The sequence below is a fragment of the Parabacteroides provencensis genome (assembly GCF_900232875.1).
GTDB classification, from domain to species: domain Bacteria; phylum Bacteroidota; class Bacteroidia; order Bacteroidales; family Tannerellaceae; genus Parabacteroides; species Parabacteroides chinchillae.
Genome location: NZ_LT960488.1, coordinates 1,489,264 through 1,546,934, shown reverse-complemented (window position 1 = coordinate 1,546,934; position 57,671 = coordinate 1,489,264). Strand labels below are relative to the sequence as shown.

General features: G+C 43.5%; 43 protein-coding genes and 2 pseudogenes (2 of these 45 only partly in view). 25 read left to right on the top strand and 20 right to left on the bottom strand.

Features of this window, described 5'->3' with window-relative positions; all coding sequences use genetic code 11:
- The 4 genes in view from CTY47_RS06755 to CTY47_RS06740 are tightly spaced (at most 20 nt apart) and all read left to right on the top strand, a layout consistent with a single transcriptional unit that may run on beyond the window.
- Positions 1 to 668, top strand: partial view of a sugar porter family MFS transporter gene (locus CTY47_RS06755; RefSeq protein WP_099463994.1) — the 3' portion only. 649 nt of this gene lie to the left of the window's left edge; 668 of the gene's 1,317 nt are visible here — the last part of the coding sequence; its start codon lies beyond the left edge, outside the window; the stop codon is at positions 666 to 668.
- A 12-nt stretch (positions 669 to 680) separates the two neighbouring features.
- A complete protein-coding gene (locus CTY47_RS06750) occupies positions 681 to 3,086 on the top strand; it encodes a glycoside hydrolase family 127 protein (RefSeq protein WP_099463993.1) in 2,406 nt (801 codons plus the stop codon).
- A 20-nt stretch (positions 3,087 to 3,106) separates the two neighbouring features.
- Entirely contained in the window at positions 3,107 to 4,231 is a 1,125-nt protein-coding gene (locus CTY47_RS06745) for an aldose epimerase family protein (protein ID WP_099463992.1), read from the top strand.
- A gap of 15 nt (positions 4,232 to 4,246) precedes the next feature.
- A complete protein-coding gene (locus CTY47_RS06740; RefSeq protein WP_099463991.1) occupies positions 4,247 to 6,343 on the top strand; it encodes a glycoside hydrolase family 127 protein in 2,097 nt (698 codons plus the stop codon).
- A 173-nt stretch (positions 6,344 to 6,516) separates the two neighbouring features.
- Here the strand turns inward: CTY47_RS06740 and CTY47_RS06735 are convergent, their stop codons facing one another.
- A complete protein-coding gene (locus CTY47_RS06735) occupies positions 6,517 to 7,956 on the bottom strand; it encodes a Gfo/Idh/MocA family oxidoreductase (RefSeq protein ID WP_099463990.1) in 1,440 nt (479 codons plus the stop codon).
- 246 nt (positions 7,957 to 8,202) lie between these two features.
- Here CTY47_RS06735 and CTY47_RS06730 point away from each other — a divergent pair, with 246 nt between their 5' ends.
- The gene (locus tag CTY47_RS06730; protein WP_099464110.1) at positions 8,203 to 8,721 is read left to right on the top strand and encodes a GNAT family N-acetyltransferase; all 519 of its coding nucleotides are present in this window, start codon (positions 8,203 to 8,205) and stop codon (positions 8,719 to 8,721) included.
- A gap of 2 nt (positions 8,722 to 8,723) precedes the next feature.
- On the opposite strand, the gene CTY47_RS06725 is transcribed toward CTY47_RS06730, so the two are convergent.
- Positions 8,724 to 10,997 carry a DUF6259 domain-containing protein gene (locus CTY47_RS06725; protein WP_099463989.1) on the bottom strand — a complete coding sequence of 758 codons (2,274 nt, stop codon included), beginning with the start codon at positions 10,995 to 10,997 and terminating at the stop codon, positions 8,724 to 8,726.
- 164 nt (positions 10,998 to 11,161) lie between these two features.
- Between CTY47_RS06725 and CTY47_RS06720 the strand changes: the two genes are divergently transcribed.
- Together CTY47_RS06720 and CTY47_RS06715 are read left to right on the top strand one after the other, a co-directional pair.
- Complete coding sequence (locus CTY47_RS06720) at positions 11,162 to 12,706, top strand: glycine--tRNA ligase (RefSeq protein ID WP_099463988.1); 1,545 nt, start codon at positions 11,162 to 11,164, stop codon at positions 12,704 to 12,706.
- A gap of 10 nt (positions 12,707 to 12,716) precedes the next feature.
- On the top strand, positions 12,717 to 13,241 hold the full coding sequence (locus tag CTY47_RS06715) for an FKBP-type peptidyl-prolyl cis-trans isomerase (RefSeq protein ID WP_099463987.1): 525 nt from the start codon (positions 12,717 to 12,719) through the stop codon (positions 13,239 to 13,241).
- Between the two features lie 508 nt (positions 13,242 to 13,749).
- Here the strand turns inward: CTY47_RS06715 and CTY47_RS06710 are convergent.
- The 7 genes from CTY47_RS06710 to CTY47_RS06680 form a co-directional block, all read right to left on the bottom strand.
- Positions 13,750 to 14,559 carry a LytR/AlgR family response regulator transcription factor gene (locus CTY47_RS06710; protein ID WP_099463986.1) on the bottom strand — a complete coding sequence of 270 codons (810 nt, stop codon included), beginning with the start codon at positions 14,557 to 14,559 and terminating at the stop codon, positions 13,750 to 13,752.
- 4 nt (positions 14,560 to 14,563) lie between these two features.
- Positions 14,564 to 15,316 carry a LiaF transmembrane domain-containing protein gene (locus CTY47_RS06705; protein WP_099463985.1) on the bottom strand — a complete coding sequence of 251 codons (753 nt, stop codon included), beginning with the start codon at positions 15,314 to 15,316 and terminating at the stop codon, positions 14,564 to 14,566.
- Positions 15,317 to 15,822: 506 nt separating this feature from the next.
- Positions 15,823 to 18,129, bottom strand: a complete 2,307-nt coding sequence (locus tag CTY47_RS06700) for a glycoside hydrolase family 3 N-terminal domain-containing protein (protein ID WP_099463984.1) — start codon at positions 18,127 to 18,129, stop codon at positions 15,823 to 15,825.
- A gap of 134 nt (positions 18,130 to 18,263) precedes the next feature.
- Positions 18,264 to 19,214 carry a nitrilase family protein gene (locus CTY47_RS06695; RefSeq protein ID WP_099463983.1) on the bottom strand — a complete coding sequence of 317 codons (951 nt, stop codon included), beginning with the start codon at positions 19,212 to 19,214 and terminating at the stop codon, positions 18,264 to 18,266.
- 117 nt (positions 19,215 to 19,331) lie between these two features.
- A complete protein-coding gene (locus CTY47_RS06690) occupies positions 19,332 to 20,087 on the bottom strand; it encodes a succinate dehydrogenase/fumarate reductase iron-sulfur subunit (RefSeq protein WP_099463982.1) in 756 nt (251 codons plus the stop codon).
- A gap of 25 nt (positions 20,088 to 20,112) precedes the next feature.
- Entirely contained in the window at positions 20,113 to 22,056 is a 1,944-nt protein-coding gene (locus tag CTY47_RS06685) for a fumarate reductase/succinate dehydrogenase flavoprotein subunit (RefSeq protein WP_099463981.1), read from the bottom strand.
- 58 nt (positions 22,057 to 22,114) lie between these two features.
- Positions 22,115 to 22,813, bottom strand: a complete 699-nt coding sequence (locus CTY47_RS06680) for a succinate dehydrogenase cytochrome b subunit (protein WP_099463980.1) — start codon at positions 22,811 to 22,813, stop codon at positions 22,115 to 22,117.
- 388 nt (positions 22,814 to 23,201) lie between these two features.
- Here CTY47_RS06680 and CTY47_RS06675 point away from each other — a divergent pair.
- The 17 genes and pseudogenes from CTY47_RS06675 to CTY47_RS06595 all read left to right on the top strand — a co-directional run.
- Positions 23,202 to 24,206: pseudogene (locus CTY47_RS06675) on the top strand (ISAs1 family transposase); the annotation flags it as partial.
- Positions 24,207 to 24,386: a hypothetical protein gene (locus CTY47_RS17290; RefSeq protein WP_233202118.1), complete on the top strand. Its 180-nt coding sequence runs from the start codon at positions 24,207 to 24,209 to the stop codon at positions 24,384 to 24,386.
- Positions 24,387 to 24,518: 132 nt separating this feature from the next.
- Positions 24,519 to 24,992, top strand: a complete 474-nt coding sequence (locus CTY47_RS06665; protein WP_099463978.1) for a pyridoxamine 5'-phosphate oxidase family protein — start codon at positions 24,519 to 24,521, stop codon at positions 24,990 to 24,992.
- A gap of 21 nt (positions 24,993 to 25,013) precedes the next feature.
- A complete protein-coding gene (locus CTY47_RS06660) occupies positions 25,014 to 25,463 on the top strand; it encodes a hypothetical protein (protein WP_103982799.1) in 450 nt (149 codons plus the stop codon).
- A 50-nt stretch (positions 25,464 to 25,513) separates the two neighbouring features.
- Positions 25,514 to 26,407 (top strand): serine acetyltransferase, encoded by an 894-nt coding sequence (locus tag CTY47_RS06655; protein ID WP_099463976.1) that lies wholly within the window; start codon positions 25,514 to 25,516, stop codon positions 26,405 to 26,407.
- Positions 26,408 to 26,494: 87 nt separating this feature from the next.
- A complete protein-coding gene (locus CTY47_RS06650) occupies positions 26,495 to 27,931 on the top strand; it encodes a THUMP domain-containing class I SAM-dependent RNA methyltransferase (RefSeq protein ID WP_099463975.1) in 1,437 nt (478 codons plus the stop codon).
- Positions 27,932 to 27,971: 40 nt separating this feature from the next.
- Entirely contained in the window at positions 27,972 to 30,113 is a 2,142-nt protein-coding gene (locus tag CTY47_RS06645) for a S9 family peptidase (RefSeq protein WP_394340709.1), read from the top strand.
- 49 nt (positions 30,114 to 30,162) lie between these two features.
- The gene (locus CTY47_RS06640; protein WP_099463973.1) at positions 30,163 to 32,175 is read left to right on the top strand and encodes a LamG domain-containing protein; all 2,013 of its coding nucleotides are present in this window, start codon (positions 30,163 to 30,165) and stop codon (positions 32,173 to 32,175) included.
- Between the two features lie 63 nt (positions 32,176 to 32,238).
- Complete coding sequence (gene purD / locus CTY47_RS06635; RefSeq protein WP_099463972.1) at positions 32,239 to 33,510, top strand: phosphoribosylamine--glycine ligase; 1,272 nt, start codon at positions 32,239 to 32,241, stop codon at positions 33,508 to 33,510.
- A 29-nt stretch (positions 33,511 to 33,539) separates the two neighbouring features.
- Complete coding sequence (locus tag CTY47_RS06630) at positions 33,540 to 34,544, top strand: hypothetical protein (RefSeq protein ID WP_099463971.1); 1,005 nt, start codon at positions 33,540 to 33,542, stop codon at positions 34,542 to 34,544.
- Positions 34,529 to 34,978: a YqaA family protein gene (locus CTY47_RS06625; protein ID WP_099463970.1), complete on the top strand. Its 450-nt coding sequence runs from the start codon at positions 34,529 to 34,531 to the stop codon at positions 34,976 to 34,978. The genes CTY47_RS06630 and CTY47_RS06625 overlap by 16 nt, the downstream gene beginning before the upstream one ends.
- Positions 34,979 to 35,402: 424 nt before the next feature.
- Positions 35,403 to 38,459 (top strand): SusC/RagA family TonB-linked outer membrane protein, encoded by a 3,057-nt coding sequence (locus CTY47_RS06620; protein ID WP_099463969.1) that lies wholly within the window; start codon positions 35,403 to 35,405, stop codon positions 38,457 to 38,459.
- A gap of 12 nt (positions 38,460 to 38,471) precedes the next feature.
- Positions 38,472 to 40,091 (top strand): RagB/SusD family nutrient uptake outer membrane protein, encoded by a 1,620-nt coding sequence (locus CTY47_RS06615; RefSeq protein ID WP_099463968.1) that lies wholly within the window; start codon positions 38,472 to 38,474, stop codon positions 40,089 to 40,091.
- A gap of 134 nt (positions 40,092 to 40,225) precedes the next feature.
- Positions 40,226 to 41,788, top strand: a complete 1,563-nt coding sequence (locus CTY47_RS06610) for an SGNH/GDSL hydrolase family protein (RefSeq protein ID WP_099463967.1) — start codon at positions 40,226 to 40,228, stop codon at positions 41,786 to 41,788.
- The gene (locus CTY47_RS06605; protein ID WP_099463966.1) at positions 41,778 to 42,146 is read left to right on the top strand and encodes a hypothetical protein; all 369 of its coding nucleotides are present in this window, start codon (positions 41,778 to 41,780) and stop codon (positions 42,144 to 42,146) included. Before CTY47_RS06610 ends, CTY47_RS06605 begins: the two co-directional genes overlap by 11 nt.
- Before the next feature lie 12 nt (positions 42,147 to 42,158).
- On the top strand, positions 42,159 to 42,311 hold the full coding sequence (locus CTY47_RS17075; protein WP_099463965.1) for a DUF5989 family protein: 153 nt from the start codon (positions 42,159 to 42,161) through the stop codon (positions 42,309 to 42,311).
- Between the two features lie 18 nt (positions 42,312 to 42,329).
- Positions 42,330 to 44,186: a glycoside hydrolase family 127 protein gene (locus CTY47_RS06595; protein ID WP_099463964.1), complete on the top strand. Its 1,857-nt coding sequence runs from the start codon at positions 42,330 to 42,332 to the stop codon at positions 44,184 to 44,186.
- Between the two features lie 212 nt (positions 44,187 to 44,398).
- Here CTY47_RS06595 and CTY47_RS06590 read toward each other — a convergent pair.
- The 11 genes and pseudogenes from CTY47_RS06590 to CTY47_RS06540 all read right to left on the bottom strand — a co-directional run.
- Positions 44,399 to 44,803: pseudogene (locus CTY47_RS06590) on the bottom strand (gliding motility protein GldN); the annotation flags it as partial.
- 4 nt (positions 44,804 to 44,807) lie between these two features.
- Complete coding sequence (gene porM / locus CTY47_RS06585; protein WP_099463963.1) at positions 44,808 to 46,376, bottom strand: type IX secretion system motor protein PorM/GldM; 1,569 nt, start codon at positions 46,374 to 46,376, stop codon at positions 44,808 to 44,810.
- 29 nt (positions 46,377 to 46,405) lie between these two features.
- Positions 46,406 to 47,449 carry a type IX secretion system motor protein PorL/GldL gene (porL, locus tag CTY47_RS06580; RefSeq protein WP_233202099.1) on the bottom strand — a complete coding sequence of 348 codons (1,044 nt, stop codon included), beginning with the start codon at positions 47,447 to 47,449 and terminating at the stop codon, positions 46,406 to 46,408.
- Between the two features lie 47 nt (positions 47,450 to 47,496).
- Entirely contained in the window at positions 47,497 to 48,921 is a 1,425-nt protein-coding gene (gene porK, locus CTY47_RS06575) for a T9SS ring complex lipoprotein PorK/GldK (protein ID WP_099463962.1), read from the bottom strand.
- Between the two features lie 3 nt (positions 48,922 to 48,924).
- Positions 48,925 to 49,869 (bottom strand): PorP/SprF family type IX secretion system membrane protein, encoded by a 945-nt coding sequence (locus CTY47_RS06570; RefSeq protein WP_099464108.1) that lies wholly within the window; start codon positions 49,867 to 49,869, stop codon positions 48,925 to 48,927.
- 153 nt (positions 49,870 to 50,022) lie between these two features.
- The gene (locus CTY47_RS06565) at positions 50,023 to 50,244 is read right to left on the bottom strand and encodes a DUF2795 domain-containing protein (protein WP_005633363.1); all 222 of its coding nucleotides are present in this window, start codon (positions 50,242 to 50,244) and stop codon (positions 50,023 to 50,025) included.
- A 71-nt stretch (positions 50,245 to 50,315) separates the two neighbouring features.
- Positions 50,316 to 50,879, bottom strand: coding sequence for a cob(I)yrinic acid a,c-diamide adenosyltransferase (locus CTY47_RS06560; RefSeq protein WP_099463961.1), 564 nt, complete (start codon positions 50,877 to 50,879; stop codon positions 50,316 to 50,318).
- A gap of 11 nt (positions 50,880 to 50,890) precedes the next feature.
- On the bottom strand, positions 50,891 to 51,682 hold the full coding sequence (locus CTY47_RS06555) for an O-methyltransferase (RefSeq protein WP_099463960.1): 792 nt from the start codon (positions 51,680 to 51,682) through the stop codon (positions 50,891 to 50,893).
- Positions 51,683 to 51,800: 118 nt separating this feature from the next.
- Positions 51,801 to 53,141 carry a TolC family protein gene (locus CTY47_RS06550; protein WP_099463959.1) on the bottom strand — a complete coding sequence of 447 codons (1,341 nt, stop codon included), beginning with the start codon at positions 53,139 to 53,141 and terminating at the stop codon, positions 51,801 to 51,803.
- Positions 53,138 to 56,200 (bottom strand): efflux RND transporter permease subunit, encoded by a 3,063-nt coding sequence (locus CTY47_RS06545; RefSeq protein WP_099463958.1) that lies wholly within the window; start codon positions 56,198 to 56,200, stop codon positions 53,138 to 53,140. Before CTY47_RS06545 ends, CTY47_RS06550 begins: the two co-directional genes overlap by 4 nt.
- Positions 56,201 to 56,218: 18 nt before the next feature.
- Positions 56,219 to 57,319 (bottom strand): efflux RND transporter periplasmic adaptor subunit, encoded by a 1,101-nt coding sequence (locus CTY47_RS06540; RefSeq protein ID WP_099463957.1) that lies wholly within the window; start codon positions 57,317 to 57,319, stop codon positions 56,219 to 56,221.
- Between the two features lie 206 nt (positions 57,320 to 57,525).
- On the opposite strand from CTY47_RS06540, the gene CTY47_RS06535 reads away from it, so the two are divergent.
- Positions 57,526 to 57,671: the 5' end (the start) of an ADP-ribosylglycohydrolase family protein gene (locus CTY47_RS06535; protein WP_199163396.1), read on the top strand. Its footprint extends 1,402 nt past the window's final position; the window shows 146 of its 1,548 coding nt (coding positions 1-146); its start codon is at positions 57,526 to 57,528; its stop codon lies off the right edge, out of view.

Sequence of the window (57,671 nt, the reverse complement as noted above, 5' to 3'; positions counted from 1 at the left end):
AAGTGAAATCTATTGAAGAATCCCTTGAAGATACGGAAGTTGTCGGCGAAAATCTTTTCCAGAAGAAATACTTTTATCCCGTATTGATAGCCTTTCTTATCTCTTCTTTCAACCAGCTTACAGGTATCAATGCGATCCTTTATTATGCTCCGCGTATATTTGAATTGTCTGGTGTATTCCGTGAAGGTGCGATGATGCAGTCCATTGTTATCGGGCTGACTAACCTGACGTTTACAATGATCGGCATGCTGTTGATAGATAAAGTAGGGCGAAAAAAATTGATAGGTTTTGGATCTATCGGCATGTTCTTGTCGTTGTTTCTTGTAGCCAGAGGGTTCTATCTTGAGAAGTTTGAAGGCTACTATATGATGTTGAGCTTGATGGGGTACATTGCTTTCTTTGCTGTATCATTGGGAGCTACTATCTGGGTGGTAATCTCGGAAGTGTTTCCTAATAGTGTGCGTGCTAAAGGACAGGTGTTCGGAAGTATGACGCATTGGGTATGGTCGGCTTTGTTGTCGTGGTTCTTCCCGATTTTCCTCTCCATAGGGGGAACTTATATTTTCGGATTCTTCTCGGTTATTGCCCTGGGAAGCCTTGTGTTTGCCATTAAGTTGCCGGAGACACGTAATAAGTCGCTCGAACAGATTCAGAAAGAACTTACATAACTTCATATAATCATGAAAAAGACAACAACCACCCTTGTCATTACACTGCTCTCTGTTTTCAGTGGGTATGCAGCAAATGATGGGAGAAGTAAAATACATGAAGTCCCGTTCACCTCTGTACATTGTACGGATAACTTCTGGGCGCCCCGGATTGATACAATCCGTACAAAAACAATTCCGTATGCTTTTAGCCGTAGCGAGAAAGCCGGCTATATAGATAACTTTGCAATTGCCGGTGGTTTGAAAGAAGGAAAATACCAATCAGCCTTTCCCTTCGATGATGCCGAGGTATATAAAATAGCCGAAGGAGCCTCTTACCTCTTGACCGTTAAGAAAGATACGCGGCTGGAAGCATATATGGACAGCATTATTGCCATTATCGCTTCGGCGCAGGAACCGGATGGCTACCTCTTTACGAACCATACCATCAATAATCCGCTTCACCCGTGGGTGGGGAAGGAAAGATGGGTTCAGGACTGGGATTTGAGCCATGAGACATTTAATGCCGGCGAACTTTACGAAGCTGCCATTGCTTATTACTATGCAACTGGCAAACGCTCTTTGCTGGATGTGGCCATTAAGAATGCCGACCTGATTTGCAGTGTATTCCGTGAGGGAGGTCTGAAGATAGCTCCGGGACATGAAGTTATCGAAATGGCTCTGGTGAGACTTTATGAAGCAACCGGTGATGAAAAATACCTTAAACAATGCCGTTACTTCCTTGAAAGCCGTGGGCACAAGGTTTTTGATAAAACCTCGGCCGATATACGTAAAAACGGCATGTATTGGCAGGATCATCTGCCTGTTACCCAGCAGCGCGAAGCCGTGGGGCATGCCGTGCGTGCCCTCTACCTTTATTCGGGAATGGCCGACATAGCCTTGCACATGCAGGATAAGGCCTATCTGAACGCTATCGATTCTATCTGGAGCAACATAGTAGGCAAGAAGATGTACCTGACCGGAGGATTGGGCTCGACAGCCAATAACGAGGCTTTCGGCAAAAACTATGAACTGCCTAATGCAACTGCCTATTGCGAAACTTGCGCTTCTATTGCCAACTGCATGTTCAATCTCCGCATGTTTAAGCTTCACGGCGATGCCAAATATATAGATGTACTGGAACGTTCGCTCTACAATACTGTTTTGAGCGGTATATCCATAAGTGGTGATATGTTCTTTTATCCGAATGTGTTGGAGACAAATAAAAACGGACAGGAACGCAGCCTGTGGTTTGACTGCTCTTGTTGCCCTACCAACTTGTCCCGGTTTATCCCCGCCGTTCCGGGATATATCTATGCGGTAGACGATAAATCTATTTATGCCAATCTTTTTGTAGGTGGCTCGGGCGAGGTACAGTTTAATGGCCGTAAGGTATTACTTGAGCAGCAAACCGATTATCCCTGGAGTGGTGATGTGGCTATCACGGTGAATCCGGTAGAAACAAATTCCTTTGATCTGAAAATACGTATTCCGGGATGGGCCAAAGAAAGTGTTGTTCCTTCCGACCTGTATAGCTTCGTTGGAAAGCAGAAAGGCAATGTGCAGATATTCTTGAATGGTAAGCCATACAAGTATCAGCAGGAAAAGGGATATGCCATCATTGCAAATAAATGGAAAAAAGGCGATAGAGTAACCGTCTCCTTTCCAATGGAACCGCGTCAGGTTATAACCAATGATGCCGTTAAGACAAATAATGGACTTGTTGCCGTAGAACGGGGTCCGCTGGTTTATTGTGCAGAATTTGTCGATAATAATGGCGAAGTCCGTAATTTGTCGCTGTCCGGAAAGACTTCGTATGAAGTGAAAAAGCGTCCCGACCTGATGAATGGTATTTATACGATTATAGCTGCCGGAAAGAAGTATACTGCTAAGGCAGGAGGGAAAGAAATACAGTCTGAAGATACCCCTATTACCTTTATCCCCTATTATGCCCGGGCTTATCGCGGAGCCGGCGAAATGAAAGTCTGGCTACCCCGGAACGGCGAAAAGATCGTATCCAACCTGCAGGAGGAACTGCGCGTGGTGGATGAGGTGCTGATCGGACATGAAGAATCGGAAAGTGCTCACAACCTTCAGGGAAAGAATACGCGTGCCGACAAATCGGGCGGCTGGCGCGATGCACAGGACGGATGGTTCTCATACGACCTGAAAGTACTTCCCGACAAACCGATGGAGCTGGTTTTGACCTATCATAGCACCGACGGCGGCAACCGCCAGTTTGAGATATGGGTGGGTGACACCAAGATAGCAGAGCAAAGCCTCCGCACCGAAACATTCGATTTGTTTATTGATCATCCTTATCTTCTTCCCGAAGCGCTTACTCGGGGGAAAGAAAAGGTTACTGTGAAACTCCAAGCGCTTCCCGGCAATGTAGCCGGAGGGATCTTTGGTTGTAAGATGCGATATGTAACAAAGTAATAATCTTTAATCAGGAAAACATGAAACAAATATTATTCTTAATTCTTTTATCTATGATGGGTATACAAGACGGACAAGCCCGCCACTCCAAGTTGGGCAGGGCTGACTTTCAGACAAAGGTAGACGGTAAACAAACCGACTTATATTATCTGACAAATAAAAACGGGGTAGAGATTGCCGTTACCAACTTCGGAGGCCGGGTTGTGGAGATATGGGCTCCCGACAAGAACGGACAGTTTGCAGACATTGTGCTGGGACACGATAATGTAAACGCTTACGCGAACTACAAGGGCGAACGTTTCCTCGGTGCAACGATCGGCCGCTACGGCAACCGTATCGATAAGGGACAGTTTACGCTGGACGGTAAAGATTATCAGCTCCCTATTAATGATAAGCCTAACAGTCTGCATGGTGGCGACAAAGGTTTCGACATGGTAGTATGGGATGCGGATCAAACAAACCCCCAGACATTGGTGCTGTCTTATGTGTCCAAAGATGGCGAGCAGGGTTATCCTGGAACCATGAAGGTGAAGATGACCTACCACCTTTCCAATGACAACGAATTTGTTATCACGCATGAGGCTACCACCGACAAGAATACCGTAATCAACCTCACGCATCATTCTTTCTTTAATCTGCATGGCGCAGGCAACGGTACGATCAACGACCATGTATTGATGCTTAATGCAGATAAATTTACACCGGTGAATAATGTGTTGATTCCTACCGGAGAACTGACTGATGTAACTGATACCCCGATGGATTTCCGTAAGGCAACTCCTATCGGCGAACGGGTAGACAACGATTTCGAGCAACTTGCCTTCGGACATGGATATGACCATAACTGGGTGTTGAAGCGCAAGACTGCCAATGAACTGGAACTGGCTGCTTCCGTTCACGAACCCGTTTCGGGCAGATATATGGAAGTCTGGACTACCGAGCCCGGCATCCAGTTTTACGGTGGCAACTTCTTCGACGGTTCGATGATTGGCAAACGCGGACAAAAGTACAATTACAGGGCTTCGCTGGCTTTGGAAACACAACACTTCCCCGATAGTCCGAATCATCCGAACTTCCCTTCTACCGTATTGAAACCGGGGGAACAGTATAAACATATTTGCGTCTATAAATTCGGAGTGAAATAATAAATAACAGGATATATGAAACTATATGCACTCACATTACCGGCTTGCCTTCTGTTGGGAGCCGTTGCTTGCTCTCCGGGCGAGCAGGAGAATACGGATACAGGTATTCATTTTCTGGAAGTAAATCAGGTAAAGGTTCAGGATGCTTTCTGGAAACCTAAATTTGAACAGTGGAATAAGGTTACCACCAACGATGTGTTCGACAAGTTTGAAGGCAAACACCTTCATAACCCCGACCCGAAGAAGATGCACAATACGTTCGAAAACTTCGACCGTGTGGCTAATGGCGAGCGTAATGTGGGAGACCATGCCGGTATGCCATGGTTTGACGGTTTGGTATATGAGACGATCCGTGGCGTTTCCGACCTTATTGCCCAACAGTCTAATCCGGATCTCGAACAGCGTGTGGACGGTTATATCGACCGTATTGCCAAGGCACAGGCTTCCGACCCCGACGGCTTTATCAACACTTATACCCAGATGATGGAAGACAACCATCGCTGGGGTGAAAACGGCGGTATGCTCCGCTGGCAGCATGATGTATATAATGCCGGTATGCTTGTTGAGGCAGGTGTGCATTATTATAATGCTACAGGTAAGACGAAACTACTGGAAGTGGCTACCCGCTTTGCCAACCATATGTGCGATTACATGGGCCCGTATCCTAAAAAGAACATTGTTCCGGCTCACTCCGGTTCGGAAGAACCGCTAGTTAAACTGTATTGGTTATACAAGAATAATCCCGACCTTAAACAAAAAGTAAGTGTTCCGGTGAACGAACAAGCCTATTTCGATTTGGCTACGTTCTGGATCGAGAACCGTGGTCATAACTGCGGACAGCCTTTGTGGCTGACTTGGGGTAATCCGGCTGCCGAGCAGTGGATCCGCGATAATAAATATGCCGATCCTCAGTTCGGCAATCATTCGCGCCCTTCTTTCGGCGACTATGCGCAAGATTCTCTTCCCCTGTTCCAGCAACAAACAATAGAAGGACACGCCGTTCGTGCCACCCTCTTTACAACAGGTGTTGCTGCCGCTGCTCTGGAAAATAAGAACCCTGATTATATTGCTGCCGTAACCCGTTTGTGGGATAACATGGTGGGTAAGCGTATGTTCGTAACCGGTGGCGTTGGAGCCGTTCATTTCGACGAAAAATTCGGCCCCGACTATTATTTACCAACGGATGCTTATTTGGAAACATGTGCTGCTGTTGGTGCAGGTTTCTTTAGCCAGCGTATGAACGAACTCACCGGAGATGGTAAGTATATGGATGAGTTTGAGCGTTCCCTCTACAATAACGTATTGACCGGAATTTCTCTGTCCGGCGATCATTATACGTATCAGAACCCCCTGAATGCCGAAAAGCATGCACGCTGGGAGTGGCACGAATGTCCCTGCTGCCCGCCTATGTTCCTGAAGATGGTTTCGGCCGTACCCGGCTTTATTTATTCACATCAGGGCAATACGATCTCTGTGAATCTGTTTATCGGCAGTGAAGCTACCGTTAACCTTAGCAAAAACCTGTCTGTAGCCGTTAAGCAAGAAACGCGATATCCGTGGGACGGATCTGTTACGCTGACGGTAGACCCGGCTAAGCCGGCCGATTTCGCATTGCGTGTACGCATACCCGGATGGGCACAAGGCGTCGAGAATCCCTATGGACTTTATAAGTCGGATGTAAACTCTCCTGCAGAACTGAAGGTGAACGGCGAGCCGGTGCAGATGAACGTTGTAAAAGGCTATGCTGAGATCAATCGTAAATGGGCTAAAGGCGATAAGGTAGAACTGTCGTTGCCGATGCAACCCCGTATCATCACTGCCAATGGATCTGTTACCGACCTGAATGGTATGGTAGCCCTTGCTTCGGGTCCGCTGGTGTATTGTCTGGAGGGTTGCGATAATACAGACCTGAAAGATATCAGGTTCGATACCCGATCTCCTATGTCTTTGAACTATCGCAGCGACCTTTTGAGTGGGATTAATGTGATAGAAGGCAAAGCATTCGATAAGGACGAGAAGGAGATTGCCGTGTCTGCCATTCCGTATTATGCGGTAGGAAACCGTACGGAGGGAGATGCATATAAAGTTTGGCTTCCTGTTAAAGGCAAGTAATAAGTACTTTTCAAGGATTTTTGCTGACATTGGCAATGTCGGGCAGCTTGTCGAATACGGCTTTCCCTAGTCCTTGAAAAAAATCATCAGGGTGTTTTTAGAAAATCATCGGGATCATTTTTCTAAAACATCCCGATGATTTTAAATCTTGCAAATAACCTTTGTTTGGTTAGCTAACTTATTTTGTAATATTCTTCCCAACCTTTTCGTGGAGGTTCACCTACCAGCATTTGGTTGGCTAACTTGTTATTGCTGATTTGTTTGGTTTCTCTGTCAAATATCAGCTTTTCTCCTAGTTGCTGGCTAAGTACGCCTAAGCAAAAGACTTGGCTTAACGGACCTGCAACAGAGAATGGCGAACGCGTTTTTTCTTTTCCCTGGCAAGCCAGCAAGAAGTTTGCGTAATGGTTGGAAGGACTTTGCGGTACTTCCGGCAACCGGGGTTCCATCTCTTTTGCCCTTTCCTCCGGTATAATGGAAAGGGTGCTGCCGTGTGAGCCTCCCTTGAATGTGAGTGTCTTTGTGTAAATTTCTTTACCCGGATTCAATTTGGCAGGCTGTATTTTTCCTCCTGCCACGGTGGGAATATTCGGGTCGAGTTCCGATACGCCATATCCTTCGGGTACGGCCGGTATATTGTCCAGTCCGTCGTACCAGGTGACATCTACGGCCGGCATGGTTCCTCTCTCGGGAAACTTGAACAGGATGGTAGACGACATGGGGAAGAAGAACGGGTTTTGGTCTTTGAGGTAGGTTGGGTTGATCTCCGTGGGTAACCCCAGATCGAGGAACTGGTGGGCCGTGTCCAGAATATGTGCTCCCCAGTCTCCCAAAGCGCCCATGCCGAAATCATACCAGCAACGCCATTGTCCCAAATGAAAATCGTGATTGTAGTCGTGATGTTTTACTACACCAAGCCAGGTGTCCCAATCCAGCGTAGAAGGGATAGGTTCGGCAGCCGGCAGGCGGGTTATCTTCGGGTCCCATCCATGCCAGCGACGCGGATTGTTCATGTGAGCGGTGATGGCCGTTACGTCTTTGATAATGCCGGCTTCCTGCCAGGCTTTAAACTGGAAGTAGTTGGCTTCGGAATGTCCCTGGTTTCCCATCTGGGTTACTACTCCGAACCTCTTTTCGGCCTTCATCATCAGCTCCACTTCGTTGAAGGTGCGTGCCATCGGTTTCTCTACATATACATGCTTGCCGTGTGCCATGGCCTCGATGGTGATGGGGAAATGGGCATGGTCGGGCACACCTACCGTGACGGCATCAATTTTATCCGCCATTTTGTCGAACATCTTCCGGAAGTCCTGAAAACGGGGTGCATCCGGAAACATGGAGATGATTTCCTGCGTATGCGGAGCGCCCATGTCTACGTCGCATAGGGCTACAACGTTACAGAGGCCGGTATTGTATAGTTCTTTTGCAATCTCTCCTCCCCGGTTGCCTATGCCGATAAAGGCAATGTTGACTCGGTCGTTTGCACTGACAAACGGAGAAGTTGGCAACGTGCGTCCTTTAGCCGGCGTCCAAATAGAAGGAATAACGGCGGTTGCCGAAAGAGCAAGTGTTTGTTTCAAAAATAGGCGGCGTGAAATATCTGTTGATTTCATGATATAGTTATTTAGATATTAATAAGTCTGATCAAACAAATGTAGGAAAAATCCTTTATTCTGCTTTGTTGTTTCAATGGAAAATATTATTGATATTTGCGGCGTGAAACAGAAAGCCGATAAGATATCCGCATAATACAGCCTGATAACTTCTTTTTCAGGCTGGACTACTCCGTATTTGTTTGATACATGGACGTATCGAACTTATTAATCATATCATATAATAACATCTTAAAAATAATAGAGATGAAAACTGATTTCACAGTAAGACAAACAACAGAAGCGGATTATTCTACAGTATATAACCTGATACAGACAGCTTTCCTGACAGCCGAACATCGTGATGGAAACGAACAAGACTATGCCGTAAGTTTGCGTAACAGCGATAAGTATATTCCGGAATTGGATTTAGTGGCTGAGTTTAGCGGCAAACTGATCGGGCATATCATGTTTACGAAAACGTATGTAACAAAACCGGACGGCAGCAAGTATGACACCCTTTTGGTTGCTCCCTTATCCGTGTTGTTGGAGTATCGAAGCCATGGGGTTGGCTCGGCACTTATGAAAGAGGGATTTCGCATAGCGGAATCGCTGGGATACGGATCGGCCTTTCTGATAGGTGATCCTAATTACTACCAACGTTTCGGATATAGATTATCGCATTTGTTCGGTATTAATCACGAAAGCTTCCCGGTCGAATATGTTATGGCTAAGGAAATAACCGCCGATTCGTTGGATGGAATCAGCGGTTTGATCAGCATGTAATGTTATTGTTTGGGAACAAACTCCAGAACACAAACTCCACGGGCCGGCATGTCAAAATGAATGTCGGCCTTGCTGTGGGCGTATGTTTGCAAAAGAAGGCGCGTACTGTCTGTTGTTACATACACTTCTCCTTCCGAAGGCAAATCATAATCGGATAGGTTGATTGTGAAGTCCACCGATAGTTGTTTATCGCTTATGCTGGCCAGTGCGATTCCGATAGCCCCGCCGGGCGACTTCCATGTTCCGGTATATAACGAAGGAACTGTTTTCTTGAATTTGGAAACGTTGTTTCCGGTGCGGCCTACGTAGATGGAAAGTTTCGATATGTCGATTTCCTGATTGGGTATGTTGATCTCCGGAGTACGGCAGTATTCGCCATAAAGTAAATAACCGAGTGCCTTATAACGTGTTTTAGCCAGTTTGATTAAAAAGTCTATTTCTTCTTTACGGTCTTTGGCTAAGAAGGCATGGTAATTGGCAATGGTAGGCTGCATTCCCCATACGAAAGCCCGCGATTGTTCCATCAGGAACTGCGAGTTGAAGTCCTCAGGCAATGCTTTTTCTTTATTGGCCGGGCTGTATTGGGCCGGCCATAATTCGTCGTAGGGGGGATATACCAACGAAGAATAGCTGCCATAGGTTATAGCGTAGTCGTGATAAACGGCCTGATATAGGGGAATAGATTCGACGTTGCTGATACCGGCATAACGCTCGCGGCTTGTTTCTAAAGTCAGAAAGAGGTCGAGGTTCGAAATCCAGTCTTCGCCCGAACCTTCTCCGGCAAGAATGGATTGTTTTTTGTCGGTGATTTTACTTCGGATGAGGGAGGTTAGCTTCTGGAATCCGTTTATCCAGTAGTTGCCTCCTCCCAGGTCGTGTCCGTGGCTTTTATCATAACACTGGAAGTTCATGCAAGCCTGATCCATATATACGCCGCTGGCCTGATAAAAGTTTATCACACTATCGCACAAGGATGCATATTTATTTTGCCAGAACTCTGTGGCCATACACATCGGGGTGATGGATTTGTTGGTAAATATATTGTAAGCATGCTCGTATGTCTTCCCGTCTATGGTTTTGGCACAATAGGGTTCGGCATTTTCCGATTTCCAACTATCGGTGGACGTTCCCCATTGAAAGGAATTCATATACACAATGCTTCGTACCCCTTTCTGCCGGGCGGCGGTTACAGCTTCGATAAAAGATTTGCCTCCTTCACGCGGAGGAAGGTATTCGGGGAAATAATCGTCGTAAGAACAATTGTGCCACCAATGCCAAAAGACATTGACCGGCACTCCGGCTCTTTCCTGAAGATCGATAGCTTCAGGCAGTACATTTGGTGATTTGCCCCTGTTCCAAACCCATATACCTGTCTGGGGTAGCCATTCTGCCGTTAAGTTGTTTTTGAACCGGCTTTCCCTGCACCATTTCTGTTGGATACCCCATTCGCGATACATTTTTGCTGCTGTAATCCAGTCTCCGCGAAAAGATCCAAGTATGGCTTGGTAGGCCGGTTGATAGCTGTCTATCCGATTGTCGAAAGGCGGAATGTTGGTTATGCTGTATTCCAGTTTGTTATTCGTATCGAATGTCAATGAGAAGTTTTTAGTATAGGCAAGCGTATCGTTGCAGGAGAAATAAATGCCGCTCGATTCTTTGTTGTATAAAGCCATTAGTTGCATAGACAGGTGTCCCGGGTGGTTCCATGTGTAGGTTGCCGGTGTTTTCTGTTTTACTACCTCTGCCCTGGGGTTTTTTATGAGGCTGCCCAGCCAGGTAGCTGCAGCCAATTCTTCATTACCCAGGTCTTTGATACCGGCAATAACGGGAAACTTAACATTTTGAATGTTTTGTTCTCCCATTCCTTCTACTTTGATATTCCAGTAAGATAAAGCTTTTTCTTTATCGAGTGATACGGATGCTATTACTTTTAAGCCGTTGGTTCCGTCTGCTTGCTGCCATTCAATGTTGAGGGTGAGTGGGTCCGGCTTTTGGAAGCTTACCTTTGTTGGCAGTTTCTCCGGTGCCGGAGTTCCGGCGGCAACATCCAATAGCCAGGGCAAACCCTCTACGGCTGCCGAGTCTATATACTCGTATGAGGTTGCAATGTCGGAAAATGAGATCAGCTTTCCTGTAGATCGTTCAAAACCTAATTTGATTTTCCCGTTGTCAATAGATACGACGTCTCCGTGTAAAGTATTTGTACAACCTGATGTAAAAGCCAGTAATATACAAATGGAGATAAAGAAGATAAATGTTTTCGTGGGTGTTTTCATATATGAAAAAATAAATGCATGGTTGAAAAGTCGTAAATGTAATAAAAATACGGATTTGTATTGTTATTTTTAAAAGTAAATTAAGTGTTTATCAGAAAGAAGCAATCTAAATGTATCGTATTTTGATGAAAAATCACTTACTTTGCGCCATTAATTATTTTATCATGGCACAAGAAGATGTTTTTAAGAAGTTAGTTTCGCATTGTAAGGAATACGGTTTTGTATTTCCCTCATCAGAGATATATGATGGTTTAGGTGCAGTGTACGATTATGGACAGTATGGCGTTGAGCTGAAAAATAATATAAAAAAATATTGGTGGGACAGTATGACGTTGTTGCACGAGAATGTAGTCGGCATCGATTCGGCTATTTTTATGCATCCCACTATCTGGAAAGCTTCCGGTCACGTAGACGCTTTCAACGATCCGTTGATTGACAATAAAGACTCTAAGAAACGCTATCGTGCCGATGTATTGATTGAAGACCATCTGGCTAAGATAGAAGAAAAGATGAATAAAGAGGTTGCCAAGGCAGCCAAGAAGTTTGGAGAAGCTTTTGACGAAGCCCAGTTTCGTGCTACAAATGGACGTGTGCTGGAATATCAGGCAAAATGGAACGAGATACACGAACGCTTTTCGAAAGCGCTTAACGATGGTAACTTTGAAGACCTTCGCCAGCTGATTCTGGATTGTGAGATTGTATGTCCTATCTCGGGAACCCGCAACTGGACGGAAGTACGCCAGTTCAACCTGATGTTTTCTACCGATATGGGTTCTACAGCCGATGGAGCCACCAAGATTTATCTGCGTCCGGAAACAGCTCAGGGTATCTTTGTCAACTTTTTGAATGTACAGAAGACCGGACGTATGAAAGTACCGTTTGGTATCGCACAGATAGGTAAGGCTTTTCGTAACGAGATCGTAGCCCGTCAATTTATCTTCCGTATGCGTGAGTTCGAACAGATGGAAATGCAATTCTTTGTTCGTCCGGGCGAAGAGATAGAATGGTTTAAGAAATGGAAATCTACCCGTTTGAAATGGCATCAGGCTTTAGGATTGGGTAATGAGAAGTATCGTTATCATGATCATGAAAAGCTGGCGCATTATGCAAATGCAGCTACCGACATAGAATTTGAAATGCCTTTCGGCTTCAAAGAAGTAGAAGGTATTCATAGCCGTACGGACTTCGATTTGAGCCAGCATGAGAAATTCTCAGGTAAGAAGATACAATACTTCGATCCTGAGCTGAACCAGAGCTATACACCGTATGTAATAGAAACTTCAATCGGTGTAGACCGTGTATTCCTGAGTATTATGGCAGGTTCTTATTGCGAAGAAACTTTGGAAAATGGAGAATCCCGCGTTGTACTGAAATTGCCGGCAGCGTTAGCTCCAATCAAACTGGCTGTATTGCCGTTGGTAAAAAAAGACGGACTTCCCGAAAAGGCAGAAGAGATTGTAAACATGTTGCGTTTCGATTTCCGTTGCCAGTATGATGAGAAAGATTCGATTGGCAAGCGTTACCGCCGTCAGGATGCAATCGGTACTCCGTATTGTATCACTGTAGACCATGATACTTTGAAAGATAATTGTGTAACTATCCGTTTCCGTGACACAATGGAGCAGGAACGTGTAAGTATTGATAAGTTGCATGATATAATCTCTGAGAAAGTTAGTTTGAAGAATTTATTGAAAAAGGTAATAGAATAAAAAACGAAGAATGAAGAAGTACCTGCAAATAGCCCTGATGTTGTTTTGCGTGCTGGTGGTTTCCTCCTGCAGCAAAAATGAAGATGCATTAGAAGTAGATGAAGCGTGGAAAATTGAAAATGATGAGGCCTTTCAGGCACAGATATTTGCTCCGGGTTTTCAGCAACTGAAGTCGCAAAGTAATGAAGGCTTTATTCTTTATAAAGTAATAAAGGAAGGCGAAGGTAAAGAACCTATTTATTATACAAGTACGGTTAAAGCTTACTATAAAGGCACCCTTATTGATGGAACAGTTTTTGAATCTCATACATTTGAAGAAGGAGCTCCATCTAAATTTGAAGTTTCCGGAGTTGTGGACGGATGGACTACTGCTTTGCAACATATGCATGTAGGAGATAAATGGGAAATTTGGATTCCTCAGCAATTAGGCTATGGTGCCAGCGGAAAAAAAGCGCAAGCGGCAGGTCAGATTACGATACTTCCATATACGACATTGATATTTGAGTTGGAAGTTGCAGAAATAGTTAAACAGTAGGCAAATCTATAGTAGTTTATAAAAAAGAAGGTTGTTTCGAAACCATAATGAAGCAACCTTCTTTTTGTATTTATAGCAAGCAGGGTATAAAAGGATATATGTTTTACTAATAAAAGTCCTGTTTTCTTCCTTCTATCCCAAAAGATGGTATAATGACTATGAACCGGCCTATATAGACTATGAAAAGTTGGAGCAGATGACTCGAAGAGGAGTTGTTTACGTGACTAAGATGAAGGAGGAGATGAGTGTTTTGGAATGAGACCCCTATAAACAATTAAAGCCTGTCTCACGACAAGCCCTAACCAAACTTTGTTAACCTTAAATCTAATACTATTATGAAAAAACCACAATGCAAATATACACCTGTCAATCCCTTTTGTCAATAGTTTTCCGGATAATATATGTTAAGCAACATCTTATATGTTGCCAAAAAGTGTTATTCAACATAAAAGTAAATACATTCCAATCAAAATATTGTAAAATTAACAGATTAAACGTCTCTTAGAGCTTATAAAGACAAGCGTTCTTTCAGCAGTTTATAACCGGATAAACTTGCGCGGAGACAGATACCGTTCTTTAAACGTATCTGGTAATTTTCTTTTCCAAACAATTCGATACGTAGAATTTGTTCCATATTAACGATACAAGAACGATGGATGCGCACAAATATTTCCTGGGGCAAATGTGCCTCAAAATATTTCATCGTTTGCTCCTTGACATATTGTCCTGTGGAAGTGAAGAGGGTAACGTAATCCCCGCAAGCCTGTAGATAGAGCAATTCTTCTAAATGGATAATATGTATGCGTGAACCGTCTTTTACGGAAATGCGGTCGAGTATGGTTTCTTCATCAGCTTTTACAACAGATAATTCATTAATTGCATATTCCGGTTCGGACGGCTCAATGGATTCTTCCAGGCTTTGTTTTTCCAGGTTATATATGCGATACCACATCGACAAGATTACCCAGATTAAGGTTCCCAGAGTAAGCCGGAGCGGAATGGTGGCACAAAAATCTGTGATCGCTTCTTGTTGTAGCCATAATTCTATTTCCCACGCACCCGCCAGACTGATTATCTGGATCAGAATGCTTAGTAACAGATACATTTGTAATGAATGAATTACTTCAAAAATGTATCCGTACAGATAACCGGCTATGGCTAAAAGCCCAATGGAGATCAATCCATCTATACCTGCCATCCACCATTCGAGACCTCCATAGCAATATAGCAACAGGGAATAAATAGCCCATGTTGTTACCGTTGCCAGAAGTCCTGTCATCCGGTTTATGACTGATCCAAAAAACGGATGTGTTTGCATATGATTAATTCTTAAATTCAATACCGCCAAAAGTTACTTTCCCCCGGATAATCAGCACATGTTCCTGATCTGTTTCGGCTGAAGAGTGATAACGCTTGTCATCGCATCCGCCAATAACTGTATTGACTTGTGATTGTAAATTCCATTCGGCAGGCAAATAGATTTCAATACCTCCGAAAGTACATTCTACGTCGATGAAGGTCTGCGCTGCTTCCAGTTTAGTTCGGCGCAAGTCTAATACTGTTCCGCCACATGTATTTCGGATATCCGCCCCTTTGAAAACCGGGTCTAATACGATTTGCTGAACAGAGCCAAATGTGTTGTAGGATATAACGAAACCATCCTGACTGGAATAATCTGTGTTGGAGTATGTGTTTGCTCCTTCCTTCCAATGTTTTTGGAAATTTCTTTGAAAATGTTTTTGATGGAAATTTGTGTTGGGTCTTCTTTGGGGTTTGAATAGTTGGAATACACCAATAATTACGAAGATAAGAGGCCAATAAACATGAAGCCAGTTACTGCTTGACCAACCTATTTCCGGTAGAATAAATACAACTCCTATTGCAGTGGTAATCAATCCTGCCCAAAAACGTTTACTTAATAGATTAAACAGTCCTACATATATGAGAAGTACTTGCCATGAAATAAGTATGGAAAATAAGCTATATGTAACTATCCCCATGTTTTTCAGAAACCAGACAATGCCGACAAAGATGAACGGAATTGCCCAAAATACACTTTTGTTATTTGTATTCATGATATCTTATTTTAAATTCGTTTGATACAAATGTAAGTTTGATGTAAAGTACATGCAATATAAAACCGCTTGATTACAGACAAATATCGGTGAATTACGGAATATTCCCGATAAAAAGAGATGGTATTTTAAGATAAGGGATGAAAAAAGGCTGCACATTACGTTGCTGCCTTGACCTTTTCAGGGGTGTGTTTTCTTCTTGTTTGGACTCCTTTTTACATAAAGGGGTATAAAAATTCTTTAGGCTTACATGCTTCCGGTGTTGTAATGCGTAGATTCCGGACTTGTTTGAAATATTCTGCCTCTTATAAACAATTAAAGCCTGTCTCACGACAAGCCCTAACCAAACTTTGTTAACCTTAAATCTAATACTATTATGAAAAAACCACAGTGCAAAAGTATGGCTTTTTCAATAAGTATCAATAGTTAAAATGCTAAATTGTGTTGTAAAACAGATAATAAATTGTAATTATGTTCGGATTTTTATTACTTATCCTCGTTTTAGGCTAATTACCTTTATATTCTGCTATTTCCCGGCATTGGATGTCTTCTGCCGATTTGGCAAACATAAATTCAAACAGTCCCGGTTCCGTAACATATTGCATGCGGGCATTCCATAAACCCAGTTCCTGATAAGGTATTGTGAATGAGATTCGTTTGCTTTCTGCCGGCTTTAATTCTATTTTCCGGAAACGTATTAACGACATGACTGGAGTTGTTGTACTGCTTACCAGGTCGTTTACATAAAGTTGTACTACCTCTTTCCCTGTTAACTGACCCGTATTTTTGACGCTAACAGAGACTTCTATGCTTTCTTTACCAAATGCCTTCTTTGAGATTTGCATATCCGAATATGCGAAAGAGGTGTAAGATAATCCGTAACCAAATGGGAATAGCGGGGTGGGAGAAGAGAATACATAATCTCTGCCCGGCTTCTCTTTTGTGCCCGGTTTGCGGTTAATACCTTTGCCGGAAGGTTTATAATCGTAACTGACCGGAATATGTCCAACTGATTGGGGTATCGTTACATTTAGCCGGCCCGAAGGGTTCACTTTACCGAATAGTATGTTGGCGATGGCGGCACCGCCTCTTTCGCCCGGGTACCAGGCTTCCAGTATAGCCGGTATGTTTTCCTTCTCCCACGAAATACTCCAAGGGCGTCCGTGTACTAATACGAGGATGACTGGTTTTCCCGTTTCTTTTAGTGCTTGTATTAATTCACGCTGTACACCTAACGGATTGATGTCAGTCAGGTCATACCCTTCGCCGCAGGTGAAAGGATCGCCTGCTTCTTGTTCTCCGGGCCCTTTTCCCCAACCTATACCGGAAAGAATCACACTGGTTCCTCCCAGGACAACTACTACGGCATCACCTTTTTGAGCTGTCTCTACTGCCTCGGCGAAGCCTTCCTTGCTTAGTCCTGATATGTCGCAGCCTTTGGCATAGTGTACTTGCATACGGTCTCCAACCAATTGCTTGATACCTTCCAGCACAGTTACACCGGATTTGTTGTCACGGGTATACGAATAGTCGCCATATTGTACCTGATTGGCATTGGGGCCTATCACGGCAATACTTTTCAGCTTATCGGGATTCAACGGAAGCAGGTTGTTGTCATTCTGTAAGAGGATAATAGATTCTTCGGCAATCCTCTGCGCCAGTTCGACGTGGGCAGGCAGATGAACTCTTTTCTTCAGGTTGGCTATGTCGGGGTAAGGTTTTTCAAAAAGCCCGGCTTTAAACTTGACGGTCAGTATGCGCCGAACCGATTGGTTTATTAGTTCTTCCGATACTTTGCCTTCCTGTACCAAACGCACTAGTTCTGCATAATTCTCCGGCCGGGCTGCTTCGAGGTCTACTCCTGCGGTTATGGCTTGTTGTGCTGCCTCTGCTTTATCTTTGGCTGTTTTATGGAAATAATGTAGCATGGATATGCCTCCGTAATCGGAGAATACATAGCCCTGGAAGTTCCATTCATTACGCAATATTTGAGTCAGTAGAAAATGATTTGCGTGGGCTGGTATGCCATCTACCTCATTATAAGATGGCATAACGGAATAAATGTTTGCCTTTTGCACTACTTTCTGGAAAGGAGGTAGGTGTAACGATCTCATTTCGCGTTCTCCCAGTGAAGAGGGAGCAAGGTTGATCCCTGCAATCGGTTGGCTATATCCTGCAAAATGCTTGGCTGTGCACATCAGTTTGTTTTCAGGAATGGCTTTAAGTGTTTGTTCGGGTTTGCCTTGCATTCCTGTAACGAAAGCTGATCCCATCTCGCCTACCAGATACGGATCTTCTGCATAACATTCTTCATTTCGTCCGTAACGCGGATCTTTGATAAGATCGAATAACGGAGATAATGTCTGATCTACTCCTGAAGCCGAAGCTTCGTAGGCTATTACGGAAGCCATTTCTTCTATCAATGAAGGACTCCATGTGCTTCCCTGCGCAATGGCTTGTGGAAATATGGTGGCTCCGTAGGCCAGTTGTCCGTGCAGGCATTCGCCTATTTGAATGGGAGGAATACCTAATCGGGTATTTTCGCGGGCATGTTTTTTTGCTTTGGCTGATAGTTCTGCAATTTGTTTTATGTCGATAAAAGGACTTTCGCATACGCCATATACGGATTTTGACTTGGGGAAGTCGGCAAGGCTAGTCATCGACAATTGTTCCACCTTTTCTTCCAGCGTCATTCGTTGAAGCAAATCTTCCACACGGTCTTTTATCGAAGCTTTCGGGTCTTTATATAATTGTGGATAGGCTGTATAGACAAATGCACTGGCCAAAAGAATAAACACATATTTTCCGTTCATAAGTAAATAGTATAGATTGTAAGATAAATATTGACTTTGCAAATGTATATAATAATGTACTATATTTCATTTACAACTTAAATGCTTTTTGTAAAAAGCATTTTCAATATCCGGTTGCAGCAAAAATCGGTTACCTATTCCTCTGTCAGCCAAGCTACCTTTTGGACCGAAGTGTGAGGTTGGCTGATGATGTCTGCATATAATTCAGGGCGGCGTGCGTTGAGGTAACGATGCCCTCCGGCTTGTGTTAGTTTTTCGGGGATAAGGGTGGCTGTTACGTAGTCGTCTCCCAGTTTCCGGCATTCGGCCAGAATATCACCAAACGGATCTAGTATCATAGAGCAGCCATTTTTTATTTCATTATAATCTTTTCCTATCGGGTTGGAAAAGACTACATAGACGGCATTGTCGTATGCCCGGGCCGGGAGCCATTTCATTAGCCAGGAACGACCTTTCAGCCCATCAAATTCCTGACGCAAGGTGGTAGGATCGGCATCGCGCTTTTCCCACAAAGCAGGATCAACCAAGCCGGCTCCCGGACGTGGAGAAAGTGTACACATGGTTACATGGGGCATGAAGATAATGTCTGCTCCTAACAATTTTGTAGCGCGGACATTTTCAATAATATTGTTATCGTAACAGATCAGAATACCGCATTTCCATCCTTTTATATCGAATACCACATATCGATCGCCCGGAAGAATATGAGGATTGATAAATGGATGGAGTTTTCGGTATTTTGCTTTCAGTCCATTCCCATCTACACATATTTGTGCTTTGTAGATATTGTCGTTACTGTCTTTTTCGAAGAATCCGGCCAGCAGGGTGATATTAAATTCCTTTGCTATGCTGATTAATGTTTGCGTACTTTTGCCCGAAGGGATTGGCTCTGCAATGGCTAAAAGTTCTTCTCTTGACAACTCTTTTGCAAATGTGTATCCGCAAACGGAACATTCATGGAATGCTACAACCTGGGCACCTTCGCCAGATGCTTTACTACATATTTCCCGGATTACCGAAAGATTATAGGCTTTGTCGTTGTCACGTGTTTCAAACTGGGCAGTTGCTATTTTTAGTGGTTCCATGTTGTGATAGGTTTTATGTGGTATTATTGTGGTTTGAAAAAATAAAGGACTGCATAATGTCATTATTTTGTATGACACCTGCAGCCCTTTGTATTATAAATCCGAATATAACGGATATTAGTCTTTCAACTTAGCCCAAATGAATTCGCGGTTCATGCGGGCGATATTGCTGACGGAGATGTTCTTCGGACATTCCATTTCGCAGGCACGAGTGTTTGTACAGTTACCGAAGCCCAGTTCGTCCATCTTGGCTACCATAGCTTTTGCACGGCGTGAAGCTTCGATTTTGCCTTGAGGTAATAAAGCCAACTGGCTAACCTTGGCAGAAACGAACAACATAGCTGAACCGTTTTTGCAAGCAGCGGCACAAGCACCGCAACCGATACAAGCGGCGGCATCCATAGCCATTTCTGCATCATCACGAGGAATAGCAATTGAATTGGCATCAGGTACACCGCCTGTGTTTACTGAAACGAAACCACCTGCCTGAATGATTTTATCGTAAGCGTAACGATCTACCATCAAGTCGCGGATGATCGGGAATCCGGCAGAACGCCAAGGTTCGATCGTGATTGTCTCTCCATCGTGGAAACGACGCATATAAAGCTGGCAGGTCGTTGCTCCTGTAGCCGGACCATGTGCGTGGCCGTTTACATAAAGAGAACACATACCGCAGATACCTTCACGGCAGTCATGATCGAATACAATCGGTTCTTTCCCCTCGTTGATCAACTGTTCGTTCAGAATATCCAACATTTCCAGGAAAGAAGTACCCTGGTTAATGTTTTTCAGCTGATAGGTTTCGAATTGTCCTTTTTCCTTCGGACCTCTCTGGCGCCAAACTTTAACTGAAATATTTATATCTTTATCCATGATTCTAATTTTTGTAATTGGTTGATTACTTCTTGTAGTTACGTGTCTGAGGTACTACGAATTCATAATTCAGATCTTCTTTCAACATAACAGGATCTTTGTCTTCACCCTGGTATTCCCAGCAAGATACGTACATGAATTTATCGTCGTGACGAAGAGCTTCGCCTTCTTCAGTCTGATGCTCTGTACGGAAGTGTCCGCCACAAGACTCTGCACGGTCTAATGCATCGTGAGCCATCAATGTACCGATTTCGATGAAGTCGGCCAGACGAAGTGCTTTTTCGAGTTCAACGTTCAGGTCATCACCTTTACCCGGAATATGTACGTTTGTCCAGAATTCTTTCTTCAGGTCTTTCAACATTTGGATAGCTTCTTCCAAACCTTTGGCATCACGGGCCATACCGATGTGCTCCCACATGATGTGTCCCAGCTTTTTATGGATAGAATCAACAGACTCTTTACCCTGGATGCCCATCAGTTTTGCAATACGTGCGTTGATAGCCTTTTCTGCTTCTGCAAATTCAGGCAGGTCTGTACTGAAACGCGGAACCTGAATCTGGTCTGACAGATAGTTCTGGATAGTATAAGGCAATACGAAGTAACCGTCGGCCAAACCTTGCATCAAGGCTGATGCTCCCAAACGGTTTGCACCGTGGTCTGAGAAGTTTGCTTCACCGATAGCGAACAAGCCCGGAACGGAAGTCATCAATTCATAGTCTACCCACAAACCACCCATTGAATAGTGCAATGCAGGATAAATCATCATTGGTGTTTCGTATGGATCGTCATCGGTAATTTCTTCGTACATATCGAACAGGTTGCCGTATTTAGCTTTCACTACTTCCTTGCCCAAACGGTTGATAGCGTCGGAGAAATCAAGGAATACAGCCAAACCTGTATTGTTTACACCGAAACCTGCATCGCAACGTTCTTTAGCTGCACGTGAAGCCACGTCACGCGGAACCAGGTTGCCGAATGCCGGATAACGGCGTTCCAGATAGTAATCGCGGTCTGCTTCCGGAATATCTTTACCTTTCTTTGTTCCGGCCTGCAATGCTTTTGCATCTTCCAGTTTTTTTGGAACCCAGATACGTCCGTCGTTACGAAGAGATTCAGACATCAAAGTCAGTTTTGACTGATAATCGCCGTGTACAGGAACACAAGTCGGGTGAATCTGCACCATACATGGGTTTGCAAAATAAGCACCTTTCTTATAGCACTGCCATGCAGCCGAACCGTTGGATGCCATTGCATTAGTAGACAGGAAGAAGGTGTTTACATAGCCACCTGTTGCAACAACTACTGCGTGGGCAGCAAAACGTTCAACCTTACCGGTAATCAGGTTACGGGCGATGATACCACGGGCGCGGCCATCAATTTTAACAACGTCCAGCATTTCGTGGCGTGTGTACATCTTTACTTTACCTAATCCGATCTGACGGCTTAATGCAGAATAAGCACCCAGCAACAATTGCTGTCCGGTTTGACCGCGGGCATAGAATGTACGTGATACCTGGGCACCACCGAATGAACGGTTATCCAACAGGCCGCCGTATTCGCGGGCGAAAGGAACACCCTGTGCTACACACTGGTCTATAATACTGTTAGATACTTCAGCCAAACGGTATACGTTGGCTTCGCGTGCACGATAGTCGCCACCTTTGATTGTATCGTAAAACAGACGGTAAACAGAGTCGCCGTCATTCTGATAATTTTTTGCAGCATTGATACCTCCCTGCGCGGCAATAGAGTGTGCACGGCGAGGTGAGTCCTGGATACAGAAGTTCAATACGTTGAATCCCATTTCAGCCAGTGATGCGGCAGCAGAAGCACCAGCCAGACCTGTACCAACAACGATTACATCCAGACGACGTTTGTTTGCGGGGTTCACCAATTTCTGGTGAGCTTTATAATTACTCCACTTCTCAGCCAACGGGCCTTGAGGTATTTTAGAATTTATTTCAGTCATAATAATTTATTTTCAATGATTGATTATTAATTGTCAGCTTATGCAGAAAACCGGTTCCTTAGCAACCGCCAACACCATTCAGATAGAAAATAATAGTGATAATTGCAAAGATAGCACAAACTACGGTTGCAAAGATTTTAGAGATACATTCCCAACGGCTCATCCAGATAGTGTTGTTCCAACCCAATGTGTGGATTGCACTCCAGAAACCATGAGTCAGGTGGAACCACAAAGCTACATACCATATCAGATATAACACGGTAATAAGGATGTTGCCTTTGAAATAATAATTAATAAAAGTGGCGCCGCTCTGGGGAGAAGCTACCGTACCATCGCCCAGCATAACTTCATGGTGTCCCATTAATTCGGCAAACATCATGTTGTACCAGAACTGAGTGAAGTGTAATACCAGGAACAGAATTACAATAATACCCAGCACAAGCATGTTCTGAGAAGCCCATTCAACGCCTTTCGGACGGGCATTGATAGCGTAACTGTCGTTTCCGCGAGCCTTACGGTTCTGCAATGTCAGAATGAATGCGTAAATGATGTGGATAATGAAGCCTGCAGCCAACACCATTGTAGCAGCTACGGCATACCAGTTTGCTCCCAGAAATGCACAGATCGCGTCGTAAGCTGCCCCGGAGAATACAGCTGCCACGTTCATGGACATATGGAACAATAAAAACAGAATAAGGAAGATGCCTGATATACTCATTATCAGTTTCTTCCCGATAGAAGAATTAAGTAACCACATAAGATAATAATTTAAGTTATTTAATTGTGTTTAGAAGTTTCAACCTTAAACTATGTAATTATCACGCAAAGGTATGCTAAATCCGCATATCAAGCAATAAGAATAAGGAAATATTTCTGTAATGAAAAATTTCTGACGTTGCCGGTTCTAAATGGCCTGGTGATGAAATCTGTTTTTGTGACGGACAAGTTTTGAGTTGATAACTATCAGCCAAGCGGCCGACAATTGTCAACCGTATGGCCGATAATTATCAACCGCTTGGCTGATAGTTATCAACTAAACTTTTCATCTTGTTATTCAGGGCAAACGCATTAGGATTTTTTCTTTCTTTCCTGTGTTTTTTGTACTTTTTTCTACCTTTGCTTTGTATCTCTAACTTATATTCTTTATGACTCCTTCTTCTGATTACTCTTTATTATTATCTTTTGCTCGTGATGTTGAAGACTTCCGTACAGGTAATCGTCTATACTACCCTTCCTGTAGCATTATTTTCATGGCTTTTGTTGGTATCCTTTGTGGAGGTAAAGACTGGGATGATATCGTTGAAATCGCTGAATCTAGTGAAGATTTGCTCTCTGAGTACTTAGGTTCTTGTTTTGTTGGTGTGCCTTCCCATGATACTTTTAGTCGCTTATTCTCTTTGGTTAATCCCTCGAGTTTGGAACAATCTTTTCGCAAGACTATGTCAGCCCTTCAATCTCAATTACGCGGCGATTTGGATCATTCTCAGGCTAGTAAAGATAAAGAAATAGTAGCCTTTGATGGCAAATATGCTGCCTCTGTAACCGATGTTTCTGGTTTGAATGTAGTTACTGCTTATGCTACCGGAACCGGATTGTGTTTAGGACAGGAGGTGGCAGATAAAAAGATAAACGAGCCCGAGCAACTTCGCAAATTAGTTACAGACCTTTATTTGGCAAGTACTATTATTACTGCGGACGCTCTACATTGTCAAAAAGAGTCTATCAAAGCTATTACAGCAGCTAAAGCTGATTATCTGATTATTGTGAAAGCCAATCAAGAGAAATTATATGAAGGTATATTAGAAGGGATTCGAGTAGAAAACAACCGTGATAAAGCTAAATGGATAGATCATGCCGAAGAAATAACCCGAGGACATGGGAGAGAAGAAGTCCGTATTTGTCATTCCTGTTCTCATTAGGGATGGATACCTGAGTGTGGAAAAGAATGGGAAGGAATCAAAAGCTTTGGTACAATTACTTCCCAAAGAACGATACTGTCTACAGGAGAAACGACCACAGAAACAAGATGTTTCATATCTTCCTTGGAGAAAGATGCACCCATGCAATTGAATATCATACGAAATCACTGGAAAATAGAGAACAATTTGCATTGGCAACTAGATGTATCTTTTAATGAAGATGAGACCAAAATGAAAAAGAACCAAGTGTTAAACCTGGCTATATTAAGAAAAATGGCAATGCCGGTACTGAAAGCCTTTACATACAAAAAAGGAGCATCCTTGAAAAAGAAAATGTTAGCAGCAGCATTAAAGCCCAATATAAAGAAAGAGATAATGAAAAAGGCAATGGTACTATATCAAAAATCCTAATGCGTTTGCCCTGGCCGGGAAAAAGCGATGTTGGCCGGTGTGATTAAGATAATCCTGCGCAAGAATTGCATAAACAGAAAATACAGGATTGAACTTTTTTAATTATGTTTGTGAGCGTAATTGGAATAAGAAATGAAGACGCTTGTACATACAGAGAAAGAACAGATAGAATTTATAATCAGCAAATGTGATGTTTGCTACGTAGGCCTGGCCGATACGGACGGAACGCCTTATGTTTTGCCGATGAATTTTGGCTATCGCGATGGTGTTGTTTATCTGCATTCTGCACAGGAAGGGCGCAGTATTTCTATTCTGGAAAGAAACCCGAAAGTTTGTATCACCTTCAGCACTGATCATGCACTGGTGTTTCAGCATCCCGAAGTGGCGTGTAGCTACCGAATGCGTTCCAAAAGCGTAATCTGTTGGGGCAAGGTGGCTTACGAAGAAAATTTTGACCGGAAAGTGGAAGCGTTGGATATTATAATGAAACAATATTCAGATAAGACTTTCAAGTATAGTGATCCGGCCGTTGTGAATGTTAAGATATGGAAGGTGGAAATGGACGAAGTGACCTGCAAGGAGTTTGGAGCACCGCATAAGAAGTAAACTATAAAAATAGAGATAATAATGAAGAAGAATTTTTTACTTTTTTTTATGATCTTGCTTGCCTTTACGGCTTGTGAAGGTCCGGCTGGCCCTCCGGGGCAGGATGGTTCTGGTATGTACTGGTTTGTAGATACATATACAATACGTGAGAAAGATTGGAAGATGTATTCTGATCCTGATGGACGTAATCCGTATTATATGTGTGAAGTTCCGATAAAGGAGCTTACAAACGATCTTTATGTGGACGGAAATGTATTTGCTTATCTGATCCAGAATCCGGGACAAAATAATGAAGTGCAAACCCCATTACCATATACATTACCTTTGGAAAATACAGAGGATGCAAGATGGTCTGAAATTATTAACTTCGATTTTATGCCGGGGTCAATTGCTTTCTATGTAACATATAGTGATTTTGCAGTTAATGTACCGCCGGGGGAATTGCAATTTAGGGTAGTGTTGAATTATTGAATTGAAAAATAAGTTATCTTTGCCAAGCATAAAGAATATTCTGAGAAACAATGAATTTGCAGGAGCATAGCAAAGTACTGGGTGACACGGTGGATAAACTATCGGATGAGGCATCGTACAAGCAATTGTTTCATGCTTACCGGGATGAAGAAGCGCTTCCTTCGGCTGAGGTTTTGAAGGAAATCGTGGATTTGTGCCGGTCTGTTTTATTTCCCGGATATTATGGAAATGCACGTATTAATAAACAAACCATTCGTTTTCATACGGGTGTGAATGTGGAAACACTTCACGCTTTACTTTCGCGCCAAATCTATGCCGGACTTTGTTTCGCAGATGCTTCTTGTGCTACTTGTCCGGAGGAAAAAGTGTTTCGGATTGCGGAAAAGCATTCTGAAGAATTTATTTCTAATCTTCCTGAAATACGGGCTGTTTTGGCAACAGACATAGAAGCTACTTTTAATGGTGATCCTGCTGCGCAAAATCCGGGTGAAGTTATATTTTGTTATCCCGGTTTTAGGGCAATAGTCAATTATCGTATTGCTCATCAGCTTTACAAACAGAATGTTCCTTATATTCCACGAATCATTGCAGAGATGGCTCATTCTGAGACAGGAATAGATATCCATCCCGGAGCACGGATCGGTCATCATTTTTCAATAGACCATGGAACAGGTACAGTGATTGGCGAGACAAGTGTGATAGGGAACTTTGTTCGTATATTTCAGGGTGTCAGTCTGGCAGGAGAAAAGTTGCCACCGGATGAGAATGGCAATGCAATACGAGGTGTGGCACGCCATCCGGTATTGGAAGATCATGTTACTATTTATTCGAATGCAACATTAATTGGCAAGATACGAATTGGCAAGGGCGCTACAATATGCGGTAACGTATGGATATCGGAAGATGTTCCGGCCGGAGCGATAGTGCAGCAGATCGTTGGTTAATGGCTGTTGATTTGGATGGATGAATTTAAAAACAATATAAACAATCAAAATGCAGATTTATGAATCTGTTTTCAACTTTCAATTGAAATGAACGAGACATTTGAAATGGTGGCCAAAACCCTTTATGGGTTAGAAGATATTTTGGCCGGTGAGTTATTAGCCTTGGGTGCCAACGATTTGCAAATAGGTCGTCGTATGGTTTCTTTTACAGGAGATAAAGAGTTGCTTTATAAGGCAAACTTTTGTTGTCGTACGGCACTTCGTATCCTAAAACCGATCTATCACTTCAAAGCCAAAGATGCAGATACCGTATATAATGAAGTAAAGAAAGTAGAATGGGAAAAATATTTGTCGTTAGACAAGACGTTTGCAATAGATTCTGTGATTTATTCCGAAGATTTTAACCATTCTAAATTTGTTGCATATCGTACGAAGGACGCTATTGTCGATTATTTTATGGAAAAGATGCAGAAGCGTCCTTCTGTTCGTGTGAATAATCCTGATTTATATATTAATATTCATATCTCGCATAATGATTGTACACTCTCTATTGATAGCTCGGGCGAAAGTTTGCATAAACGCGGTTATCGTGTGGATCAAACAGAAGCTCCGCTGAATGAAGTGCTTGCTGCCGGTATGATTATGAAAACAGGTTGGAAAGGAGAATCTAATTTTGTTGATCCGATGTGTGGATCGGGTACGCTACTGATAGAGGCTGCGATGATTGCTCTTAATATTGCACCGGGTATTCATCGTAAGGAATTTGCTTTTGAGAAATGGATCGATTTTGACCAGGAGTTATTTGATCGTATTTATAATGATGAAAGTAAAGAGAGGGAATTCACGTTTAAGTGTTACGGTTCCGATATTTCGCAAGCAGCTATAGATATTGCTTTGGAAAATATCCGGAGTGCGGGATTAGTAAAATATATTGATCTGAAAGTAGTGCCTTTACAACAATATAATGAAGCACCACAGCCTGGTATACTGGTTATGAACCCTCCTTATGGAGAACGTATTTCGTCTCGTGACCTACTGGGATTATACAATATGATAGGTGAACGTTTGAAGCATGTATTTACAGGTTATCAGGCATGGATCTTGAGCTATAAAGACGAATGTTTTGATAAGATAGGACTTCGTCCGAGTGAAAAGATGAAGTTGATGAATGGCTCATTGGAATGTGAATATCGTTGCTATGAAATGTTTGATGGAAAGAATAAAGACTATAAGAAAGCTTTGAATGAAGGAAAAGATAAAGATCGTTCCGACCGCTCTCCCGTAGTGAAGCGTTCTGATGGCTCGAAAACGGTTAAAAATACAAATTTCCGTACTGCACGCATGGATCGTCCGGATCGTCGTTTTGCAGCAGCTCATGGTGAGAATGATGAAGAACGTTCTAATTTTATCCCGGGTAAAAAGGTTGGAAAAATGCGTTATCGTGATGAAGGTCGGCGTCGTGATGATAAACGTTCATTTAAAAAACCTTTTAGAAGGGGAGGAAAGAATGATTTCGGTGATTAAAAGAATAAGACTGGTCTGTCTGCTGATCGTTTCTGTATCTATGTCGCTTATAGCTCAAAATAAAGATACTCTTACCTTACATGATCTGATTCCGGGAGGAAAGACGTATAATCGTTTTGTTCCCCGAAACCTGGAACAGTTGCAGTGGTGTGGTGATATGTATATATATGCCAAAGGTGATAGTTTGCTGGGAACTGTTCCTGGTGATACAGAAAAGGTAGTGCTTACACGTGAGCAGTTGAATAACGCCTTGATTGCAGCAGGTTTGCAAACAACAGGAAATTTACCCGTGTTATCTTTGCCTTATGCCGGAGAGCCAGTTGTTTCTTTTGAAAGTAAAGGACATCGGATTTGTTATAACTTTAAAGAGAATAAAATAGTTGCCGACTATCGTTTGCCTAAGGATGGAGCGAATTATGACTTTTGTCCGGCTAATGGTTATCTTGCTTTTACGGAAGGAAATAATCTTCGTATCCTTTCTCCCGATAATGAAGTAAGTGTTGTTACACGTGAAACACAGGACGGAGTTGTTTGTGGTAAGTCGGTACATCAGAATGAATTCGGTATTGTGAAAGGGACATTTTGGTCTCCTAAAGGTTCTGCACTGGCTTTTTACCGGATGGACGAAAGTATGGTTACCGATTATCCTTTTGTTAATATTGATGCCCGTTGTGCAGTGGCTGAACCGCATAAATATCCGATGGCAGGTATGAAAAGCCATGAGGTAACAGTGGGCGTTTATAATTTGTCTACAGGAAATACAGTATGGCTTAAGACGGGGTTACCCAAAGAAAAATATCTTACAAATATAGCCTGGAGTCCGGATGAAAAGAGTATTTATATTGCCGAATTGAATCGTGATCAAAACGATATGCAATTAGTCCGCTATTCGGCTCTGACCGGAGAAAAAGAAGCTGAGTTATTTACGGAAAAGGATGAACGTTATGTTGATCCTTTGCATCCGGTTCTTTTCTTGCCAAATGATCCGGACAAGTTTATTTGGCAAAGTGAGCGAGACGGATATAACCATCTTTACTTATACGACACCACTGGCAAACAACTAAAACAACTGACTTCTGGTGAATGGGTGGTTTTGGATATACTTGGTTTCGATCAAAAAGGAGAAAATATCTTTATTTCCGCAACAGCTCCGCACCCGTTAAGTTCTTTCAGTTACGGGACCCCGATGGAGGTATATGCTTGGAAAGTAAATCTGAAGAATAGCAAACGGACCTGTCTGAATATAAAGAAAGGTGTGCATAACGTATCTGTCAGCCTTTCCGGTTTGTATGCAATAGATCGTAATTCTTCCCCGTCTGTTCCCCGTGATATAGATGTTATCAGGACGAAGGACGGACAATCTGTTAAAACGTTGTTGTCAGCAAAGAATCCGTATGAAGGATATACAATGCCGGAGATTGAAACAGGTATAATTAAAGCTGATGACGGGATTACGGATTTGAATTATCGGTTAGTAAAACCGTTAGGTCTTGATGGAACAAAGAAATATCCTACTATTATATATGTATATGGTGGTCCGCGTACACAATTGGTGAAAGGAGAATGGATGAATGGTGTGCGTGGTTGGGATATATATATGGCACAACGTGGATATGTGGTTTTTACATTGGATAGCCGGGGTTCTGCTAATCGTGGACATGCATTTGAAAGTGTGATCCATCGTAATTTAGGAGTGAATGAAATGGCAGATCAAATGAAAGGCGTGGATTTCCTGAAAAGTCTGTCTTACGTAGATTCTGACCGTATTGGTGTGCATGGCTGGAGCTATGGTGGTTTTATGACGACAAACCTGATCCTGACATATCCGGACGTATTTAAAGTAGCAGTAGCAGGTGGTCCGGTGATCGATTGGAGCAATTACGAAATTATGTACGGTGAACGCTATATGGATCGTCCGCAGGATAATCCGGAAGGATATAAGAATGCCAATCTAAAACTGAAAGCAGGAAATCTGAAAGGGCATTTGTTGCTGATACATGGTGATATTGATCCGGTAGTTGTCTGGCAGCATAGTTTAGGTTTCCTGAAGGCATGTGTGGATGCAGATACTTATCCTGATTATTTTGTTTATCCGCGCCATGTTCATAATGTAACCGGAAAAGACCGTCCGCATCTTTATGAGAAAATCACGCGGTATTTCGACGACTATCTGAAGAAATAGTCTGCAACTGCTCCCTGATAATCGTACAACCTATTATATACATACAGATATGAAAAAAACAGGATTGGTATTATTATCAGGGTGCATTTGCATACAACTATCCGCCCAGCCACCCGGAAAAAACTGGAGCTTCAATGACACGGTATCGACTGCAAGTATCGTTAGAAACATTAGGTATGTAGAAGGCATAGAAGGTAAAGCCGCTCTATTCAACGGATACACCAGCGATTGGATAGAAAAGGGTACGGAGCTGAACCCAACTTCCCTTTTTATTGAAGCATGGGTCGCCCCGCAAGAGTACTCCTTCAACCAGTCGGCCATTATCGATCAGGAAAAAGATTTTAACAAAGGATTCTTTCTGGGGATCAACCAAGACGGGAAACTGACCGGTGCTCTGTCCGTAAACGGCAACTGGCTAAGCTGCATGGCTGATCAGCCCTTGCCACAAGCCCGGTGGTCGCATGTAGCAATGGCTTTCGACGAATCCTCGGGGATCCGTTTGTTCATCAACGGCAAATGTATCCAGTTGCTTGCCGCTAAGGGAAAGGTCGATTATGCTTCCGATCTCCCGCTTATGATCGGAAAAACACAAACCAAACAAACTCCCACTTACACAGAAGGCCCCACTAGCAAAGGAGAAAAAACATGGATGCGTTTCAACGGACTCATTGACGAACTCCGTATTTCCGACCAAAACCCTTCGGAAAAAGACCTGGCAGCCCAAGTAAGAAAGACTGGCAAAGTGGGTATGCAGGCATTACCTATGCCGCAAATGCCTTCAGCAAATATCCAGGAAGGCCCCTTTGGAGCCTATTATACCCGTTTACGTTATACCGAAGGCTGGGAGTCCCTATGGAAAACAGGCGATTATCCGGATATAGTGATTCGCTTCCCTGATATACCGATCAAGTATATCTTTTGGAGAGGTACAGGATACATCCCGGCAATTGTGAGCGAAAACAATATTTGGATGACAGATCAGAGCCTGGAAGACTACGGCGACGGACAATGCTTTGAAGCTATGGGCGACAAACAATGCCGCTACTCGCATGTGCGCATTCTGGAATCTACCCCTGCCCGTTGTGTCATACACTGGCGATATGCATTGGCCGGTATCCATAACCAGATCATGCATGAAGATGAAACCGGCTGGGGCGACTGGACAGACGAATACTGGACTATTTATCCGGATGGCGTAGGTATCAGACAACAAATACTCCACTCCGATTATTTTGATACAGATACATACCAGTTCCAGGAAACTATCCTGTTTAACCAACCCGGCACCAAACCACAGGACAATTTGGAGATGGAAGCCATCCAGTTTGCCGACATGGACGGGCAAACCGCCGTCTACTCGTGGGCGAACGGGGCTCCCGGGAGCTTCCCTTCCCCATGTCATCAACCTATCCAACTTATTAATATAAAAGCCCGGTACAAACCATTCTCTATTTTTCAGCCCGAACGGATCACCAAGCCGTTTAACTTCGGATGGGTGGAAGGCTATTCAACGTTCCCCTGCTGGAACCATTGGCCTGTCTCGCAGATCAAAAGCGACGGGCGCAACGCAAGCAGTTCCGACAAACCTTCCCATACTTCACTGACCCAGATCAGTGGAAAAGAACAATTGGTAGAACGGGGAGAGAACAATACCGTCATCGCTCGGCAAATGGTAGGAATGACCACTGACTCGATCCTCTCTCTCCTGCCACTGGCCCGTTCTTGGAATTATCCTCCTTCGATCCGAGTGGTAGAGGGAGACTTTATCAGCAAAGGATACGATGTTTACCAACGGGCTTACCTGCTGGAAAGAAAGAGCGTACAACCGGATGGCTCACCGCTTCGTCTGGTAATCGAAGCATCGCAAAGCTCTCCAGTGAATAATCTGATACTGGTTATCAATAACAGGAAACAACAGGAGCCAGAGATTACCCTCGACGCTGATGTACTAGCAAAAGGAAAAGATTACCAATACGGATATATACCAACCCTGACCGGAGACAAATTAATCCTGTGGATACCGCTGAAACGGACAGTAACAACCGACCTTATTATCCGGTAACAGAGGGTATTCAAAATAGATTTTGTACATTTGCCCCAATTTATTAAAGCTAAGAAAGGATATATGAACATTTTATTATTGGGCTCCGGCGGCCGCGAACATGCAATAGCCTGGAAGATTGCACAAAGTCCGAAAACGGATAAGTTATATATTGCTCCCGGTAATGCCGGTACAGCTTCTGTTGGTACGAATGTAAATATGAAAGCCGATGACTTCTCTGCTATTAAAGAATTTGTTTTGGCAAATGATATTCATATGGTTGTTGTTGGCCCGGAAGATCCTCTGGTAAAAGGTGTATACGATTTCTTTAAAAAAGATTCTGCCTTGGCTACTATTCCTGTGATCGGACCAAGTAAAGAAGGTGCCCAGTTGGAGGGAAGCAAAGACTTTGCCAAATCTTTTATGATGCGCCATCATATCCCGACAGCTCGCTATAAAAGTATTTCTGCTGAAAATCTGCAGGAAGGATATACATTCCTTGAATCGTTGTCTGCTCCTTATGTCTTAAAAGCTGATGGTTTGGCAGCAGGAAAAGGGGTTTTGATTATCGATAGTCTGGATGAAGCAAAGAAAGAGTTGGGCGATATGCTGGGCGGTATGTTTGGTGATGCCAGTAAGACTGTCGTTATTGAAGAGTTTTTAGATGGGATAGAATGTTCTGTTTTTGTAATGACAGATGGTAACGGCTATAAAATCCTGCCGGTCGCTAAAGATTATAAGCGTATAGGAGAAGGCAATACGGGTTTGAATACGGGTGGTATGGGAGCTGTTTCCCCGGTTCCTTTTGCAGATGAAGTATTTATGGCAAAGGTGGACGAACGTATTATCCGTCCTACTATCGAAGGGCTGAAGGCTGAAAAGATCGATTATAAAGGTTTTATCTTTTTAGGGCTTATCAACGTAAAGAACGAACCGATGGTAATAGAATATAATTGCCGTATGGGTGATCCTGAGACAGAAGTAGTAATGCTTCGCATTCAGAGCGATCTGGTTGATTTGTTGGAAGGCATTGCCGAAGGAAATTTAGCAAAGCGCACATTAGTACACGACCCTCGTGCGGCCGTGACTGTGATGCTTGTCAGCGGGGGCTATCCTGAAACTTATGAAAAGGATAAAGTTATTTCCGGACTGGATAAAGTATCGTCGGAAAATATAATTTTCCATGCCGGCACAAAAGCTTCCGGAGAACAGATTCTGACAAACGGAGGCCGTGTTATTGCAGTTAGTTCGTATGGTAAAGATAAAGCGGATGCTTTGAACAGGTCGTTTGCAGGTGCAAAAGCCATAAACTTCGAAAAGAAATATTTCCGGAGTGATATCGGTTTTGACTTATAGAATTGGCGGAAGTTCTGTATACTGTATAAATGAGAGGAACGTCACAATATCGTAAATATACAATTGCTACTCCAACTGCCTATTTATATGCATTTATTGCATGTATAGTCAGTTGGATAGTGAGCTATGTTTATTCAATAGGCTATCCTGTATATGGCGAGGTAGCTGCTCCTCCTCTCTGGAATGCTATTTGCCAGCTTTTGCCTAATAAGGCATTTACCTATGTAATCGGTATGGCGTTAATGATTGGGGGTGCGTTTCTTTTACATAGAGCTAATTATGCTCTTATGCTTATCAGGGAAAAGACGTTGCTCCCGTTTCTTTTTTTTATTTTGCTTATTAGTACAAATCCGGACTTTTTTCCTCTTAAATCTACTTCTTTAGGAGTCTTTTGCCTGATTTTTGCTGTTTATCAATTGTTCACATCTTATCATGATCCGGAATCAATGGGTAAAGCATACAATGCCGCTCTGTTAATCGGAGTAGGTAGTCTGCTTTGGATACATATATTATGGTTTCTGCCATTATTCTGGTATGGGATGTATCGGTTTCGTTCGTTGAATGTCCGTACGTTTATGGCATCCTTTTTAGGAGTTAGTACTGTTTATTGGTTTGTTTTGGGATGGTGTGTCTGGCAAAAAGATTTTTCACCATTTATTATTCCTTTTACTTCATTGTTTAAAATACATTTCTTGCAGATAAAAGGAACTTTTATAGATTGGATAGGCCTTATCTATGTGGCATTGATAACAATTATTGCTTCCATTAACATCCTAGCGCATGAGTATGAAGATAATTTACGTACGCGGCAGTTTTTGTCTTTTGTTATTGTTTTGGCTATCTGGTCATTTGTCTTGTTTTTTATATATGAACAATCATCTGAAGAATATTTGGAAATGGCCTGTGTTCCTTCTTCTATATTAATGGCGCATTTCTTTACTGTAGTACATAACAAATATATATTCTGGTTGTTTCATTTTACAGTATTGCTGTTTATTGCACTTTTATTTATCCGCTTATGGAATTTCTTATAGAATATGGATATATCGGCGTATTTGTAGCTTCGTTTTTAGCTGCAACTATATTGCCTTTTAGCAGTGAGGTTGTTCTGACAGGAGTATTGCTTGCCGGAGCCGCATATTGGCCTTGTATGGTTGCTGCTACTTTAGGAAATTTCCTGGGAGGTATGAGCTGCTATTGGCTGGGTATGCTCGGTAAGGTAGAGTGGATTGAAAAGTATTTGAAGTTGGATCCCGCGAAACTTGAAAAAGTGCAAAATTGGATAAAAGATAAAGGCTCTTGGATGGGGTTTTTTGTTTTCCTTCCTGGGATAGGAGACTTTATTGCAGTAGCTTTAGGATTTCTTCGGGCAAATATATGGATTGTTGCTATCTCCATGTTTTTAGGAAAAGCCATTCGTTATTGGGTATGGATGGAATTTGTATATAAAGTGCAAGATATGTTGTAAATCAAGTGTTGACTTTTCTTTGTGGAATTTTTGAAAAAATAAAACTTCCTTTTTAGTCTACAAAATTATAATTTATTCTTTTCAACAGGTACGAACTGGTCTATGTTGTATAACATTGTAAATTAATCATACCAGTTCGTATCAGTTTGAAACATTATTATCTATATTTGCAAAGTTCTAAACGAATAAAAGATTTGCTGTGGATAAACCATAATTCATGATAATGAATAGGACGCTGTAGAACAAATGATATTTATGTATGCTTCATCTGAAATGAGATAAATATAAACTTATAATTTGTTAGCCTATGGAGTAAGGAAGTGACAAAATTTGAATCAAAGAGAATAGTCATACTACTTAATTTAAAATCAGTACAAGACTCTCCTCCTTAAATCTGAGTATTAAATAAAAACACTACAATTGTATGGAAAGAATTTGTACAGAGAGTTTACCACCTCTCCGAAAAATGCACAACGAAAAAAAACGAATAGCAAAATTAATTTTAATCGCTCCTTTTATTTTTGCTACTGGTACATATGCTGCAGATGGCAGTAATGTACAGAACGAAGCGAGTCCTATGATTACACAGCAAAAAACTCGTCAGATTACAGGTACTGTGGTTGATAAGTCCGGCGAACCTATTATTGGTGCCAATGTTGTAGTAAAAGGTACTACAAATGGAACAGTAACGGACATCGACGGAAAGTATACCTTGGATGTTCCTGATAAAGCAATTCTTCAGATCTCTTATATTGGTTATCTGACACAGGATATTCCTGTAGGTAATCAAAATGTGATGACTATCCGTCTGGTTGATGATACACAAAGTCTGGACGAGGTTGTTGTTGTAGGTTATGGTACACAGAAAAAGGGTGAAGTAGCCAGTGCTATTTCTACCATTAAATCTGATAATTTTGTGAAGGTTCCGACTTCGGATGCTGCTCAGCTTATCCGTGGTCAGGTGGCCGGTTTGAGCATTGTTACTCCTGATGCTAACCCGGTGGGGAATTCACAGATTTCATTGCGTGGAGCTAACACTTTGCTGCAAAGTGCAGCACCTCTGGTGCTGATTGATGGTATACCTGGTGATATGAATATGGTTTCACCGGACGATATCGAACAGATCGACGTTTTGAAGGACGGTTCCGCTGCGGCTATCTATGGTACCCGTGGTACAAACGGTGTAATCCTTATCACAACAAAGAATGCTAAAGGTGAAATGCCTACATCAGTAGATGTAAATGCTTATCTTGCCACTCAGCAGATAACAAAAAAACTGCCTTTCTTCACTGCCGACGAATACCGTAATCTGGTGGCTCAGGGAAAACCGGGAGCTCAGGATGACGGTTCAAGTACGAACTGGCTGGATGAAGTAATGCAGACTCCTCTGACCCAGATATATAATATCAGCTTGCGTGGCGGTACGAAAACTACTAATTATGTGGCCAGTTTCGAATATCGTGGTATCGAAGGTATTATTAAACGTACCAAGAACCAGATGTATTACCCGCGTGTGGAAGTTACTCACCGCATGTTTAACAATATGTTGAAATTGAATGCTAGTTTGAGCGGATACAAACAATCTTATTTTGCCGGTTCGGATGATGATAACGGTTATAATAAAGAAGTATACCGTAATGCAATTACTTATAACCCAACTACTCCGGTTAGGGGGGAAGATGGTAAGTGGTCTGAAAGCCCTTCAAAAACAGACTATTTGAATCCGGTGGCTCTTTTGGAAGAGGTAGAAGGTGAAAACCAGGCGACCAACCTCCGTATGTTTGCTTCCGCTACATTGACTCCGATTGAGGGGTTGGATATTAAATACCTTGTATCATCCAATACTTATAACCAGACACGCGGTTATTATGAAACAACAAATCATATTGCTTCATATAAAAACGGCAGAACCGGTTTTGCTTCAAGAGGTACAAAACGTAAAGTAGACGATCTGTCCGAAGTGACTGCTTCCTGGAAAAAGACTTTGTTTAAAGATCATACATTCTCATTACTGGGAGGTTATAGCTGGATGCGTACAAACTATCAGTTCTATTGGATGCAGAACTTCAACTTCCCTTCTGACGATTACACCTATAATGGTATGCAGACAGGGCAAGCATTGAAAGACGGCCGCGCTGCTGAAAATTCTGAACAAACCGAAAGTTTATTGATTGGTTATTTCGGTCGTTTCAACTATAGCTACAAAGGCAAATATATGTTGGCTGCCAGTGTGCGTCACGAAGGTTCTTCTAAGTTCGGTGCTAACCATAAATGGGGTACATTCCCGTCAGTGTCAGGTGCATGGAGCATTAAGGATGAGGATTTCATGGAGGATGTTAAACCGTTAAGCCAGTTGAAACTGCGTGCGGGTTATGGTGTAACCGGTACGGCTCCGGAAGAGGCTTATATGTCATTGAATACGTTGGATTTCGGTACGTATGTATATTATAACGGCTCTTTTATTAAAACAATCCGTCCGGCTTCCAATGCCAACCCAAACCTAAGATGGGAACGTAAGAAAGAGGCCAACGTGGGTATCGATGCCGGTTTCTTGGACGACCGTTTGACGGCTACGGTAGACTATTATCATCGTACAACAAGCGACCTGTTGTGGAGATACCAAGTTCCTCTTCCTCCGTATTTGTATTCTGATATGACAGCAAATGGTGGTTCGGTTCGTAACCAAGGTATTGAAGTAACGGTTTCTGCTCTTCCTGTACAGACAAAAGACTGGCAATGGCAGACATCTGTGAACTACTCTACCAACAAGAGCGAGTTGCTTTCTTTGTCGAGCGATATGTATGTGTCTAATGATTATTCAGATCAGGGATGGTTGCCCGAACCTATGCAGATGGCCACACACCGTATTGAAGTAGGCCAGCCTATCGGTAACTTCTACGGATATAAGAGCATTGATATTGACGAAACCGGACACTGGATTATTGAAGGTGCCGACGGCAATCCGAAACCTATCGCCGATCAGGTTCCCGACGACAAGAAGGTAATCGGTAATGGTCTTCCTAAGCATTATCTGAACTGGAACAATACCGTCAGATGGAAAAACTTCGACTTGAATGTAACGATGCGCGGTGCATTCGGATTCGACATCCTGAATGTCGCTAAGTTGCAATTTGGCGCTCCTATTATGTTGACTCGTGGTAATATCCTCAATACTTCTTATGATAAAGTATATGGCAAAACTCCTCTGGCCGACGATCAGGGCTTGCAATATGTAAGTTATTATGTAGAAAAGGGTGATTATTGGAAGATCGACAATGTAACGTTGGGATATACATTCAACTTTAATACCTGGGTGAAGAACTTGCGTGTTTACGGAACAATCTCTAACCTGGCTACCATCACCGGATATTCGGGCATCGATCCTGAAGTCAGCATTGGTGGCCTTACTCCGGGTGTTGATGATAAGAGTCGTTATCCGGCAGCAAGAACGTATACGTTAGGTGTATCTGTTAAATTTTAATACGTGAAGAATATGAAGACATATATTAAATTAGCTGTTGCTTTGTTTTGTATGGGTTCTGCCGTAAGCTGCAGCAATAATCTGGATGAGAAAGTATTCTCAAAGGTAACCGAACAAAACTATAACTATACCGAAAAAGACTTCGGGCCTACGGTTGCAAGTGTGTACAGTTATTTCCGTTTTATTGCCCACGAGAGATATTGGGCTGCGCAGGAAATCAGTTCGGACGAAATTGTGATGCCGCCCAACTCTTCCGGTTGGGATGATGGTGGAACATATCGTATGATGCACTATCATAAATGGACATCCGAACAGCAGCATCCGTTGCACATGTGGAATAGTTTCTATCAGGGCGTTGTGTTGTCAAATACAGTACTTTCGCAGATTGCTTCAGGTAAATTGCCGGCAGCTTCGGATGCCGAAAAAAAAGCAGGTATTGCCGAGCTGAGAGCCGTGCGTGCTTATTTCTACTGGTTGATTTGCGATAACTTCGGCGATGCTCCTTTGCTTACCGAACCTACTGTGGATCTGCCCGGAAAGGCAACGCGCAAAGAGATTTTCGATTTCGTGGTGAGCGAGTTGAAGGAAGCAATTCCCGACCTGAACGAAGAACAGGGCGGCAAGATGTACGGACGCATCAACAAGTGGGCTGCCAAATGTGTGTTGGCCAACGTATATCTGAATGCGGAAGTATATGTGGGCGAGAGCCATTGGGACGACTGTATTGCCCAGTGCGATGATATTATCAACAGCGGCAAATGCGCATTGTCTCCAAACTACAAGGACTCGTTCCGTGCAACAGGAACCGAATCTTCAAAAGAAATCCTGTTTACCATTCCGTATGACAAGACACTGGCTGGTGGCCAAAGCATTCACATGTTTTCTTGGCATGGTGAATTGCAGAAGAAGTTTGACCTGGAAGCAACTCCTTGGGGCAGCGGATCGGCTATGGGTATTACGCAGTTTATTGACACTTATGATCCTGCTGATACACGTTTGTCGGACACATGGTTGATGGGTGACCAGTATTCATACGACGGAACAACCCTGTTGATGTGTACATACGATAAGAAAGGCCAGCCACTGAGCTTCCAGAAAGAGGTAATGAGTGGAAACTATACAAACGAAACAGACGGTTACCGTATGAACAAGTTTGAAGTTCTGCCACGTACACCGGGTTCTTCCGATACCGACTTCCCGTTGATGCGTTATGCAGAAGTGTTGCTGATGAAGGCCGAATGTTTGTTGCGCACAGGCAAACCGGGTGCAGGGGCTTTGGTAACACAAGTTCGTCAACGTAACTTCAAGGATAATCCTGAAAAGGCTATCGTTACCGACGACCAGTTGAAAGCAAACACTTCTTATCGCTATGGTTTTGTAGAAAACTACAAGATTGTGAAAGATGGCAATACCGATCCTGTTCAGTTCGGACGTCTGTATGACGAATTGGGTTGGGAGTTTGCTTGGGAAACTCACCGTCGCCGCGATATGATCCGCTTCGGAACTTATACGAAAAAGAGTTGGCTTTCACACGAACCGCAAGGCGATTACCGTACCGTATTCCCTATTCCGGAAAGTGTACTGACATCCAATCCGAATCTGACACAGAATCCGAATTATACTTCAAAGTAACAGCAGATTGCTTCTGAAATAAATTCAATGTAACTTTGTTTCATGCCGATGCAAAAAGTTTTATCGGCATGAAACAAAAGTTTTGTTAGGACGAAACAAAAGTTTCACAGGCATAAAACAAAGTGAAACATAGTATGAAAAGACAACACACATATAAACTGATTGCCATACTTTTGCCGTTTATCCTGGTGGCAGTGGTAGAAATCATTTTGCGTATAGTTAATTACGGATATGATACCCGCTTGTTTGTTACTGATCAGGACGCCCGTTTTTGGGTGATGAACCGCGACATCTCTAAAAAATACTTTACCGCCGGACAGAACGCCACTATCGGCAACCAGGAAACATTCTATAAAAAGAAACCGGCCGGAACGCTTCGCTTCTTTGTGCTGGGTGCTTCTTCCTCCATCGGATTTCCGTATATGCACAACGGCTCTTTTGCCCGGATGCTGAAATATAAACTGCAATTCCGTTTTCCGCAGAACAATATCGAAATCATTAACCTTTCCCTTACCGCTGTTAATACATATACCTTATACGACTTTTCGGCACAGCTGGTAGATTATGAGCCCGACGGCGTTCTTATTTATGCCGGACATAACGAATATTACGGTGCGTTGGGCGTTGCCTCTTCGAGCCGTATAGGGCGCAATCCGCTATTAATACGGGTGATGCTTGCCGCACGCAACCTGAAACTGATACAAGCCTTTTCTCAACTGGCTGGTAGTTTCAAACCCAAAGATACTTCTGTTACTGATCAGGACCTGACCCTGATGGAGCGCATGGCTGCCCGTCAGCAAATTCCTTACCAATCCGAAGCATGGCAGGCCGGGATCGAGCAGTTCGACCGCAACCTCGGCAATATGTTGCAGCTGTTTGAGCAACACCATGTCCCGGTTTTTATCGGGACATTGGCCTCCAACCTGAAAGGACAAAAGCCATTAAGCAAAGACACCGCTTCCGCTCAACACGATGCCTTGCAAGAATATAATCTGGCCGAAAAGGCCTGTGCCGACTCGTCATGGCACGAAGCACGGCAGCACCATATGCTGGCCAAAGAATATGACGGCCTGCGCTTTCGTGCCCCCGAAGCCCTGAATGAAATAATACGCGGTTATAGCAACCGGCTGCCGCATGTATACCTTGCGGATGTTGCCGCCCGTTTTGCAGCCAATTCACCCAACGGTATTGTTGGCAACGAATTGATGCTTGAACATGTGCATCCTAATCTGGTGGGGCAACGGCTCATTGCCGACTCCTTCTATGATGCTTTGCTAGCCGATTTTCCGGCATTCAAAACTTCTGCACAGGTGGGTACTACTGTCGATTTGGCTACGGAATATCCGGTAACTTCTTTTGATACCATCTACGGCGATCTGGTAATATGGAAGCTCCGGCAGCAATGGCCTTTCAACGAGCCGGCTTCAGAACTGAATTATGATAAAAACAACCGCGGGTACAGAACAGCTGCACAGTTTTTTGTTCGCAAACTGAACTGGGGACAAGCCATGCAGCAGTTGAATAATCACTATATACAGAATAAGGATTATGCCGGTGCCCTTCGTATTGTTGAACAGATGTGTCTGGAACTTCCGCACGAAAAGGTTTTCCTGAAACAGGCGGCCTCTTTGGCTCTTCGCTTGCAGCAACAGGAAAAAGTGTCTTATTATTTAAAACAGGCAGGTTATGGCGGATAGACGGAAGAATATGGAGTTTGGTATTCTTGCTGCATTGGTATTATTGGTTTCCGGCCAGTTTAGGGATTTGCAGCTTTCGGCCGTTATTATTATAGTGCTGTTGATCACGTTGCTTTTTCCGAAGCTTTTCACCCCGTTTACGTGGCTGTGGTTTCGTCTGGGCGAGATATTGAATGTGGTAGTTACCAAAATACTTCTTTTGCTGATCTTCTGCATTGTCGTAACTCCGGTTGGCTTGTTACGGAGAATATTGGGCAAAGATGCCTTGTGCCTCCGGAAGTTTAAGAAAGATACCGGTAGCGTGTTTGTGGTGCGCAATAAGCTATATGAAGCTTCGGATTTGGAAAAACAGTATTAACACATAGATAAGATGACAGACTTTATAAAGGAATTTTTCGGTTTTCTGGTACACCGGAAGAAGTATTGGTTGATACCGCTCGTTATCATCCTGCTGCTTATTTCGTTGTTGGTTGTGCTCACGCAGGGCACGGCTTTGGCTCCGTTTATTTATACCATTTTTTAATTACTTAATTCTAATAGCATGAAACAGTACGTATTATTATCCCTTGCCTGCCTTTCGTTGTGGGGATGCAAGGAACAGCAAGTTACAAAGGAAGCGCCGCTTAAGATGATTGAGCAGGTAGACTTCTCACATGTAAAAATACAGGATAACTTTTGGTCGCCACGCCTGGCTAAACATATATCGGCTACGCTTCCGGTTTGTATCGATCAGATCGAAAACCAGACGGGACGCATCCGCAACTTCGAGAATGCCGCGAAAGGTGAAGGGGAGCACTCCGGTATCTTCTTCGACGACTCCGATGTTTATAAGGCGCTTGAGGGCATAGCTTACAGCCTTATCAACAACCCCAATCCCGAACTTGAAAAGAAAGCTGATGAATGGATCGACAAGTTTGCCGCCGCCCAACAACCGGATGGCTACATCAATACGTTCTATACCCTGACCGGACTGGATAACCGCTGGACGAATATGGATAAGCACGAGATGTATTGTGCCGGACACATGACCGAGGCCGGTGTTGCCTATTACAAAGCCACCGGAAAGCGTAAACTGCTGGATGTCTGCATCCGCATGGCCGACCACATGATGACGCAGTTTGGCCCTGATAAACGCCATTGGGTTCCCGGGCACGAGGAGATAGAACTGGCGCTTGTCAAGCTCTATGAGGTGACACAGGAGGAGAAATATCTCGACTTTGCCAACTGGCTGATCGAAGAACGCGGCCACGGCCACGGAACAATGGGAGGCGAGGGCGAATGGAATCCTTACTATTACCAGGATGAAATGCCGGTGCGCGAGATGACGGATATTGCCGGACATGCCGTACGCTGCATGTATCTTTATTGCGGCATGGCCGACGTGGCTGCCCTGAAGAAAGACACAGGATATATAAAGGCATTAGACCGCCTTTGGGATGATGTGGTGTTGCGCAATATGTACATTACCGGCGGTATAGGTTCGTCGCGACATAACGAAGGCTTTACCGAAGACTATGATCTGCCTAATCTGGATGCCTATTGCGAAACATGTGCTTCGGTGGGTATGGTATACTGGAATCAGCGTATGAACCAGTTCACCGGCGACTCAAAGTATATAGACGTGCTTGAACGTTCGATGTATAACGGTGCCCTGGCTGGTATTTCATTGGCCGGCGACCGCTTCTTCTATGTCAATCCGTTGGAATCGAAAGGCGAGCACCACCGCCAGGCATGGTATGGTTGTGCATGTTGTCCGAGCCAGATTTCACGCTTCCTGCCTTCTATCGGTAACTATATTTATGGTACTTCCGACAAGGCTATATGGGTTAACTTGTATATGGGCAATACCACCGAAGTTCCGACCGACAAAGGTAATATCGTATTGAAACAGGAAACCTCCTATCCATGGAGCGGACAAGTACAACTTACGGTTTCTACATCTTCTCCATTGAAGAAAGAGATACGTATGCGTATTCCGGGTTGGTGTAAACAATATACGCTTGCTGTAAATGGTAAACAGGTTAGCCCTGCGATAGAAAAGGGATATGCAGTGTTGGATAACGAATGGAAGTCCGGCGATATCATTACATTGGATATGGCTATGCCTGTCGAAATGGTTGAAGCCGATTCCCGTGTGAAAGAGAACATTGGCAAACGTGCCATTCAGCGCGGACCGCTTGTTTATTGTATGGAAGAAACCGACAATAAGCAAGGTTTTGATAAATTGGCCGTCTCTGCGGCAACCACTTTTACCGAAGGATTCGATGCAAACCTGTTGGATGGAGTAGTAGCCGTACAGGCTGCCAATGGCAACGAAAACATCCGCTTGGTTCCTTACTATACTTGGGATAACCGCGACGCCGGTAAGATGAAAGTGTGGATAGATTATAAGGAGTAAGTAGCCGGTAGACAATTCAAATGAAGACAAGAAGGTGTGTCTAAAGTCGAAATTAAGGATGTACATTCACTGTCGGCTATAGCCTGGTTTTAGTTACCGTCCGCTTCAGCGGACGGCCTAAAGTATGTTCTCTTTGTTGGCTTTAGCCTAAGTTCAGTTGCCGTCTACTTTAGTGGACGGATTAAGGGATGTACATTCTCTGTTGGNACCTGATGGGCTTCGTCAAATTGTTCGTAGCCATCGAGATACTCGTATGCCTTAATCTTATTCTCGCTCAATAGCTGGAAGATAATGGAGAAAAGATTCATTTGTCCGTTCATAGGACGTACCGGATAGTAGAGCGGAGCATTTTGCTCTTTTGTCAGGTCTATCTGTCGGTAGATAACACGCATCCAGGGGGCATTGCCTATCTCCTGTGTCATGCGTTCATTCATATCCTGGGCACGGACGGTTAGTTCGGGCAGGTTGCTATCTTTTTTTACCTCGCGTTCGCCACGGGTGGCACGGGGGCTTCTTCTTTGTTGCGTATTAGCGCCGCCTTGTTCTTCCTGGGCTTGCAGGGTGCCGCTTATAAACAGGGCGCCAACAAGGGCGAGTATGTAATAAAAACGTTTCATATCTTTAGTTTACAATTACTTCAATGGTAGGTATGGTACGTTCGATACCGTCCGGGCCTTTGGCTACTACACGGGTAATGTAGAAACGTTTGCCCTTGCTCAAACGGCGGATATAATCTTTTTGCCGTTCGGAGAAGTTCGTGCCTTGCGATACTTCGGGGATGGCGTTGCCCATCGAATCGAAGAAGGTAAGTTCGAAACGTAATACCGTATATTTTACATTTAACAGATCATCGTCTATAGCTGCCTGTATGCCGTCGGCTTCTACCAGGCTACGTTTGGCTATCATACCGCCACGGAACTTGCGCATGTTGCCGTTCTGGTCTTTGTATTCGATGAAAGGCAGCGGATCGGGCAGGGCACGAACACGGAAAGAGGTCTTTGCCATTTCCACATTGCGGCCGTCGGCCATGCGGGCGTTTACCGATATGATTGCTTCTGTTCCTACTTTCGAAGGGCGGGCTTCCCACTGGTCGCCCTTGCGTGTCAGTGTGCCGTTGGTCATGGTGGCCGTTACGTTGCCGCTCGGTACACCCGGTACGGCGATGCGGATCGGGTTGGCTATTCCGGCATATAATACATTCATCAACATTGGAGCAACGCTGGCCATCGGGTCGGTAACAAAGTATTCGCTTTCGAACTCGCGGCGCATCATGCTGCCGTCTCCTCCGGGCATTTCGATATATCCTTTGATGGGGAATGTTCCGGTGGCGCCGGTGTTGACGGTGAATACGCCCTGGTTTTCTTCCGGCAATATATTGCCGTTGATGAAGATGGTTGGTCGTTTTGTCGAGTCTACGGCCGACAGTACGATGTTGGCTTTATACTGGCTTCCGCGCATCACGATCTGGCTTTGCGGAATAACTTGTGCGGTGATCTGGTTTACGCGATAGTCTTTTACGTCTACACTGCTCAGCAGGTTGGACAATACTTCGCCTTCGGCGTAGCGTACGTCACTTTGTATTTTAGTAAGCAGAGTAACGGCTGCGGCTACCGGCATATTCTCAAAAAGGGCTTCTTCCCAGGTGCGGATGTTGATACCTGCTTTGTGAGGCGGCGTGGTACTGAGGTTTGCTTCCAGTATGCGTGTTTTTACCGTATCGTCTATCATGTTGCCCATCATAACCCGGTAATTGTCTATTGAGGTTCTCAGCTTCTTGCCTTCTCCGTTTATAGGAGACAGCATGATGCGTGAAGGAGCTTCCAGATCGTCTTTATAGTTGATGTTGTTTACATCACCATTCTCGCCGTCGGCAACTTTTACGATGCGTACCTTCAGGTCTTGTATATAGTTGAACAGGCTGTCGGATGCTACTTGTACCTGTTTGCTCTTTTCGTACCAGGCTTGTACTTTTTCGGGGTTCGACTGGTAATAGGCATCCATCTCTCCGGCTACGATTTCGTTGCGGTGTGAGGTGTTATTTATAGAGGTTCGCAAGCTACCTTCCACCAGCTCGAAGCCGTCGAGCACCTCGGACGACACGTTGAGTGCCATCATAGCGATGAACACCAGATACATTAGGTTGATCATGCGCTGACGGGGCGAGTTGGGATTGTTTGATATTCCTGCCATTGTATTCTTATTCTATATTAAAAGAGTTGTTATCTGGCGGACTGTTGTCCGGGATTGTTTGTATAAGGGGGTTGCTGCTGCGGCTGGTAACCGTATGGCTGTTGATAGCCTTGTTGAGGATAAGCCGGTTGTGCGGCACCCATTCCCATGTTTACGGTCATTGCTTGCAACAAGCGGCTGTATACATTGTTCAGTTCGGCCAACTGGCGGGTCATCTTTTCCGTTTCGTTGCGGAATACGGAACTGTCTACTACTGACCCGTCATACATGTCGCGGATACGGTTCAAACCGCCGTTGATATGTTCAATCGATTCGATTTGTGAGCTGATACTCTTTAGCTGTATTTCATAGATTGTATTCAATCCGGAAACGTTGCGGTTCAATAGTTCCATTTGCTGCACGTAGCCGCGTGAGTTCTGGTTGATGCCGTCCGAGTTGTCTGTGATTGTTTTGTATGAATTAAGCAGCGTGTCGGAAACGTTTGTAAGCGAGTTTGTCACCTGGCTGAAGCGTTCCATATTGTCGGACATGCCCGAAAGCTGTTCCAGGTATTTCTGGGTAGCTTCGGTAAGCTCTGCCATCTTGGAAATCTGCTCGGCGGCTCCGCTTAGCTTCTTTATGCTGTCGGACAAATTCTTTGTGTCTTCTTCCGATACGTCCAATGCACCCAGACCGGATACGCTTTTTGAAGCCGTAGCCGAGATGTTGATTTTGGAAGGAGCACTGTCGTCGTCATCTTCCATATTGTCGGTAGAATTTATCATGGTTGCGATGGTAGTGTTCGAAAAGTCCGGACGATCCATCGGGTTTTTCGATTTCAGTACGGGGAATACGTCTTCCCAATGGTATTCTTTTGACGGATGCTCGAAGGCTGAGATAAAGAATACAATAGATTCGGTTATCATTGCCACAAACAATATCTGGTTGGCATACGGCAAGTGCAATAGTTTAAACAAGGCACCCAGGATAACGATAGAAGCCCCCCAACTGTAGAGGAAGTTCAATACGCGTTTTCCTTTATCACTGGAGAGGAACATCTCCAATCTGTTCTTATATCTTTTATACTTTCCCATCGTATTTTATTGTCTTAATTGATTCATAAACCTTGATCTTACTTTATTTATTTGCCTTTGGAGCGTGAGAAACCGATTTGTGTGCGTGCACAACGGAATCCGATGTACGAACGGGTTTCGTTCTGGTACTCGAATGTGCGCATATCGGAGCGGACAAATTGTGACACATCTTTCCATGAACCGCCGCGTACCACTTTCTTCTTCATAGCATAAGGGTCTTCCTTAGCTGCGTTATAGCGCAAGTCCGGATTCATGTCGCTCATCTGGCTTGGGCCAGATTCCGAGTAAGAGGTTGAAGTCCATTCGGCTACGTTGCCGGCCATGTCGTACAAACCAAACTCGTTCGGAGAGAAGGAACCTACACGCGAAGTAATCAGGTGTCCGTCCTCTGTATAATTACCTTTGCCGGGTTTGAAGTTTCCTAAGAAGCATCCTTTGCTGCTTTGTAAACCGTCGCCGGTCCAGGGGAATTTGCGATCGTTTTTACCTACACGGGCTGCATATTCCCATTCGCCTTCGGTTGGCAGGCGGAATGGCTCGATAGTTTGTCCTGACGGCAAATTTAATGATTCTTTATACAGGTTGGTTCGCCATACACAGAATGCGGTTGCCATTTCCCAGGAAACGCCTACTACTGGATAATCGTCATATCCCGGGTGGTTGAAATACATACGCATGTATGGCTCGTTGTAAGCATTGTTGAAATCATTTACCCAACAGGTCTCATCTGGATAGATGTTTACTATTCGGGTGTGTAGGAAGTCCCACGGGCCACTCAACGGACGGGTGATCGTTTCGTTGATAATGTTTCCTTCGTCATCGATGTAGGCTGTATCTTTTGAGATCATAACCACTTCGTTCGGATCTACCTTGATATCAGTGTTACGTACGCGGGCATTCGGGTCAAGCTGGTTCTTACGAAGGGCTGCTGCTGTATAGTCATACCATTCGTATTTGAAGTTCATCAGCTTTTCATCCAGTTTCTTTTCGCCGGTAATGGGGTTAACGTAGTATACGCTTTCAATGGCACGTAGCTCATCTTCGTTAGGACGCTTCCAAGGAATAGGACGGTTCCAGTCCAGATGGGGAGTTACAGGTTCGCCATACCGGTCTTCGGTAATCTTGAACAGATCGTTGCCTCCGTAAGCAGGGTCGGCCAGACGTTCGCGAATAATGGAGTCGCGTACCCAGTAGACGAACTGACGGTATTTGGAGTTGGTTATTTCGGTCTGATCCATCCAGAATGCGTCGAAAGAAACCCCTTTGGTTTCAGGCGTGGTTCCCCATAACGAATCTTTATCGGACGGTCCCATTTCAAAAGAACCTCTTTTAATCAATACCATTCCATAAGGTGACGGTTCGTTGAAGGCAACCGTTCTTACACCTGTTACTTCACCACCTCCGCCTCTTAGCGATTTTCCGCATGAGGAGAGTAAGGCTACTGCCATAAGTACTAATAATACTTTCTTCATATACTATAATATACGTACACTTTTGTGTTTGTTTTTTCCTGTTTTTGTTTTATTCAACTTCAACCTGTATTTCACCATCACTTCGTGGCTTCCGCTGGTAGCCTTTCCCAATATGGTAGTTGGGAAATCGTAGGCGTATCCTACATCGAAGCGTCCGATCGTTGCTCCTAAAAGGAGTGCCACCGATTCGTTTATACGCCAGGAAAAACCTCCATTAAACATTTTATTATATACCAACCGGGCGGTAATATCTGTGTGGTAACTCTGAAAGTTAGTCAACAGGAATACTGACGGCTGTAATTCATACAACGGATTCTTTAACTGAATATTGTATCCACCGGTCAAATTAAACGTTCTGCCGATAAAAACATAGGAATTTTCTTCAAGCTGCAGCTCCGGCTCGGTTAAGTGCGAGGCTCCAAGCCCTGCATAAAAGTGTTTATGGGTGTAGTACAGACCGAAGTTCATGTCCAAAGCCATAGCCTGGCTTTTTGTGGTAGGAATAGCTCCGTCTATTTGTTGGTGGAAATTGCTTTCTGGGATATATACATTCGTACCGTCGAACGACTGGTTGACGATACCGAACTGAATACCGGCACTGATGGTTCCGCCGAACAGCTTGCGCTTATAGGCATACTGACCTGAAACGTGGGTGTTTTGGAATAAACCTACACTTTCGGTAAATATTAAAAGGCCTACCCCATGGTTGGTTTTCCCTAAGGTAAGAGGCATATCCCCATATACGAAAAAAGAGCCTGGAGCACCGTGTATGCCCAACCATTGCTGGCGATATATTGAGAAAAGATTAAGATCTTCAGTCGTACCGGCATAGGCGGGATTGTAATATCCCATTGCCCGGAAGTATTGACTGAACTGCGCGTCATATTGTGCCCGTACGATATCAGTACAGGTACAAAGTAGTATGATAAGCAGGAGAATTCTCTTCATAATCATTCTTAGGGGGCTACACGTATATAGTAACTGCAAAAAATGCAATAAATTGTATTTCCCCGTGAAAAAACGAACGAGGCAGGGACTGAAAGCCTCTACCTCGTGTTTTATCTTTATTGAATAGTTGTCGATAGTCAACTATCAACAGACTTAATATTCTTCTTCGTTAAAGAAGAAATCTTCTTTACTTGGATAATCGGGCCAGATATCTTCCATACACTCGTAAATTTCACCTTCATCTTCCATTTCCTGCAAGTTTTCGATTACTTCCAGGGGTGCGCCTGAACGTTGTGCATAGTCAATAAGTTCATCCTTGGTAGCTGGCCAGGGTGCGTCCTCCAGTTTTGAAGCTAATTCTAAAGTCCAATACATAGCTGTCAAGTATTAATAACTGCCGTAGCAGTCCGGTTTTCAAATTTTGCGCAAAAATAAAACATTATTTCTTACTTGCAAGTATAATCCCATATAATTTCTTTACCATTATTTCTGATACATTCCTTTCGTGCCAGAACATACAGGTAATCAGATAGTCTGTTCATAAAAATTAATACAGGTTCTTCTACTTCAGCCGTTTCTGCCAAACGGTAAATTTGCCGTTCTGCCCGACGGCAAACGGTTCTGCATACATGGGCTAATGCGGCAGAGCGGCATCCTCCCGGCAGGATAAATTTACGTAACTTCGGCAGGTCGCCATCTATCCGGTCTATTTCATCTTCTATACGTTTGATGCTTTCCGGGGTTACCTGGCTTTCTATCTTTAGCTCGGTGGTGGTCTGGTCTGTTGCCAAATAAGAGCCGATAGTAAACAGTTTATGCTGGATGAATGACAGGAAATCCAGGTCTTTCTGGTCTTCCAATGAAGACATAAGCAGGCCGATAAAAGAGTTTAATTCGTCTACCGTTCCATAACTTTCAATGCGTTGATGCGCTTTTGAGACGCGTTGCCCTCCTACCAGTGAAGTGGTTCCTTTGTCGCCTGTACCTGTATAAATAATGCTCTTTTCCATATGCTATATATTTAAAAATATACTATATAATCTCGTTTGTGTAATTTCTTATTGAAGATAACGATACCTAAAGAATACAGGTCGATAGTAACCGTTACTTCGGGATGTGCACATATTTCATTCCAGAAGCTCCGCATTTTACGGCTCGATTTAATACCTTCAAATACGAAAACGGTGTCGTTATGAATATGTTTTATACATTCATTAAACAACCAGATGTTATTCTGTTGTTCATACAAAGTGTTGAAAAATACAAAATCTAATTTATCAAGATCTTTCAATGCCTGAGGAAGCAATTCTTTATAGGAACCGGTACGAAGATCTATTGTGTTATGAGAAGCCTTGCCGAATACCCACTGGGCAATGGAAGCAAATGCTGGAATGTTTTCCAGTGCAATGCATTTCAATCCGTTGGCGTAGGAGGTAAGATATAATGTAGATAAACCCATGGCAGGGCCTAACTGTAATATATTTACTGATTTAAAATGGTTGGTTAATCTGAAAAGCAGAGCTCCGTGTTTAGGTTTTATGGCCTCGCGCTCCACGACCTGGGCGATGGTGCGGCTTTTTATTTTTTCTTGTTGCCGTTTGTCAGGGTAAGTAACAATTTCTTCCTTAAATAAGAGCTGTTTTCGGATGAGTTCTATATCGTAGAAGCTATAATATGGGCATTTCTCTTCGATAACTTTGGTTATCAGATTGAACACAAAAGGAGAGTGTACCCCGAAACCTTTCCTGTAGCGTAGGCCACGATACAGAAGCAGTCCTTTTCTCCATGTATTAGCTTTGGGTATGATTTGCATTGTAATAATTCGTCGATTGAGTGCAAAAGTACGAACTTCCCGATCATTTCCTAGTCATCGGGATGATTTATAAAAACACCAGAGCTTTTTTTATAAAATGGTCAGGATCGTTACTCTCTTATTCGCTGGCTTTTTCGGGATCGGGTGCTATGTAGTTCAGAATCTGTCCGCTAAGTTGTAGTAAGGATATCTCACATATCTTAGTGGAATATTCGGCGATAGACTGACGCTCTTCCGCTTCCAATAAACTGTTTTGGGCTTCGCGAAGCTCTATTCCTGATAGTTCGCCTAATTTATAGCGGTCTATGGCAATCCGGTAGTTTTCCTGGGCTGCTACCAGATTTTCTTTTTCCAGTTTCCATAATTGAAGGTTATTCTGGTAAGCCATCCAGAAATTACTCAGGTTAGCCCGTAAAGATAATTCCAGCTCCTGGGTACGTAGTTCCTGATTCTTTATCTGGATACGGGCATTACGTTGTTCCCTACGGCGGTTTAAACCGTCAAAAATATTAATGCCAACCGTTAGGCCGTAATTCAGTCCGAGACGCTTTTGTAAATCAGTAGTTCCTACTTCATACCAATTGGCCGTATAACCATATCCTGCATTCATTTTTACGTATGGATAATTACGGCTTTTGATCTTCTTATAATCTAGTTCGGATAATGTTTTATTCTTTTGTGCGATCAGTAGGGAGGCATTGGTGGCTAAAGTGTTTTTCCATAATTCCACTTCATCTAAAAAAGGATTCGGATAAATTAATGAGTCTTTTATCTGTATTTCTTCCTCGACATCTTGCAAGGCCATTAATTCATTCAGACGGATACGTGAAGTATGAACTACCTCCAGCTGATTCAAGACGTTGGAACTGTCGGCGTTGAAATCGACTTTAGCCTGTTGCAAGTCTAACCGTGACATAGAGCCGATAAAATAGCGTTCTTCCACAATACGCAAACGTTCACGTGATAGGTCTAATGTAGAGCGAAGATTGTTTAAACGAATCTTTTGCCGTATCAGGTTGTAATATTCGCTTGAGAGATTGGCAACGAAATCTTCAATAGTCATTCGGGTATTCAGTTCTCCCATGCGTTGCAGTTCTTGCAATTTTGAGTAATTTGCCTGGATGCCGAACCCATCGAAAATAGTCCAGTTGAGGTTTAGCCCAATATTGGCCGTTTCGTTATGTACACCATTATTTTTTTCGGTGCTGCCGTCCGAAAGTTTATTGTTGTTGTTATTGAGCGATCCGCTAAATCCTCCGTCCATATCTATCGTAGGGAGGTAACCTGCATTTCCTAAAGTTGCATTGTTATTATTTATCTGTTGTTCGTTACGGATAATATGGATGGAATAATTTCGTTCCAGTCCGGTCTCAATACATTGTTTCAGGCTGAATGTCTGTTGTGCGTACATAGTAGGTATGGCACAAACAAATGATAATATTATAAAGAATCGTTTCATACTGTAGTATTGTTAACAGGTAACTGTTCTTTGTTGCTTTTCTCCCGGTTGGTGGAAATAAAACTATACATGGCAGGCACGATGAATAAAGTAAGTAAGGTAGAAACCAGCATACCTCCTACTACTGCAACCCCCATAGCTATACGTCCTTGTGCTCCTTCGCCTGTAGCATATACCAGAGGAACTAGTCCAAGGATAGTTGAAACACTGGTCATAAGGATAGGGCGTAAGCGTTGCGTTGCTGCTACCCGGATAGCTTCGGGCAGGCTAGCTCCGGCTTCCTGCCTTTGGTTGGCGAATTCTACGATAAGAATACCGTTTTTAGCCACCAGACCGATCAACATAATAATACCTATCTGGCTGAAGATGTTCATGGTTATGCCAGAATAACTCATAAATATCAGGGCTCCAGAAATGGCTAAAGGCACTGTGAACATAACGACCAACGGATCTTTGAAACTCTCGAATTGAGCTGCCAGTACCAGATAAATCATTAATAAAGCCAGAATTAAAGCAAACATCAGGCTGGAAGAACTTTCGCGGAATTCTTTGGATTCTCCCGAAAGAGCTGTACGGAAACTTCCGTCTAATGTTTCGCCTGCGATCCGATCCATTTCATCCAACCCGTCACCAATCGTATATCCTTTGTTCAATCCGCTGGAAACAGTGGCTGATACAAAGCGGTTATACCGGTACAATTGCGGAGGCGCCACGTTTTCTTCCAAACGAACCACGTTGTCAAGCTGAATCATCGCTCCGCTATTGCTACGTACATAAATGGATTTCAGGTCTAAAGGAGTATTTCGTTGCTGACGGTTTATTTCGCCTAATATCTGATATTGTTTTCCGTTCATATAATAATACCCCATTCGCTGGCCGCTCAGGGCATATTGTAATGTCTGCGCAATATTACGCGTACTTACTCCCAGCAAAGAAGCTTTATCGCGGTCGATAATAATACGCGTTTCCGGTTTAGTGAAACGTAAGTCTACATCGGCCATCTGGAAAACCGGACTTTCATTCACCTTTTGCATGAATGCTGGTAGATGTTCCTGCAACTTTTCTAAGGTAGGCGCTTGTAGTACATATTGCACGGGCATACCGGCGCGACGCCCGCCGAAAGTAGATTGCTGCCGTACGAATGCACGCGCTTTTGTTTCTTTCCCGACTTCTCCGGACAGTACATCGGCAATCTCCATTTGCGAACGAGTACGGTCTTTTATATCCGGCAAGATGAGATTTAAAGAGCCTCCCCCATTCCATGAACGGGTCATAACAGCCTGGCGCTCGGGGGCGACGGAGTCGGCAATTTGTTCGATACGGTCGGCATAATCGCGGATGAATTCGAATGTAGCCCCTTCCGGGCCACGCATGCTGACGGAAATCATGGAGCGGTCTTCCAAAGGAGAAAGCTCCGAACGAATATTTTTCCAGAAATAACCGATCGAGCCGGATAGAATAATAACAATTGGTATAGCCCACAACTTATGGTTCAAGAATCCGTTCAAAGACTTCGAATAGATGCGGTTCATGCCATCGAAAAACGGTTCGGTCTTATTGTACAGCCAATTTTTTTTCTCACGCTTTTTTAATAGCTTGGTTGCTAGCATCGGTGTAAATGTGAGGGCTACAAAAGAAGATATAGCCACAGAGCCGGCAATAACAATGCTAAATTCCTTAAATAGTCGCCCGGTCATCCCTTCCATGAATACAATGGGGAGGAATACGGATATCAGTGTGATTGTGGTGGAAATAACGGCAAAAAATATCTCTTTGGAGCCTTCTATACCCGCTTCTTTGGGTGACATACCTTTTTCTATACGGACATAGATGTTTTCGGCAACAACGATAGCATCGTCTACTACCAACCCTACCGAAAGTACGACGGCCAACATAGTTAGTACGTTTATGGAGAATCCCGCTATGTACATAACAAAGAAAGCGCCAATCAGTGATACGGGGATAACTACTACAGGAACCAATGTAACACGCCAGTCACGCAAAAACAGGAAGATGATTAACACTACCAGGATGAAGGCTTCGTAAATAGTTTGTTGAACTTCATTGATGGAGGCACGGATAAAACGCGTGTTGTCGTACATCATCTCTACCGTAACGTCTTCAGGCAGATCTTTTTTCAATTGTTCAATACGTTTGTAGGCTTCGTCGGCAATTTCGATGTGGTTCGCTCCTGGTTGTGGGATAATGACATCGATTACCATCGGCTCACCGTTCTTTTTCAGCAAGCTGCGCAAATCCTCCGGAGCCAGTTCTGCCCGGCCTACGTCTTTGAAACGTACGATATTATTTTCATTCTCTTTTATGATGAGATTATTGAATTCTTCGGCCGAATGCATTAATCCCAGAGTACGGATAGATAGTTCCATTGTATTCCCTTCAATACTGCCGGACGGAAGTTCCACGTTTTCCTGGTCTACTGCATTTTTTATATCCAGTGGCGTAACGCCGTATCCTGCCATTTTGATTGGATCCAGCCAAAGACGCATCGAATAACGTTTTTGTCCCCAGATGTCTACGGCACTCACATTCTCGATTGTTTGCAACCTCTCTTTTACTGTAAGTTCTGCTATTTCGCTTAACTCCATCAAAGAGCGTTTGCTACTTCGTATGGCAATCTGCATAATGGGAGATGCATCCGCATCTGCTTTGGACACAGTGGGAGGGTCACAATCGCGGGGCAGGTAACGTTGTGCACGCGATACTTTGTCGCGGACGTCATTGGCTGCAGTTTCCATGTCTACTGAAAGTTCGAATTCTACAGTGATGCGGGAACTACCCTGACTGCTGACACTACTTAACGAACGGATACCTGGAATGCCGTTGATGTTCTGTTCCAAAGGTTCAGTTATCTGGTTCATGATAACATCGGCATTTGCTCCCGGATAGGAAACATTTACGGAAATAATGGGTTGGTCTACGCTAGGGAACTCACGCACACCCAGAAAACGGTAGCCGATAAAACCAAACAGTAAGATGACAAGCATCATTACTGTGGAGAGTACCGGGCGGTTAATACTGGTTTCAGATATATTGGCCATAAAACTACTATTCTTTTGTTAATCTAGATTATCAATAGATACCTTCATTCCTGTACGCAACTGCATTACTCCGGATACGATTAATGTATCTCCGGATGTTAATCCGCTCAATATCTGTACACGGTCTTCCGTACGTAATCCTATTTTTACTTCTGCAGGCTCGGCAACTCCGCTTTTATAAAGATAAACGATATCTTTTCCCATTTCCGGGATCAGAGCTTCACTGGGAATAGCAAGGGCATCTTTAATTTCGCGCCGGGTAATTTCTACAGAGGTATAACGTCCTGGCAATATCGATTCGCCGGTATTAGGATAGGTTGCCCTGACCCGTAAAGTACGGGTGTCTGTGTCTACTTTACTTTCTACTGCATATACAGTAGCCTTGTAATCGTGTAACAGGCCATCTTTTTCCATACGGAACACGATTGGGGAGCCGTCTTTTACTTCGGAGGCATAGCTTTCGGGTATGGAAAATTCTATTTTTAAAGGAGATATTTTGGTCAGTTTGGCAATAACGGAGGAAGATGATGTAACGTAGGCTCCTTCGCTGACTGAGCGAAGTCCGATAATACCGTCGAACGGCGCGCGCAATTCGGTTTGAGCGATATTGGCTTTTACCAGTTCTATATCGGCCATTAGTTTTTCATATTCGGTGGCAACCTGTTCATACGCCTCTTGGCTTACAGCATCTTTTTCAAGTAAAGTATGCTGGCGATATACGCGGTCTTTTGCCAAAGGAACCTGAGCCTCGAGCTTTTTTAGTTGAGCTTGCAGAGGTTTGTCGTTTATTTTTGCCAGCAGGTCACCTGCTTTGACATGGGTTCCTTCAGTAAAATAAATGGCTACCACTTTGCCGGACGACTCGAAAGCCAAATCTACTTCTTCATCGGGCAAGGTGCTGCCGGTACTTAATATCTTGTCGGTAAGCGTTCGGTATCTGAGGATTTCTGCATTAATATTCAGAGTTCGTTTTTGAGCAGTTGCACCCGGTGTGGGAATTGTAACATCTTTCTGGGCTTTAGATGCGATATATTTACTTTTGAATTGAGGATACACAATCATTCCGATTATTAACAAAATAATTGCACTGGTTACACTCCATTTAACTCTTTTTGTCATGATCTTTTCTTACTTTTTCTGTAAATCTCAATTGTTTTTGCGAAGATACGCAACAGATTGGAAGTTTAGACGAGCTGTAAGTAAAAAGGTTTAATCTTAATATTGTTTTTTGCCTGTTTGTTTATGTTTTCTGTATGTGAAAATATACTTTTTTGTTTTATTTTTGTAGCTCATTGTTATGTTGTTACAAATAAATGAATACTGTTATGAAAAAAAAACAACTAAACATCTTTTGTGCATGCATTGGCTTGTTTTTGTTTATCGGGTGTGTTAAAAGCAATAAGGAACCTGTCCGGATTGAGAAAAAAATGAGTAAAGAGACTCTTTTGGATAAGATAAAGGGAGGATGGGC

Excerpts from the sequence above, each read along its gene's own strand:
- CTY47_RS06680 (WP_099463980.1), bottom strand. The coding sequence starts at position 22,813 with ATGTGGTTACTTAATTCTTCTATCGGGAAGAAACTGATAATGAGTATA.
- CTY47_RS06665 (WP_099463978.1), top strand. The coding sequence starts at position 24,519 with ATGAAGACGCTTGTACATACAGAGAAAGAACAGATAGAATTTATAATC.
- CTY47_RS06625 (WP_099463970.1), top strand. The coding sequence starts at position 34,529 with ATGGAATTTCTTATAGAATATGGATATATCGGCGTATTTGTAGCTTCG.
- CTY47_RS06620 (WP_099463969.1), top strand. The coding sequence starts at position 35,403 with ATGGAAAGAATTTGTACAGAGAGTTTACCACCTCTCCGAAAAATGCAC.
- CTY47_RS06685 (WP_099463981.1), bottom strand. The coding sequence starts at position 22,056 with ATGACTGAAATAAATTCTAAAATACCTCAAGGCCCGTTGGCTGAGAAG.
- CTY47_RS06605 (WP_099463966.1), top strand. The coding sequence starts at position 41,778 with ATGGCGGATAGACGGAAGAATATGGAGTTTGGTATTCTTGCTGCATTG.
- CTY47_RS06550 (WP_099463959.1), bottom strand. The coding sequence starts at position 53,141 with ATGAAACGATTCTTTATAATATTATCATTTGTTTGTGCCATACCTACT.
- CTY47_RS06700 (WP_099463984.1), bottom strand. The coding sequence starts at position 18,129 with ATGAACGGAAAATATGTGTTTATTCTTTTGGCCAGTGCATTTGTCTAT.
- CTY47_RS06615 (WP_099463968.1), top strand. The coding sequence starts at position 38,472 with ATGAAGACATATATTAAATTAGCTGTTGCTTTGTTTTGTATGGGTTCT.
- purD (WP_099463972.1), top strand. The coding sequence starts at position 32,239 with ATGAACATTTTATTATTGGGCTCCGGCGGCCGCGAACATGCAATAGCC.
- CTY47_RS06640 (WP_099463973.1), top strand. The coding sequence starts at position 30,163 with ATGAAAAAAACAGGATTGGTATTATTATCAGGGTGCATTTGCATACAA.
- porL (WP_233202099.1), bottom strand. The coding sequence starts at position 47,449 with ATGGGAAAGTATAAAAGATATAAGAACAGATTGGAGATGTTCCTCTCC.
- CTY47_RS06545 (WP_099463958.1), bottom strand. The coding sequence starts at position 56,200 with ATGGCCAATATATCTGAAACCAGTATTAACCGCCCGGTACTCTCCACA.
- CTY47_RS06630 (WP_099463971.1), top strand. The coding sequence starts at position 33,540 with ATGAGAGGAACGTCACAATATCGTAAATATACAATTGCTACTCCAACT.
- CTY47_RS06650 (WP_099463975.1), top strand. The coding sequence starts at position 26,495 with ATGAACGAGACATTTGAAATGGTGGCCAAAACCCTTTATGGGTTAGAA.
- CTY47_RS06610 (WP_099463967.1), top strand. The coding sequence starts at position 40,226 with ATGAAAAGACAACACACATATAAACTGATTGCCATACTTTTGCCGTTT.
- porK (WP_099463962.1), bottom strand. The coding sequence starts at position 48,921 with ATGAAGAAAGTATTATTAGTACTTATGGCAGTAGCCTTACTCTCCTCA.
- CTY47_RS06750 (WP_099463993.1), top strand. The coding sequence starts at position 681 with ATGAAAAAGACAACAACCACCCTTGTCATTACACTGCTCTCTGTTTTC.
- CTY47_RS06735 (WP_099463990.1), bottom strand. The coding sequence starts at position 7,956 with ATGAAATCAACAGATATTTCACGCCGCCTATTTTTGAAACAAACACTT.
- CTY47_RS06725 (WP_099463989.1), bottom strand. The coding sequence starts at position 10,997 with ATGAAAACACCCACGAAAACATTTATCTTCTTTATCTCCATTTGTATA.
- CTY47_RS06560 (WP_099463961.1), bottom strand. The coding sequence starts at position 50,879 with ATGGAAAAGAGCATTATTTATACAGGTACAGGCGACAAAGGAACCACT.
- CTY47_RS06540 (WP_099463957.1), bottom strand. The coding sequence starts at position 57,319 with ATGACAAAAAGAGTTAAATGGAGTGTAACCAGTGCAATTATTTTGTTA.
- CTY47_RS06695 (WP_099463983.1), bottom strand. The coding sequence starts at position 19,214 with ATGGAACCACTAAAAATAGCAACTGCCCAGTTTGAAACACGTGACAAC.
- CTY47_RS06570 (WP_099464108.1), bottom strand. The coding sequence starts at position 49,869 with ATGAAGAGAATTCTCCTGCTTATCATACTACTTTGTACCTGTACTGAT.
- CTY47_RS17290 (WP_233202118.1), top strand. The coding sequence starts at position 24,207 with ATGAAAAAGAACCAAGTGTTAAACCTGGCTATATTAAGAAAAATGGCA.
- CTY47_RS06660 (WP_103982799.1), top strand. The coding sequence starts at position 25,014 with ATGAAGAAGAATTTTTTACTTTTTTTTATGATCTTGCTTGCCTTTACG.
- CTY47_RS06715 (WP_099463987.1), top strand. The coding sequence starts at position 12,717 with ATGAAGAAGTACCTGCAAATAGCCCTGATGTTGTTTTGCGTGCTGGTG.
- porM (WP_099463963.1), bottom strand. The coding sequence starts at position 46,376 with ATGGCAGGAATATCAAACAATCCCAACTCGCCCCGTCAGCGCATGATC.
- CTY47_RS06745 (WP_099463992.1), top strand. The coding sequence starts at position 3,107 with ATGAAACAAATATTATTCTTAATTCTTTTATCTATGATGGGTATACAA.
- CTY47_RS06555 (WP_099463960.1), bottom strand. The coding sequence starts at position 51,682 with ATGCAAATCATACCCAAAGCTAATACATGGAGAAAAGGACTGCTTCTG.
- CTY47_RS17075 (WP_099463965.1), top strand. The coding sequence starts at position 42,159 with ATGACAGACTTTATAAAGGAATTTTTCGGTTTTCTGGTACACCGGAAG.
- CTY47_RS06690 (WP_099463982.1), bottom strand. The coding sequence starts at position 20,087 with ATGGATAAAGATATAAATATTTCAGTTAAAGTTTGGCGCCAGAGAGGT.
- CTY47_RS06705 (WP_099463985.1), bottom strand. The coding sequence starts at position 15,316 with ATGAATACAAATAACAAAAGTGTATTTTGGGCAATTCCGTTCATCTTT.
- CTY47_RS06720 (WP_099463988.1), top strand. The coding sequence starts at position 11,162 with ATGGCACAAGAAGATGTTTTTAAGAAGTTAGTTTCGCATTGTAAGGAA.
- CTY47_RS06645 (WP_394340709.1), top strand. The coding sequence starts at position 27,972 with ATGTCGCTTATAGCTCAAAATAAAGATACTCTTACCTTACATGATCTG.
- CTY47_RS06740 (WP_099463991.1), top strand. The coding sequence starts at position 4,247 with ATGAAACTATATGCACTCACATTACCGGCTTGCCTTCTGTTGGGAGCC.
- CTY47_RS06565 (WP_005633363.1), bottom strand. The coding sequence starts at position 50,244 with ATGTATTGGACTTTAGAATTAGCTTCAAAACTGGAGGACGCACCCTGG.
- CTY47_RS06730 (WP_099464110.1), top strand. The coding sequence starts at position 8,203 with ATGAAAACTGATTTCACAGTAAGACAAACAACAGAAGCGGATTATTCT.
- CTY47_RS06655 (WP_099463976.1), top strand. The coding sequence starts at position 25,514 with ATGAATTTGCAGGAGCATAGCAAAGTACTGGGTGACACGGTGGATAAA.
- CTY47_RS06595 (WP_099463964.1), top strand. The coding sequence starts at position 42,330 with ATGAAACAGTACGTATTATTATCCCTTGCCTGCCTTTCGTTGTGGGGA.
- CTY47_RS06710 (WP_099463986.1), bottom strand. The coding sequence starts at position 14,559 with ATGCAAACACATCCGTTTTTTGGATCAGTCATAAACCGGATGACAGGA.